Source organism: Embleya sp. NPDC050493, assembly GCF_044458105.1.
In the GTDB taxonomy this organism is placed as follows: domain Bacteria; phylum Actinomycetota; class Actinomycetes; order Streptomycetales; family Streptomycetaceae; genus Embleya.
Map to the genome: position 1 here is coordinate 618,202 of NZ_JBITHP010000003.1, position 57,671 is coordinate 675,872.

General features: G+C 72.5%; 48 protein-coding genes (2 of these 48 only partly in view). 27 read left to right on the top strand and 21 right to left on the bottom strand.

The window, feature by feature from the left end:
- Positions 1–485: the 3' portion of a C4-dicarboxylate transporter DctA gene (gene dctA / locus ACIBM5_RS09415; RefSeq protein WP_396006224.1), read on the top strand. 1,015 nt of this gene lie to the left of the window's left edge; 485 of the gene's 1,500 nt are visible here — the last part of the coding sequence; the start codon falls outside the window, past its left edge; it ends in the stop codon at positions 483–485.
- A 158-nt stretch (positions 486–643) separates the two neighbouring features.
- Here the strand turns inward: dctA and ACIBM5_RS09420 are convergent, their stop codons facing one another.
- Positions 644–2,035: a tannase/feruloyl esterase family alpha/beta hydrolase gene (locus tag ACIBM5_RS09420; RefSeq protein WP_396006226.1), complete on the bottom strand. Its 1,392-nt coding sequence runs from the start codon at positions 2,033–2,035 to the stop codon at positions 644–646.
- Positions 2,036–2,333: 298 nt separating this feature from the next.
- Between ACIBM5_RS09420 and ACIBM5_RS09425 the strand changes: the two genes are divergently transcribed.
- Both ACIBM5_RS09425 and ACIBM5_RS09430 read left to right on the top strand, forming a co-directional pair.
- On the top strand, positions 2,334–3,596 hold the full coding sequence (locus tag ACIBM5_RS09425; RefSeq protein WP_396006227.1) for a sensor histidine kinase: 1,263 nt from the start codon (positions 2,334–2,336) through the stop codon (positions 3,594–3,596).
- Positions 3,593–4,312 carry a response regulator gene (locus ACIBM5_RS09430; protein ID WP_396006228.1) on the top strand — a complete coding sequence of 240 codons (720 nt, stop codon included), beginning with the start codon at positions 3,593–3,595 and terminating at the stop codon, positions 4,310–4,312. Before ACIBM5_RS09425 ends, ACIBM5_RS09430 begins: the two co-directional genes overlap by 4 nt.
- A gap of 70 nt (positions 4,313–4,382) precedes the next feature.
- Here ACIBM5_RS09430 and ACIBM5_RS09435 read toward each other — a convergent pair whose 3' ends face one another.
- The 8 genes from ACIBM5_RS09435 to ACIBM5_RS09470 form a co-directional block, all read right to left on the bottom strand.
- Complete coding sequence (locus ACIBM5_RS09435) at positions 4,383–5,162, bottom strand: FkbM family methyltransferase (protein ID WP_396006229.1); 780 nt, start codon at positions 5,160–5,162, stop codon at positions 4,383–4,385.
- Positions 5,159–5,368, bottom strand: a complete 210-nt coding sequence (locus ACIBM5_RS09440) for a Trm112 family protein (protein WP_396006383.1) — start codon at positions 5,366–5,368, stop codon at positions 5,159–5,161. Before ACIBM5_RS09440 ends, ACIBM5_RS09435 begins: the two co-directional genes overlap by 4 nt.
- A gap of 1,010 nt (positions 5,369–6,378) precedes the next feature.
- Entirely contained in the window at positions 6,379–7,098 is a 720-nt protein-coding gene (locus ACIBM5_RS09445) for a class I SAM-dependent methyltransferase (RefSeq protein ID WP_396006230.1), read from the bottom strand.
- Positions 7,095–8,477: a condensation protein gene (locus ACIBM5_RS09450; protein ID WP_396006231.1), complete on the bottom strand. Its 1,383-nt coding sequence runs from the start codon at positions 8,475–8,477 to the stop codon at positions 7,095–7,097. Before ACIBM5_RS09450 ends, ACIBM5_RS09445 begins: the two co-directional genes overlap by 4 nt.
- Positions 8,474–13,021: an alpha-(1->3)-arabinofuranosyltransferase family protein gene (locus tag ACIBM5_RS09455; RefSeq protein ID WP_396006232.1), complete on the bottom strand. Its 4,548-nt coding sequence runs from the start codon at positions 13,019–13,021 to the stop codon at positions 8,474–8,476. Before ACIBM5_RS09455 ends, ACIBM5_RS09450 begins: the two co-directional genes overlap by 4 nt.
- Positions 13,022–13,109: 88 nt before the next feature.
- Positions 13,110–13,835: a class I SAM-dependent methyltransferase gene (locus ACIBM5_RS09460; protein ID WP_396006233.1), complete on the bottom strand. Its 726-nt coding sequence runs from the start codon at positions 13,833–13,835 to the stop codon at positions 13,110–13,112.
- 4 nt (positions 13,836–13,839) lie between these two features.
- Positions 13,840–15,003, bottom strand: a complete 1,164-nt coding sequence (locus ACIBM5_RS09465) for a glycosyltransferase family 4 protein (RefSeq protein ID WP_396006234.1) — start codon at positions 15,001–15,003, stop codon at positions 13,840–13,842.
- Between the two features lie 154 nt (positions 15,004–15,157).
- Entirely contained in the window at positions 15,158–16,246 is a 1,089-nt protein-coding gene (locus ACIBM5_RS09470) for a DUF3068 domain-containing protein (protein WP_396006235.1), read from the bottom strand.
- Positions 16,247–16,577: 331 nt separating this feature from the next.
- Between ACIBM5_RS09470 and ACIBM5_RS09475 the strand changes: the two genes are divergently transcribed.
- The gene (locus ACIBM5_RS09475) at positions 16,578–16,742 is read left to right on the top strand and encodes a hypothetical protein (RefSeq protein ID WP_391583917.1); all 165 of its coding nucleotides are present in this window, start codon (positions 16,578–16,580) and stop codon (positions 16,740–16,742) included.
- Positions 16,743–16,831: 89 nt separating this feature from the next.
- Positions 16,832–18,046 carry a helix-turn-helix domain-containing protein gene (locus ACIBM5_RS09480; protein ID WP_396006236.1) on the top strand — a complete coding sequence of 405 codons (1,215 nt, stop codon included), beginning with the start codon at positions 16,832–16,834 and terminating at the stop codon, positions 18,044–18,046.
- Positions 18,047–18,097: 51 nt separating this feature from the next.
- Here the strand turns inward: ACIBM5_RS09480 and ACIBM5_RS09485 are convergent, their stop codons facing one another.
- On the bottom strand, positions 18,098–18,388 hold the full coding sequence (locus tag ACIBM5_RS09485; protein ID WP_396006237.1) for a hypothetical protein: 291 nt from the start codon (positions 18,386–18,388) through the stop codon (positions 18,098–18,100).
- A gap of 267 nt (positions 18,389–18,655) precedes the next feature.
- Here ACIBM5_RS09485 and ACIBM5_RS09490 point away from each other — a divergent pair, with 267 nt between their 5' ends.
- From ACIBM5_RS09490 to ACIBM5_RS09520, 7 genes are all read left to right on the top strand, one after another.
- Positions 18,656–18,868, top strand: a complete 213-nt coding sequence (locus ACIBM5_RS09490; protein WP_396006238.1) for a DUF5999 family protein — start codon at positions 18,656–18,658, stop codon at positions 18,866–18,868.
- Between the two features lie 153 nt (positions 18,869–19,021).
- Positions 19,022–20,134 carry a type III polyketide synthase gene (locus tag ACIBM5_RS09495; protein WP_396006239.1) on the top strand — a complete coding sequence of 371 codons (1,113 nt, stop codon included), beginning with the start codon at positions 19,022–19,024 and terminating at the stop codon, positions 20,132–20,134.
- Positions 20,119–20,676, top strand: coding sequence for a cupin domain-containing protein (locus tag ACIBM5_RS09500; protein ID WP_396006240.1), 558 nt, complete (start codon positions 20,119–20,121; stop codon positions 20,674–20,676). The genes ACIBM5_RS09495 and ACIBM5_RS09500 overlap by 16 nt, the downstream gene beginning before the upstream one ends.
- Positions 20,673–22,532: an acetyl-CoA carboxylase, carboxyltransferase subunit beta gene (accD, locus tag ACIBM5_RS09505; RefSeq protein WP_396006241.1), complete on the top strand. Its 1,860-nt coding sequence runs from the start codon at positions 20,673–20,675 to the stop codon at positions 22,530–22,532. Before ACIBM5_RS09500 ends, accD begins: the two co-directional genes overlap by 4 nt.
- Positions 22,529–23,107 (top strand): acetyl-CoA carboxylase biotin carboxyl carrier protein, encoded by a 579-nt coding sequence (accB, locus tag ACIBM5_RS09510; protein ID WP_396006242.1) that lies wholly within the window; start codon positions 22,529–22,531, stop codon positions 23,105–23,107. The genes accD and accB overlap by 4 nt, the downstream gene beginning before the upstream one ends.
- 6 nt (positions 23,108–23,113) lie before the next feature.
- Positions 23,114–24,460 carry an acetyl/propionyl/methylcrotonyl-CoA carboxylase subunit alpha gene (locus ACIBM5_RS09515; protein ID WP_396006243.1) on the top strand — a complete coding sequence of 449 codons (1,347 nt, stop codon included), beginning with the start codon at positions 23,114–23,116 and terminating at the stop codon, positions 24,458–24,460.
- A gap of 203 nt (positions 24,461–24,663) precedes the next feature.
- Positions 24,664–25,320 carry an NAD(P)H-dependent oxidoreductase gene (locus ACIBM5_RS09520; protein ID WP_396006244.1) on the top strand — a complete coding sequence of 219 codons (657 nt, stop codon included), beginning with the start codon at positions 24,664–24,666 and terminating at the stop codon, positions 25,318–25,320.
- Between the two features lie 88 nt (positions 25,321–25,408).
- On the opposite strand, the gene ACIBM5_RS09525 is transcribed toward ACIBM5_RS09520, so the two are convergent.
- The 3 genes from ACIBM5_RS09525 to ACIBM5_RS09535 form a co-directional block, all read right to left on the bottom strand.
- Positions 25,409–25,627, bottom strand: a complete 219-nt coding sequence (locus ACIBM5_RS09525) for a hypothetical protein (RefSeq protein WP_396006245.1) — start codon at positions 25,625–25,627, stop codon at positions 25,409–25,411.
- A gap of 89 nt (positions 25,628–25,716) precedes the next feature.
- Positions 25,717–27,801: a GAF domain-containing sensor histidine kinase gene (locus tag ACIBM5_RS09530; RefSeq protein WP_396006246.1), complete on the bottom strand. Its 2,085-nt coding sequence runs from the start codon at positions 27,799–27,801 to the stop codon at positions 25,717–25,719.
- A gap of 243 nt (positions 27,802–28,044) precedes the next feature.
- Entirely contained in the window at positions 28,045–28,713 is a 669-nt protein-coding gene (locus tag ACIBM5_RS09535; RefSeq protein WP_396006248.1) for a response regulator, read from the bottom strand.
- 279 nt (positions 28,714–28,992) lie between these two features.
- Here ACIBM5_RS09535 and ACIBM5_RS09540 point away from each other — a divergent pair, with 279 nt between their 5' ends.
- From ACIBM5_RS09540 to ACIBM5_RS09560, 5 genes are all read left to right on the top strand, one after another.
- Complete coding sequence (locus ACIBM5_RS09540) at positions 28,993–29,790, top strand: TIGR03084 family metal-binding protein (protein WP_396006249.1); 798 nt, start codon at positions 28,993–28,995, stop codon at positions 29,788–29,790.
- A 267-nt stretch (positions 29,791–30,057) separates the two neighbouring features.
- The gene (locus ACIBM5_RS09545; RefSeq protein ID WP_396006250.1) at positions 30,058–30,897 is read left to right on the top strand and encodes an SDR family oxidoreductase; all 840 of its coding nucleotides are present in this window, start codon (positions 30,058–30,060) and stop codon (positions 30,895–30,897) included.
- Positions 30,898–30,916: 19 nt separating this feature from the next.
- Positions 30,917–32,335, top strand: coding sequence for an NAD(P)/FAD-dependent oxidoreductase (locus ACIBM5_RS09550; protein WP_396006251.1), 1,419 nt, complete (start codon positions 30,917–30,919; stop codon positions 32,333–32,335).
- Positions 32,332–33,822, top strand: a complete 1,491-nt coding sequence (locus tag ACIBM5_RS09555; RefSeq protein ID WP_396006252.1) for a cytochrome ubiquinol oxidase subunit I — start codon at positions 32,332–32,334, stop codon at positions 33,820–33,822. The genes ACIBM5_RS09550 and ACIBM5_RS09555 overlap by 4 nt, the downstream gene beginning before the upstream one ends.
- The gene (locus tag ACIBM5_RS09560) at positions 33,819–34,838 is read left to right on the top strand and encodes a cytochrome d ubiquinol oxidase subunit II (RefSeq protein WP_396006253.1); all 1,020 of its coding nucleotides are present in this window, start codon (positions 33,819–33,821) and stop codon (positions 34,836–34,838) included. The genes ACIBM5_RS09555 and ACIBM5_RS09560 overlap by 4 nt, the downstream gene beginning before the upstream one ends.
- A 114-nt stretch (positions 34,839–34,952) precedes the next feature.
- On the opposite strand, the gene ACIBM5_RS09565 is transcribed toward ACIBM5_RS09560, so the two are convergent.
- Entirely contained in the window at positions 34,953–36,773 is a 1,821-nt protein-coding gene (locus ACIBM5_RS09565) for a glycoside hydrolase family 15 protein (RefSeq protein ID WP_396006254.1), read from the bottom strand.
- A gap of 314 nt (positions 36,774–37,087) precedes the next feature.
- Here ACIBM5_RS09565 and ACIBM5_RS09570 point away from each other — a divergent pair, with 314 nt between their 5' ends.
- Positions 37,088–38,458 (top strand): chloride channel protein, encoded by a 1,371-nt coding sequence (locus ACIBM5_RS09570; protein ID WP_396006255.1) that lies wholly within the window; start codon positions 37,088–37,090, stop codon positions 38,456–38,458.
- A gap of 148 nt (positions 38,459–38,606) precedes the next feature.
- Here ACIBM5_RS09570 and ACIBM5_RS09575 read toward each other — a convergent pair whose 3' ends face one another.
- Positions 38,607–39,878: a citrate synthase gene (locus tag ACIBM5_RS09575; RefSeq protein ID WP_396006256.1), complete on the bottom strand. Its 1,272-nt coding sequence runs from the start codon at positions 39,876–39,878 to the stop codon at positions 38,607–38,609.
- 172 nt (positions 39,879–40,050) lie between these two features.
- Between ACIBM5_RS09575 and ACIBM5_RS09580 the strand changes: the two genes are divergently transcribed.
- Together ACIBM5_RS09580 and ACIBM5_RS09585 are read left to right on the top strand one after the other, a co-directional pair.
- Positions 40,051–41,229 carry a citrate/2-methylcitrate synthase gene (locus tag ACIBM5_RS09580; RefSeq protein ID WP_396006257.1) on the top strand — a complete coding sequence of 393 codons (1,179 nt, stop codon included), beginning with the start codon at positions 40,051–40,053 and terminating at the stop codon, positions 41,227–41,229.
- A 312-nt stretch (positions 41,230–41,541) separates the two neighbouring features.
- Positions 41,542–43,284: a chitinase gene (locus ACIBM5_RS09585; protein WP_396006259.1), complete on the top strand. Its 1,743-nt coding sequence runs from the start codon at positions 41,542–41,544 to the stop codon at positions 43,282–43,284.
- Between the two features lie 91 nt (positions 43,285–43,375).
- Here ACIBM5_RS09585 and ACIBM5_RS09590 read toward each other — a convergent pair whose 3' ends face one another.
- On the bottom strand, positions 43,376–43,978 hold the full coding sequence (locus ACIBM5_RS09590) for a HutD family protein (protein ID WP_396006260.1): 603 nt from the start codon (positions 43,976–43,978) through the stop codon (positions 43,376–43,378).
- Positions 43,979–44,213: 235 nt separating this feature from the next.
- Complete coding sequence (locus tag ACIBM5_RS09595; RefSeq protein WP_391583893.1) at positions 44,214–44,546, bottom strand: cupin domain-containing protein; 333 nt, start codon at positions 44,544–44,546, stop codon at positions 44,214–44,216.
- A gap of 138 nt (positions 44,547–44,684) precedes the next feature.
- Between ACIBM5_RS09595 and ACIBM5_RS09600 the strand changes: the two genes are divergently transcribed.
- The 4 genes from ACIBM5_RS09600 (at position 44,685) to ACIBM5_RS09615 (ending at position 47,514) form a co-directional block, all read left to right on the top strand.
- The gene (locus tag ACIBM5_RS09600) at positions 44,685–45,143 is read left to right on the top strand and encodes an AAA family ATPase (protein WP_396006261.1); all 459 of its coding nucleotides are present in this window, start codon (positions 44,685–44,687) and stop codon (positions 45,141–45,143) included.
- A gap of 7 nt (positions 45,144–45,150) precedes the next feature.
- A complete protein-coding gene (locus ACIBM5_RS09605) occupies positions 45,151–45,906 on the top strand; it encodes a tRNA(His) guanylyltransferase Thg1 family protein (protein ID WP_396006262.1) in 756 nt (251 codons plus the stop codon).
- A 554-nt stretch (positions 45,907–46,460) separates the two neighbouring features.
- Positions 46,461–46,808, top strand: a complete 348-nt coding sequence (locus ACIBM5_RS09610) for an SPW repeat protein (protein ID WP_391583888.1) — start codon at positions 46,461–46,463, stop codon at positions 46,806–46,808.
- Positions 46,809–47,040: 232 nt separating this feature from the next.
- Positions 47,041–47,514, top strand: coding sequence for a hypothetical protein (locus ACIBM5_RS09615; protein WP_396006263.1), 474 nt, complete (start codon positions 47,041–47,043; stop codon positions 47,512–47,514).
- Between the two features lie 73 nt (positions 47,515–47,587).
- Here ACIBM5_RS09615 and ACIBM5_RS09620 read toward each other — a convergent pair whose 3' ends face one another.
- Entirely contained in the window at positions 47,588–48,529 is a 942-nt protein-coding gene (locus tag ACIBM5_RS09620; protein ID WP_396006264.1) for a D-2-hydroxyacid dehydrogenase family protein, read from the bottom strand.
- A gap of 56 nt (positions 48,530–48,585) precedes the next feature.
- Positions 48,586–49,434, bottom strand: coding sequence for an SAM-dependent methyltransferase (locus ACIBM5_RS09625; RefSeq protein ID WP_396006265.1), 849 nt, complete (start codon positions 49,432–49,434; stop codon positions 48,586–48,588).
- 417 nt (positions 49,435–49,851) lie between these two features.
- On the opposite strand from ACIBM5_RS09625, the gene ACIBM5_RS09630 reads away from it, so the two are divergent.
- Entirely contained in the window at positions 49,852–52,014 is a 2,163-nt protein-coding gene (locus tag ACIBM5_RS09630) for a hydantoinase/oxoprolinase family protein (protein WP_391583884.1), read from the top strand.
- 2 nt (positions 52,015–52,016) lie between these two features.
- Positions 52,017–53,891: a hydantoinase B/oxoprolinase family protein gene (locus ACIBM5_RS09635; protein WP_396006266.1), complete on the top strand. Its 1,875-nt coding sequence runs from the start codon at positions 52,017–52,019 to the stop codon at positions 53,889–53,891.
- Positions 53,892–54,088: 197 nt separating this feature from the next.
- Here ACIBM5_RS09635 and codA read toward each other — a convergent pair whose 3' ends face one another.
- Both codA and ACIBM5_RS09645 read right to left on the bottom strand, forming a co-directional pair.
- Positions 54,089–55,420 carry a cytosine deaminase gene (gene codA / locus ACIBM5_RS09640; protein WP_396006267.1) on the bottom strand — a complete coding sequence of 444 codons (1,332 nt, stop codon included), beginning with the start codon at positions 55,418–55,420 and terminating at the stop codon, positions 54,089–54,091.
- Between the two features lie 65 nt (positions 55,421–55,485).
- Positions 55,486–56,898: a purine-cytosine permease family protein gene (locus tag ACIBM5_RS09645; RefSeq protein WP_396006268.1), complete on the bottom strand. Its 1,413-nt coding sequence runs from the start codon at positions 56,896–56,898 to the stop codon at positions 55,486–55,488.
- A 196-nt stretch (positions 56,899–57,094) separates the two neighbouring features.
- On the opposite strand from ACIBM5_RS09645, the gene ACIBM5_RS09650 reads away from it, so the two are divergent.
- A protein-coding gene (locus tag ACIBM5_RS09650; protein WP_396006269.1) for a PucR family transcriptional regulator ligand-binding domain-containing protein crosses the window boundary here: on the top strand, positions 57,095–57,671 show its beginning. The gene runs 1,118 nt beyond the window's last position; the window shows 577 of its 1,695 coding nt (coding positions 1–577); the start codon lies at positions 57,095–57,097; the stop codon falls past the right edge of the window.

A 57,671-nucleotide genomic window follows, 5' to 3' on the forward strand; every position in this document is an offset into this window, starting at 1 on the left:
TGACGCTGGCCGCGCTGTACGTCGCACAGGCCACCGACACACCGCTGTCCATGGGACAACAGCTGAGCCTGGTCGCCGTGCTGTTGCTGACCTCCAAGGGCGCGGCGGGGGTGACCGGGTCGGGGTTCATCGTGCTGGCCGCGACGTTGTCCACGGTCGGGCACGTTCCGGTGGCCGGAATCATGCTGGTGTTCGGCATCGACAAGTTCATGAGCGAGTGCCGCGCGCTGACCAACGTGTGTGGGAACAGCGTGGCGAGTCTGGTGGTGGCCTCCTGGGAGGGCGTGCTGGACCGGGACCGGGCCCGCAAGGTGCTGGCGGGTGAACCCGTCCCGGCACCCGACGACGACGTCGACACGATCACCCCACCCCGACCCGCACCCGCACCCGCACCCGCACCCGTACCCGCCTCCGGCGTCGAGGGGGTCGACCCGGCCGCCGGGGTGGCGGTCACCAAGGACTCGCCGGTGGCGACGCCGCACTGAGCGCGCCCTGCACGTCGGGCACGGCCGGCCCCGGCGCTGCCGGGGCCGGCCGCCCCACCCCGGCGCGTCAGGGCCCCGATTCCGCTCCGCTCGGCCCGCTACCCCCGCATCGCCGCCCCCGCGACCCGGCCGCACCCCGCGCGAGCCGACGAGCACCCCTACAGTCCGCAGCCGTTGACCCGGTCCGCCCCCTCCGCAGCCGCCGGGACGGTGTGGCTCGCGGGCGGCGGCGTGCCGCGCGTGGTCCAGGCGGTCAGGGCGTCGAAGGCCGAGGCGAAGCACGGCGACATCGCCTGGGCCACCTTCGGCAGCGCCGGGTACAGGCCGTCGGCATGCATTCCGCCGGTGACCCGGTAGTAGCGGTGCAGACCGCCGCGCCCGGTCTCGTCGACCATTCTCGCGTACACGTCACCGCTCCTCGTGATCGGCAACAACGCGTCGAGCGTGCCCTGGAGGCTGATCAGCGGACGCTTGATCCGCCCGGTCAGGGACAGCCGTTCCACCACCCTGTGCACGGCGGCCGGACGGTCGGCGTACACGTAGTCGGTGTCGCAACCCTGGATGGTGTTCGGCGGGCAGAACGGCGTGCCGCCCTCCTTGGGGCCGTCGTACCCGGGGTCGATCTCCTCGCGCACGATGCGTTGGAGCGAGTCCCACAACTTCCGGTAGTGGAACTCCCACGTCGGTTCGGAGCCCGCCGGGTAGCCGGCCGCGTACATCTCCTCCCGTGCGCCCGGCACGTTGTCGCGATACCTCGGGTAGGCGCGCAACGCCGCCGGCGCGGTGTCCAGGATGTTGGGTGCGGCGGGCGTGAGCAGCACACCGTGCAACTCGACGCCGCCGGTGAACAGGCCCGGATTGTGCTCGAGTTGCCACCGCACCAGGTAGCCGCCGGCGGAGGCGCCCGCCATGTAGGTCTTCGCCGGCCGCCGACCGTAGTGCCGCGCGGCGACCTGCTTGGCGGCCACGGTCAACTGGGCCACCCGCTCGTGCCATTCCGCGATGGCGTCGCCGGGACGCCGGCCGTCCTCGAAGATCCGCTCGCCGGTGTTGCCCTTGTCGGTGGCCGCGTAGGCGAAGCCCCGCGCGAGCACGTGGTCGGAGATCAGCCGGTCGTTGGCGTACTGCTCGCGCACGCCGGGTGGGCCGGCGACGACCAGGCCGCCGTTCCACTTCTCCGGCAGTCGGATCACGAACTGGGCGTCGTGATGCCACCCATGATTGGTATTGGTCTTCGAGGTGTCCGGGAAGTAGCCGTCGAGCTGGACGCCCTCGACGCCGGACGGATTGGTCGTGCCGGGCGCCTCCAGGCCGGCCCAGTCGTTCGGGTCGGTGTGCCCGGACGCCTCGGTGCCGGCCGTGGTCAGATCGGCCAGGCAGGCGCCGATCACGTACTCCGCGCCGGGCACACGCACGCTGCACGACGATCCGGCGACCGCATCGGACGGGGGTACGGCGCTCGCCGCCGTCGAGCCCAGCGTCGCGGTCAGCAGCCATGCCGCGGCGACGGCGAATGGGCGGGTGGTCTTCGGCAAGATCTTGCCCTTCATGGGGTGATCGGAACGAACGGAGCGCATCCGCATGGACAGGTAAGCGGGGTGAAGCCGGTGCGATCGGAATGCTCGGGACCGCGCCGATCCGAGGTTAGGAAGGGCCGGACGGTGGCCCACAGATGCCGAGTGGCCAGTCCGCGCCCGACCGGCTCCATCCGCGGCCGCGATCGGGCCGGCCGAACGGCACATGACCTTCGGCCAAGGACGGGCACGACCTGCGTCGCGCCGGTCGTGCGTGCGGTCTCCGCCGGTATCGTTCGGCGCACCGCACTCGGGATCGAACAGAGGTGCCAGGATGGCCGCGTCGTCACCGCCGACCCCGATCACGGGGGTGTCCCGGCCCATGCCCTGGGTGCCGCCCACCGTCTACGCCGTCGTGCTGCTCGGCGGACTCTACGGCGGGGTGATCGCGCCCGGTCCGGTCCGGGCGCTGCGCCTGGCCGGGTTCGCCGGCTGCCTGTTGCTCCTGATTGCGCTGGATCGCCGGGAGGTGCGCCGGCACCCGGTCCGCACGCCGCCGCGGCAGGCGGTGCCGCTCCTGATCGGCCGGCTCGCACTGTTCGCGGCGGCGGCCGGACTGGACCGCTCCGGCGTCTCCCGGGCGCTGTTCGTGCTGGTTCCGCTCACCGCGTTCGTCGCCTTCGGGCGGCGGGCCGGTGTGCTGCTGAGCGCGGTGTGTGTGGGAGTGATCCTGCTCGGCAACGTGTTGTGGGTGCCCGGGTGGTACCTGCGTACCGACATCGTCACCGACCTGCTGATGTCCGGCCTGGGCCTGGCGCTCGCGGTCGTGATGGCCTCGATCGCGGTGGGCGAACAGGCGAGCCGGGTGCGGCTCGCCGACACGCTGAGCGAACTGCGGGACTCACACGAGCGGTTGGCCGAGTACGCGACCCGGGTCGAGCAGCTCTCCGTCGCCCGGGAACGCAACCGACTGGCCCGCGAGTTCCACGACGGGCTGGGCCATCACCTGACCGCGATCGCCATCCAGTTGGAGAAGGCCGCGGTGTTCCGGGACCGGGATGCGCCGGTCGCCGAACGGGCGATCGCCGACGCGCGTTGGTCCGCGGACCGGGCACTCGACGAAGTTCGGGCCTCCGTACGGGCGTTGCGCGACGAGGATGAGGCGTTCTCGCTGTCCACGGCGCTTGCGGAGCTGGTCCGGCACGTCGACGGCGGCCCCGCCCGGGTGACCCTGGACGTGAGCGGCGAGGAGCGCGGATTCCACCTCGAATCGCTCACCGCGCTGTATCGGGCCGCGCAGGAGGGCCTGACCAACGCGCACCGGCACGCCGACGCCCGACACGTCGCGGTGTCGGCACGGTACGGCGAACGCGAGGCACGGCTGGTGATCGCCGACGACGGGCGCGGCTTCGCACCGGGCGCGGACCTCGGCGATCGCCCGCCCGGCACCGGTGACGGCTTCGGCCTGCGGGCGATGCGCGAACGGGTCGACCTGCTCGGTGGCCGGGTCGAGGTGGACGCGGCACCGGGACGCGGCACCGTGGTCACGGTCACGGTGCCGCGTGTTCCGGTCGCCGTCGGGGCGGCGAGCCGATGAGTGGGCACGAGGAGGACCCGGTACGGGTGTTGGTGGTCGACGATCAGGAACTGGTCCGCGAGGGCATCGCCTCGCTGCTCGGCGTGCAACCGGGCATCACCGTGATCGGCGCGGTCTCGGACGGCCGCCAGGCGGTGGCCGCGGCCATGGCCGAACAGCCCGACGTGATCCTGATGGACGTGCGGATGCCGGTGCTGGACGGGGTCACCGCGGTCGCGCGGCTGAGCGAGCGCGCACCGCTGTGCCGGGTGATCATGTTGACCACGTTCGACGACGACGAGTACGTGGCGGACGCGCTGCGCGCGGGCGCGGTCGGCTACCTGCTCAAGAACCTGCCCTCGGCGCAACTGGCCGCCGCGGTACGGCTGGCCCGGGCCGGCGTCGCCCAGATCGATGCGTCGATCACCCGACGCCTGGCCGCCGGCATGACCCGCCCGGAACCGCCGGCGGCGCGGCCCGGGCAGCCGGCGCCGGCGCGTGATCCGGGGCCGGGACCGGGTCCGGGCCTCCCCGGACCCGGCCCCGGCGTGCTCACCGAGCGGGAGACCGAGGTCCTCCGGCTGATCGCCACCGGGTCGACCAACCGCGAGATCGCCTCCCGGCTGTTTCTCAGCGAGGGCACGGTCAAGAACCACATCTCCCGAATACTGTCCCGCCTGGGTCTACGCGACCGCACCCACGCGGCGATCTACGCGCACGACCACGGCCTGTTGTGAATGCGACCGGTCCAGGAGCACCGACACGGCGCCCGTGCGCGCGGGCCACCCGGTGCGCACGCCGCGATGGTCAGCCGCCCGCCCCCGGACCCGGCTGCCGCGCCCCCGGCAGGAACAGCACCGAGTTGACGTAGCGCCGGCTGAACGGTGCCAACGTGCGGCGCAGCAGGCCGCGTTCGGCCACGTGCGACGTGCGCGCCTGATGGCCGGCCAGATCGAAGTCGGCCAGGGGCAGCCAGTGCCGACCGGGCAACACCCAGCCTTGGTAGTCCAGTCGGTGCAGGAAGTCGAGCACCGGCGTGGGCGACTGGATGCGCGCCTCCAACTCGATGAACAGCGCCGGGTGATCCCGATTCAGGATGTCCCGGGCACCGTGCAGCACGGCCGATTCGCTGCCGTCCACGTCGATCTTGACGAACCTGACGTCGGTCAGGCCGAGATCGTCCAGGCGCACGCAGGGTACGTCCAGCGCCCGATCGTGGATCCGCCTGCGTACGAGCGAGGACACGCCGCGATCACCGCGGTCGCCCGGTGGCAACCACAGCGCGACGGTGCCGGTGGCGCGGTCGCCTGCCGCGGCGCCCACCACGCGCACGTTGGCCGGCGTGCCGGTGTCGAGCAACGCGGCCAGATGCGGTACCGGTTCCACCGTCACCACCGACTCCGCGCGCCCGGCCAGTCGCCGGGACCACGGGCCGTACCAGCCGCCCACGTCGACGGCGGTGCCGCCGCGCGGGACGAAGTCGGCGATCCGCCGCAACTCCGGTTCGAAGCGCGGGTACAGCACGTCGACGGCGGCGATGACCAGTCGCGGGGACACCCGGGGCGCGAGCCGGGCGGCGAGCGTCATGGGGCGATCCGTCGGGTGAGCCGGGCGTGTTCGTCGTCCGAGACCCGGACGCCGGAAGAGGGGAGGAGTTGGGGGATTCCGTCGACGATCGGGTAGCGGCGGTGCAGTCTCGGGTTGTACAAGGCGTCCTCCGAAAGAAGCAGGGTGAGTGGTCCCTTGTCCAGTGGGCAGGCCAGGATCCGGAGGAGCGGATCGTCGGGTTGCATGGGCGACTCCTCTGGCGAGGCGGTGACTTCCGGTGTGCGGTGCGCGTCTTCCTCGGGGTCGATGTCCTCCGCGGGGCCGGTGTCCCGGTCGTGCCGGGGCAGGAGCAGCAGGACGGTCACGGCGAGCAGGCCACCGAGCAGGCGCAGGGCCGGTCGGACCCGGTCGTCCGGCAGCGCCTCGCCGAAGGCGAAGCTGCCCGGCCCGGCGATGAGCAGGGCGGAGACCGTGGTGCACACCGGCACGAGCAGCGACGCCCGGCAGCGTTGCAGCGCGGTCTGGGACAACACCAGGCCGGCCGCGCCGATGCCGACGAGCAGGTACGGGTAGGGGGAGCGGAGCAGGTCGAGGGCCGTGGCGCCGATGCCGTGCCGGCCGAGCCGGCCGGAGATGCCCTTGATCGCCAGCGAACTCACCCCGTACAGCAGGCCCATCGCGACGCCGTAGGCCACGCCGGTGGCGGGTGGGCCGCCGGGGGTGCGAGCGCGCCGGTCCGCGGCGCGGTACAGCCACAGGCCGGCCGCGAGAGCCGGCAGGCAGACCGCCAGGAACCGGCCGAGGGGGGCATGTTCGCCGACCGGATCGGCATCTCGCAACGAGGCGACGATCATCGCCAGTGCGGCGAGCACGGCCAGTACGCCCGCGCGTTCCCGGCCGCCGGGACGCTCGCCCAGCACCGCCGAGGACAGCAGGAGCAGCAGGACCAGGCCCGCGACGAACAGGCCCTGCGCCGCGGCGATGGGCAGCGTGCGGTAGACGGCGAGCTGGGCGAGGAAGCCGGCGGCCAGCGCCAGCGAGCCGGCCGACCACAGCGGGCTGCCCAGGAGCAGGCGCAGCAGTCGGAGCGGTCGGCCGACCGACAGCGCCGGCAGATCGCCCAACGCCCGCTTCTGCAGCACGAATCCGGTGCTGTAGAGCACGTTGGCCACCAGCGCCGCGGCCACTCCCCACCACATGGTCAGCACCCCGCCGGGCGCCGCAACGGGGTGAGCGCTGTGGGTCCGGACACGGCCTAGACCCGCCGGGCGTGCACGAGCAGGATCGAGGCGAACGAGGGGGTCAGGCACGCCGCCCGGTCCAGTGGCCTGAGCACCCGTGGCACGCCGTGGAACGGCGCACCGGCCGTGCGGACCACCTCGAAGCCCGACGCGGTGAGGAAGTCGCGCAGCGCGCGAGCGGTGTACAGCCGCAGGTGGCCGACCACCTGCGAGCCGGGTCGGCCGTGGATGCCGCGCAGGCTGACCTCGGAGAAGACCGGTTGCACGCCCGCGAGCAGCAACGCGCGGTTGTACCAGGCGGCCAGGTTCGGCGTGGAGAGCATCAGGTGGCCGCGCGGCTTGAGCACCCGGCGCAGTTCGTCCAGTGCGGCATCGGGATTCACGAGGTGTTCGAGCACCTCGCCGAACAGCACCGCGTCCACGCTCGCGTCGGCCAACGGCAGCCCTTCATCGGTCAGTTCGCCGCGGACCAGGTGCTTCATGCGAGTGCTCGCCCGGCGCAACGCCTCCTGCGACCAGTCGATGCCGATCAGGGTGTGGCCGGCCGGCATCGGGCCCGCGATCGAGGCCGCCGAGCCGTCGCCGCAGCCGACGTCGACCACCAGGGCCGGGTCGGGGCCGAGGGCGCGGGCCAGCATCGCGGCCTGGCGTCGGCTGCGCTCGGAGCCGGAGGCGACCGGTACCGCCGGGTCCTCGTAGAACTCGCGCAGCCGGGCCGAGCGGGTGGCGGTCATCGTGAACCACCTTCGTGGGGGACCGGGGCGGCGACCGGGGCGGCGGCGAGGGCGGCGGCCGAGACGATGTCGAGGTATTCCGCGAAGAAGCCGTACAGCCGCTGTCCGGCCGCGTCGTCGAGCAGTGCGCGGGACCAGCGCAGTCCCACGTACAGGCGGCCCGCGATGCCGGTCGTGGTGATCGTCAGGCCCCGGGGCATGCGGGTGGGCGCGGTGAACCAGACCGCCTCCGCCCGGCCCGCGTCGCCGAAGTCCAGCGGATAGGGGATCCGTCCGAGATTGCTGAGCAGTGTCGTCGAGGTCCAGGGTGCGAGTGCGCGACCGAGGCCGCGGGTGATCGCGGCCCGCAGCTCGACCGGGAGGACCGGGGCGGCGAGCAGGGCCACGCCGCGACCGAGTGCGGGACCCGGCGTGGCCCTGAGCCGCCTGGTCCGGCAGGCCGTGCGGCGAAGCAGTCCGACGATCGCCTCCGGGCTGGGTTCGGGCGCGTACTCGCCCACGCCGAACGCGACTTCGACCAGTCGGGTGCCGTTGCCGATGGGCATGTCGACGCCTCGGGGGCGGTCGTCGACCGGCATGGTGATCCGGATCGGCCGGGCCGGTGCGCCGTGCAGCCGGTTCCACCGGGCGATGGTCAGGCATGTGGCCACGAGGAGACGGTCGTTGACGGTGTGGTCGGCGTCGGGCGGGCGTGGGTGGACCGGGAGTTCGCCCAGGACGACGCCGTTGCCCCGGCGTTGGTGTGCGAGCGGCGCGGGGGCCGGCGCGACCCGGGTGGAGCGGGCCGGCGGCGGGCCGGGATCCAGCGGCGGCCCCGAGCCGGCGGCGCCGGGCGGGGCGGCCCGGACCGGGGCGGGTTCGGCGCCGGTTCCGCTGTACACCTCGGCGGCGGTGGCCAGGACGCGCAGGAAGGCGGGTCCGTCGAGGGCGGTGTGGTGGATCGTGCACAGCAGTACGCACCCGCCGGAGGTCGCGGACGCGCGGACCACGTCCAGCCGGACCGGCGGGGACAGGGACAGCGGCGGGGCCTCGTCCAGGGCCCTGGCCCGGGCCAGGGCCAACGCGTCCGGCCCGGCCGGCGGGAAGCGGACCGGTTCGACGTCGGGGGCGGCGGTGAGTTCCCATTCGTAGCGCCGCCGGTACCACCGACCGGGGGCCTCGCGGACCAGGATGCGCCCGTGTCGGCGCAGCGCGGTGCCGAACGCGGTGCGCAGTCGGGCCGGATCCGGCTGTCCGGGCAGCCGGATCTCCATGTGCACCCCGATCGGTTCGCCGGGCCGCTGACCCTGCCGGGACATCTCGTCGACGAGCGGGAACGGGATCCGGGCGAGGGCCGGCTCCGCCGGGAGTCCGGGCCGCGCCGGGCGGGCTGCGGTCATGGTCGGTCGGCCTCCTTGCCGCCGGACGGCGGCGTAGGCAACGGCGCGGTGTCGGCTTCCCGATCCGGGTGGGCCGGCGGGGGCGGGGCGTGGTCGTCCCGGGCTGGGCGGCCCGGTGGCGGCGCGGTGTGGGCGTCCCGCCGCGGGTGGCTCGGCAGGGGTGCCGTGTGGTCGTCCCGCCCCGGGTGGGCGTGCCCCGGCGTCGGTGCTTCGCCGGCCGGGGTTCGGTCGGGCGGCGCCGGTTCGGCCGTCGATACGGGCCCGGCCGCGGACGTCTTCGCCTCGCTCGGCCTCGGTGGTCCCGTGGGCGTAGGTTGTCCGTCCGGTGTCTTCGGGGACGTGGGCCGTGCCCGGCGTGGTGAACGGCCGTGCCGGGGACCGGATGCGCCGGCGGGCAGCCCGCCCGGGTCGGGGCCGCCCGCGGTCACCAGCGCCGCGCACAGCGCGATCAGCGCGAGCAGTTGGGCGGCGGGTCCGAACGCGCCCGCGCCGTCGACCACCGGCTCGTCCGCGCCGACCGCCGCCGCGATCCCGGCGCCGGCCATCGCCACGAGTGCGATCGGGGCGAGCAGCCGGTGACGCAGGTGGGCGGCCACCGCGAGCGCGGGCACCAGCAGCGCCACCGGGCCCGCCACCACGGCGATCACGACGGTGAGCGCGAGCACGCCCAGGATGCGGCCGGGCGGCGGCGGGTCGGCCGGCGCCTCGTCGAGCCCGGCCGGCTCCGATCGCCGGCGTCGCACGAAGGCGAGTGCGATCAGGGCGGCCAGGGCGACCGCGCCGCCGATCAGTCCGGCCCGGTGGATGCCGCCCGGTTCGTAGTCGAGTTCGACGGTGCCGGCCGCGCCGGCGGGCACCAACCAGCCCTGCTGCCAACCGTCGATGCGCACCGGACGCAGTTCCCTGCCGTGCAGCGTGGCCTTCCAACCGGAGTTGTGGTTCTCGTACATCTGGAGATAGGTGGCCTCGCCCGCACCCATCCGCACCGAGCGGTGGTCGCCGCTCCAGTCGGCGGCGGTGGCCGAGCGGGCGGACTGCCGGGCTGTGGCCGGGAGCCGACCTCGGGTCGCGGTGACGTCGGTGATCTCCAGCGGCCCCTGGTTGCCGGCCTCGACCGTGTGCGGTCCCGGAGCCAGCGGCAGGGAGCCGCCGGATGCCTCCGCTGCGCACAACCTCACCGCGACGGGCCGGCGTTCGAGCAGGTCGCGCACCGACCCGGCGGCGCCGGTGGCGTGCAGCACGCCGTCCACCGCCAGCGGGGGCCCCTGCCCGCACGGCAGCGTGAAGCCGAGCGTCGGGTCCGGCGGGCGGGTGCGCAGACCGGCCAGTGCCGGGATGTGGATCTCGCTGAGTCCGACCGGCAGTTGCAGCCGCTTGCCGGCGAGCGGGTTGTGCACGGTCAGCGGTGCGGTCCGGGTGATCGTGACGGTGATGCGGTCGGTGTCGATCGGGTCGAATCGGGCCAGTCCGTTCTCGTCCACGGTGGTGGTCACCGAGCCGTCGGGAGAGCTGATCCGCACCTCCTCCGGTCGGCTGGACAGCCCGCTGGCCGGGCCGAAGACGAGCTGATCGATGATCGTGCGGTCCGGCCAGCTCAGGTGGACCACGGGCCGGTCCCCGGCGATCCATGCGGTGGTCAGGTCGCCGTCCACGAGGTTGCGCGGACTGAGCGAACGGCCGGTGTGCCCGGTCGAGTCGGCGGTGGCGGTGATCCGCTTGGCCTGCTCGGGCGCGGCGCTCAGCACCAGCCGGTCCAGTTCCGGGCCCGGCGTCGCCACGGCGCGGATGTCGAAGGCGAAGTCGCCGGCCTGCGGGGTGCTGAACCGGCGGTGCAGCCCGTCCTCGGCCGCCACCGGGGAGAGCCCGCCGGGGTCGGTGTCGCGGTGCAGCGAGTAGACCGAGGTCTCGGCGCTGCTCCGGTCCGCGTCGGTGGGCAGACGCAGCAGCCGGGAGACCTGTACGCCGGGGATGGCCACCTCGGCGAAGCCCGCGCCGGACAGCCCGGATCGCGCGATCCGCGCGTCCAGAATGGTGACCTCGAGCCACGTGGCCGTCCCCGGGGGCGCCTGCACCGATTGGGCGGTGCCGTCGGGCCGCAGCGTGCTGTCCCTGGCGCCGCGATCGGTCTCGATCCGCACCCGGGTCGGCGCGGCACGCATGCCGTCGCCGGCCAGTGGAGTCAGCGACAGCGACGCGGGGATGTCGGTCGGCGCGGTGAAGGCGACCTTCAGCCACTGGCCGTTCGGCTCGCCGGGACTGCCCTCGGCCCACGCGGTCGCCGGATCGCCGTCGAAGGCGTTCACCGGGTCGAACTGCGGCAGGTGGAAGAGCCAGTTGCCGCTGCTGGACGCGCTCACCGACGCCGCGCCGCGCAACTCGGCGGTGCTCTGGTGGTCGGCTCCGTGGACGGGCAGGATCTGCTTCGGCTTCGTGCCCGCGTTCTGCGTGCTGTCGGAGGGGTTTCGCTCCTTCGCGGTGTACGGGTAGGACGTGTTGGCGTTGATCAGCCCGAAACGGGTGTCCGCGCGGCGCAGTCCGTCCGCGACGAGCCGGATGCCGGGCCGGTCGATGCCCGGGTGGGCGTCGCCGGTGAGCACCGTGGGTCGATCGCGCAGGGTGGGGTCGGCGGACAGTTGCAGCAGTGCCTCCGGGCCGCCGCTGAGCACCGCGGTGTCGGCCACCGCGCGGCTGCCGACCCGGCCGGGCCGCGGGGTGTCCGCGGCCGGCTCGTAGATCTCGACGGCCTGCCGGCGGCTGAACAGGCCCTGTACCTGGACGGGGGTGTCCTCGGGGATCCGGCCGCCGGTGATCAACGGACCGAATCCGGTGACCCGGTGGTAGCCGGAGGTCTCCAGGGTGCGGGTGACGGTGGCCGGCGGGACGTAGCCGATCTGGTCCGGATCCAGGTCGTTGCGCACCACCACCGTGTACAGCCCGGCGCGGGAGAGGAAGTCCCGCAAGCCGGGCACCGTGCCGCCGGTGAGCAGCGCCTGCTCCACCGCGTCGGTCGCCCGCCGCACCCCGGGCGTGCCGAACGGGACGAAGTCCCGCTGCGCCCACGGCGAATCGGCCAGTGGGTCGAGTGGTTCGTCGATCGGGGAGCCCCACGTGTACAGCCCGTGGGCGGTCGCGGGCACCACCAGGGCCCGGCTGTCCGGGGAGTGCTTCTCCAGCCAGTCGGCGGTCTGTCGCCAGTGGTCGGGCAGCCTGGTGAAGGCGCCCGGTTGCAGCACCGTGCCGTTGAGGTACGGCCAGGCCAGGCCGGGCAGGATCAGCAGCGCGGCGATCGCGGGCGTGAACCGGCGGGTCGGCCGGGGCAGGACGGGGTTCCGCTCGCCCACCGTGCCCACCAGGTGGGTCAGGCCGAGCACCAGGGCCAGCGCCAGGCCCGGCTCGAACTTGTAGATGTTGCGGAACGGACGCAGCCACCCGTCGAGCCAGTCCCGGGCGGTGCCGTGGAACGGGGCGCCGAACGAACCGCCGTAGCCGGCCAGGGCGATCAGCGCCACGATCAGCACGGTCAGGGTCAGCCAGCGGCGCTCGGGCAGGTCCCGGCGGGCCAGGCCGGCCAGGCCGAGCGCGGCGGCGAAGGCCGATCCGAGGATGGTCACCACGGCGGTCGCCACGGTCCACCCGGCGGGCAGCCACGGCTCGCCGAAGTGGAGATAGGCGACCCAGTCGCCCGCACCGCGCAGCAGTTCGGTCGCGGACATCGTGCCGGTGGTGGTCTCGGCCTGCTCGATGTAGGGCAGGAAGTTCTCGCCGTAGATGCCGAGCAGCAGCAGCGGGACCACCCACCACGCGGTGGCGAGCAGCAGACCGGGGACCCACCAGCCGATCAGCGCCCACTTGCGCGGCCCGGCCGGGCGGGTGAGCAGGTACAGCCCGACCGGCAGCAGCGCGGCCAGGGTCGAGGCGGCGTTGACGCCGCCCATGAACGGGATGAGCAGCGCCGAACGCGCGGCCGCCGTCCGCGGGTTCAATCGCGGCGAGGTCAGCGGCAGAAGTACCCACGGCAACAGCGCACCGGGCAGCACCGCGGCCGAGGTGGACCCGATCACGATGGTGAAGGTCGGCCACAGCGCGTAGGCCACCGCACCGAGCAGCCGACTGCGCGCGGTGCCCACGCGCAACCGCTCGGCCAGCCGCAACGCGCCCCAGAAGGCGGTGCTGACGATCAGCGAGAGCCACAGGCGTTCGGCGAGCCAGATCGGCAGGTGGATCAGATCGGCCAGCGCGTAGTAGGGCAGGATCGGGAAGGCGTAACCCACGTACTGGTCGGCGAGGCCGCCGAAGCCGCCCCGGTCGTGCCACAGACTGCCCAGGTCGCCGATGAATTTCCACGGGTCGGTGACCACGCCGAGCTTGGTCTCGAACGTCATCCGGCCCGGTGCCTTGGCCAGGAACGCGACGAAGACGACCGCCCAGAACGCCGGCAGCCAGATCCGCCGGCGCGGTCGGTCGGCCGGTGGTTCGGCCGGCGGCGCCTCGGCGGGCGGCCGACCGGGTCGGGCCGGAGGGAGGGACAGGGTCGTATCGGTCACGAGTGCCTCCTGCGGAGCGCGCGCGATGCCCGGGCGCCGGGATGCCGGCGGGCGGGACCGACGGGTGCGTCGGGCGATGGCGCCGCCGTCACGGGCACCGCCGAAGAATGAGGAGCAGATTCCAGGTGAGGACCTCACGCAGGCCGGGAACGCGGGTGACCGCCCCGGGCAGCACGGGCCAGTAGCGGGAGCGGGCCGAGACCACCACCACGTCCGGGCGGGCCCGGACGTGCCGCAGCGTGGGCCCGATGTGCACGGCGAACAGGTTCTCGCCCAGGGTGTGCTTGGCGGCACGGCCGGTGCGCCGGGTGTACCGGGCCCGGGCGCGCTCGGCGCCCAGGTAGTGCCAGGGCGCCCACTCGTGCCCGCCCCACGGGGAGTACCAGTTGGTGAAGGCGACGTAGATCAACCCGCCAGGGCGGGTGACCCGGACCAGTTCGCTCAGGAAGGTCTGCGGATCCGCGACGTGCTCCAGCACATTGGACGAGAAGCACACGTCGGCCACGCCGTCGGCCAGCGGCAGCAGGTAGCCGTCGGCCAGTACCGCGCCCCGGGGCGGCGTGCCGCGCGGCGCCAGTTCCCGCGGATTCGGTTCGAAGAGGTATCCGTGGGCTCCGCGCCGGCGGAACTCCCGGGTGAAGTGCCCGTTGCCGCCGCCCACGTCCACCACCACCCGGCCGCGTACCCGGACATGCCGCTCGACCTGGTCGGCGGCGTCGCGAGCGAGCAGCCCGTAGCACCGGTCCGGGTCGTGCCGCTCCTGCCGGAAGGCCCGAAGGAGCGCGATCGACCGGCGCAGCGACGGGTCCTTCACGCGATCACCACGCGGTGTCGCCGCCGGCGCCCGGAGCGGACGCGGCCTCGGCGGCCACGGCCCGGAACCGGCGCACCGTGGCGGTCCAGCGAAACCGGCCGGCCCGCAGCCCGGCGGCGGCGCTCATCGCCGCGCATCGCCCGGGACTGAGCGCCAGGGTGCACCACGCGGCGGCGAACGAACTCTCGCCCCGGGCCAGGACCCCGGTGACGCCGTCGTCGATCGAGTCGCGCAGACCGGGGATGTCGAACCCGATCGCCGGGGTGTGCCGGGCCGCGGCCTCGGTCACCACCAGCCCCCAGCCCTCGACCACCGAGGGATGCAGCAACAGCCAGGCAGAGCACAACAATCGGTGCTTCTCGGCCTCGGAGACCCGGCCGGTGAACAGCACGCCGGGCCCGGCGAGGGCGCGCAGCCGGTCGCCCTCGGGGCCGTCGCCGACGATGACCAGTCGACCACCGGTCACCGGCCGGACCCGCTCCCACAGGCGCAGCAGCAGGTCGATGCGTTTGTACTCGACCAGCCGGCCCACCGCCACGAACAGCGGCTCCGGCGACTTGGCGACCCGCGGCCCGGGTTCCTCGACGCCGTTGTGCACCACGCGGATCCGGTCGGGCGGGACCCCGATCGCGCGCAGTGCGGCGGCGGTCGAGCCGGACACCGCGACGATCAGGTTGCCTCGATGCGCGCCGGCCAGCCCCCAGCGCTCCAGCCGCCGGCCCAGCCGCGCGGCCGGCCCCGGAAACCGCATTCCCCACAGGTCGGTATGGACATGGTTGACCAGGCACAGGGTGGGGCCGCGGTGCCACAGCGGGCTCAGGTAGGGCACGCCGTTGCAGACCTCGACGAGCAGGTCGCAGCCGCCGACGCGGCGATCGAGGGCACGGTGGGCGCGCAGGTAGTGGTCGGTGTCGCCGCCGACCGAGACCACGCGGTAGTCGCGGTCGGCGGCGGGCCCACCGCACAGCAGGGTCACCTGGTGGCCGTGGGCGGTGAGTCCGTCGGCCAGTCGGTCGACCAGCAGTTCGGAGCCGCCCGCGGCCGGGTTGGCCAGGTCGCGACGGGCCAGGAAGACGATCCGGCGAGGCTGGGGGGACCGGTCGGGCGGCGGTTCGGATGGTGTCGAGCGGGGCGTCGGACGCAGCGCGGGAGGCACGTGCCGGGGCATGAGAGCTCCAACTCGTATCGGGCCTGGATCGAACGCGGGTCGAGTGCATGGGAAGTGCGGGATGTGCGGGGTGAGTTCGTAGTTTTCGCCACCCCCGTGTGCCGCGGCTACTCACGCAGGTGACAACTTTGCCGCCGCGATCACCGACGAACCTTCAGTTCGATGCCGGCCGCCCGGAGTCGCCCCGCCCGGCAGCCCTTTGGCGCAGCCGCGGCAACCGACGGGTGCGCACCCGCGCGCCCCGATCGGCGGCCGCGTCGGCGACCGGTTCGGCGACCGGTTCGACTTCGGGGGAGCCGCGCCGTGGTCCGCGGACCACCAACAGCACTCCGAGCGCGGTGAGTACGGCCCCCGCGCTGCCCGCGGCGATCGGCGCGGTCTCGCCGACCAACACCAGCTTGGCGCCGTCCCGCCGCGCCGCATCGACCTGGCGGCGCCGGGTTTCGGGCGTGAAGCGGATCTCGGAACTGTCCAGCAGTACCACCGAAGCCGAACTCGCGCCGGGTGCCCGCAGGGTCTTGCGCGGGGCGATGCGGGCATCGACGACCCGGCCCGTACGCGGGTCGACGACCAGATCGACACCGGCATTGGCGTACCACTCCTCGGCGAGCACCTGCGGTTGCGCGACGCCGACCAGGGCGCCCGGCACCTGTCGGCCGCCGATCCGGGTGTCCGCCACGGTGCCGGTGAAGCGATAGCCGCGGTGTCCGCGCACCTTCACCGTGCCGCGGTAGTCCAGCGGGATCGCCGCCCCCAATGTCTCGTCCCACCAGCGGTATCGCCGCTTCTCCAGATCGAACGGGAACTTCAGGAACGCCTCGCCCCGGAACGCCGGCGTCTCTCCGCAGCAGTGCACCGGAGCATTGGTACGCCGGTCGGTCACCCAGCGGGCCACCGTCCACTGGTAGGACCGACGCGGGTCGTGCTCGGCCAGGGTGGCCGGGGTGTCGATCGTCGTCGACACGTCCCACACCGCCCGGCCGCTGCGCTCGGCCTCCGCGACATTGCCCACCACCCGGCGGGTCACGGTGAGCGTCTCGCCGTGCACCGGCCGCAGCGCGGTGGTGTCGAAATAGCTCCCGGTACCGGCGAACACCACGGTGTCGTCGATGTCGAGAGGGGTGCGCTCGGCCTGCGGCTCGACGTACCAGGCCAGCATCGCGGCCAGCACGAGCAGGAAGACTCCGGCTCCGAGCACGGCCAGGGACGGAATCGGGGAACGGGAGGAAAAGGTGCGGCGCATCCGGCACTCCTGACGGCAAAGGCCCAGGGCCTGTCTTCGATCCCACGCCGAGCACCGCGACGCCCGGCACCGCACCTCGCCACCCCGGTGAACCGCCCGAATGGAACCACTGTGCGAGCGCTTCCCCGGCGCGCCGATGCACGGCACCGGACGCCGCGGAGCCAGACGCGAGATCGAAGACAGGCCCGAGCGGACGTGCACGTCTGTCTCAGGCCGGGAACCGTAGGCGCACCCTTGACGGAGTGTCAATACGGCTCGCACACTGTGTTCACCACGGAGCCGGTGCATGGGATTGGGCGGGGTGCCCTCCGATCGAGAGGCTCGTCGAAGCATGCACAGACTGCTCGCCGCCGCGCTGACCGTGATCCTCGCCGCCGCCCTCGCCGTCGGTGCCGCGTTCGGCATCGTCGCCGCGTTGCACAAGACCCCCGAGCAACCCAACGTCCCGCTCGTGTCGTTTCGCACCGATCCCACCGCGCCGAACCCACAGCCCTGATGCCGACCCCGCATGCCGGGAAACGGGTCCGACCACGCGTCCACGCCCCGGGCACGGGCGCGGGCCACCCGCCGCGAGGGAGAGGCGACATGACGGTGCGCACCGCATGGCGGGACGTACCCCGGCCGCAACTGCGCCGGTTCGCCGATCTGGCCCTGGCCGAGATCCCCGACCTGGCGCAGGGCATCCTGCGCGACATCCGGGTCGAGTACCCCACACTCCCGCTGATCCCGGACGAGTCCGGCGAACCGATGGCCCTGGTCGCCATCCGACGCGCGCTGGCCGACTTCGTCTCACACCTGCTCGACACCGACGACCGGCAGCACGAACGTCTGGAACTGTTCGAGATGTTCGGCCGCGCCGAGGTGCTCCAGGGGCGCAGCCTGGACTCGTTGCAGGCGGTCTACCGGCTCGGCGTGCGCCTCGCGTGGCGGCGGCTGGCCGAGATCGGCCAACAGGTGGAGATCCCGCCGCCCGCCATGTACGAACTCGCCGAGGCGGGCTTCGAATACCTCGACGGCCTGGTCGCCCAGTCCGTGCACGGTTACGCCGAGGCCGCGGCCCGCCAGGTGGGCGAACGCCTGTGGGCGCAGAAGCGGTTGATCAAGCTGATGCTCACCGAGTACGGCACCGAACCGGCGGGCGCGCTCGCCGAACACGCCGCCCGGATCGGCTGGCCACTGCCCGAACAGGTCGCCGTGGGCGTGCTGTTGCGACCCGCGCCGGACGCGGTCGCGCCGGCGGTGGGCCGGGACGTGCTCCTGGACATGGAGTGCGAACGACCCCGGATGATCCTGCCCGACCCGGACGCGGCCGGGCGTTCCGACCTGCTGCGCCGGGCGATGGCGGGTTGGTCGGGCGCGATCGGGCCGGCCGTGCCTCTGGCCGACGCGGCCAAGTCGCTGCACTGGGCCTGCACCGCACTGCGCCTGATGGAGCGCGGGCAACTGCCCGACGGGCGGGTGATCCGCTGCACCGAACACACCGAGGCGCTGGTGTTGTTGCCGCCGGAGGAGCTGATCGAGGACCTCGCCCGCCGCTGCCTGGCGCCGCTGGACAACTGCGCGCCCGCACACTCGCGTCGGCTGGCCGAAACCCTGCTCGCCTGGTTGGAGACGCGCGGCGGTGCACCGGAGATCGCGGCGCTGCTGGGCGTGCACGCGCAGACCGTGCGCTATCGGCTGCGCCGGATCCGGGAGTTGCTGGGCGACGAGATGGACGAACCGGATCGCCGCTTCGAGTTGGAACTGGTGCTTCGGGCCCGGCGGTTGCGCGAGGACAAGGCGGCGGGGCGGCGGGACTGAGGACGTGGCCGGCCGGGACCGCGGACGTGCCCCACCCCGGACCGGGACACCCTACGGGTGCGCCGATTCGGTCGGTGTCGTCGGCGGCGTCGCGGGCGATGTCGGTGGCGTCCACGGCGTCGGCTGCCGGGTCGGTGACCACTCCCAGCCCTCCGACGGGGGCCGCTCCGGAGTGGACGGCCGCGCGAACGGCCCCATGTGTCGGTTCATCAGGACCAGCATGACCACGACGAAGACCATGGTGATCACGGTCAGTGCCAGACCGATGGGGTTGCGGACGTTGAATACGTAGGGGCTCGGCCCCCACCTGTCCCGCTTGAGGATCGGTTCGTCGTCGTTCACGCCCGGCAGCATATTCCGCACATGTGAGCGAGTGTCCGCGTGGCCGGCCGGGCCGCGCGCGAACGGGATGCCCGACCCGCCCACCTCGACCCCCCACCTCGACCCGCGCCCACCGACCCGGGACATCGGCCGTCGATTCGGGGCCGTGGCCTCATCCGCCCGGGACCGCGGGAGGCGCACGGTTGGCGTGTGACCGAACAACCGACCCACCCCGTGGCGGCTCAACGATCCGCCGCCACCCACGGCACTCCCGGAAGGACCAGGACCATGTGCCGGCACTCTCCCCCCTGTCCCGCCGCATCGGCCTCCGACCACCTCGCGGCACACGTCGTACAGAGCCATCCCGAGCAGGGCTGGAGCCTGCTGTGCAACGGCGTGGTGATCTTCGAGGACACCGGCGCGCTGCTGCCCGACGGTGCGATCGAGGCCCCACACCGGGTGGGCCCGCCCCGGTCGATCCCGGTGCAGGCGGCCCGGTAGCCGAGCGCACCGCACCGATGCCGGTGCCGCGCCCGGCGACGTCCACCCCGCGGTGGCGGCCGGGCGCGGCACCGAAACCACCGAAACCACCGAAGACCGCGGAGAACCGCGTCCGGTTCTCCGCGATTTCGCACCAGGCAAGGAAGACCACTCGTGAGTATTCTGTGCCGGCCCGCCGTGGCCGTCCCCGAGAACGTCATCACCATGGACGAGTCGTTGGAGATCGCCCGCCGACTGCACGCGGACAACCCCCGACTGCCGCTCGCGCTGCGCCTGATCGAGAACACCGGCGTACGCAAGCGACATCTCGTCCAGCCGATCGAGCGCACCCTGCGCCATCCCGGCTTCGAGGCCCGCAACCTCCTCTACCACGAGCAGGCCAGGCTGCGGGTGCCCCCGGTGATCCGCCGGGCACTGGCCAACGCGGAACTGGACGTACGCGACGTGGACCTGCTGATCTACGTCTCGTGTACCGGATTCGGCATGCCGTCGATGACCGCTTGGCTGATCAACGAACTGGGCATGCGCTCCGACACCCGCCAGCTGCCGATCGCCCAGCTCGGCTGTGCGGCCGGCGGCGCCGCGATCAACCGGGCGCACGACTTCTGTACCGCCCATCCCGGCCTCAACGCGCTGATCGTCGCCTGCGAGTTCTGCTCGCTGTGCTACCAGCCCGCCGACGCCGACATCGGCTCGCTGCTCTGCGACGGCCTGTTCGGCGACGCGGTCGCGGCGGCCGTGGTGCGCGGCGCGGGCGGCACCGGCGTCCGGCTCGAACGCAACGCCTCCCACCTGATCCCGCACACCCAGGACTGGATCCGCTACGCGGTCAAGGACACCGGCTTCCACTTCCGGCTGGACAAGCGGGTGCCCGCCACGATGGAGCCACTGGCACCGGTCATCGAGGAACTGGCCGCCCGGCACGCCTGGGACGCCTCGGACCTGGACTTCTACATCGTGCATGCCGGCGGTCCGCGGATCCTGGACGACCTGAGCACGTTCCTCCGCGTCGCCCCCGACGCGTTCCGGCACAGCCGGGCCACCCTCACCGAGTACGGCAACATCGCGAGCGCGGTGGTACTCGACGCCCTGGACCGATTGTTCGCGGCGGGCGGACCGGCCGCCGGCGGACGCGGCATCGTGGCCGGCTTCGGCCCCGGGATCACCGCCGAGATGGCGGTCGGCACCTGGGTCGAATCCGGACCACCGGGCGGCCTCGATCGCCGGTCCACGGACGAGGAGGTGCCGTCATGGTCGACGGCCTGATCATCCCGCCCGGAACGGGCCGGCGGCTGGTGACCGCCGCACACGAGGTCACCTACAAGGTCACCGGCGCGCACGCCCGGCACACCTCGACCTTCGAGGTGGTGGTGCCGCCCGGCTTCGACGTCGGCGCGCACGTGCACGGGCACGGCGAGGAGTTCTTCTACGTACTCGACGGCGAACTCGACGTGCTCGCCTTCGAGCCCCGCCGGCGCACCGCCGACGACTGGCGAACCTGGCGCTCGGAGACCGGCCGGGGACCGGTCCGGGCCGGCGCCGGGAGCTGCATGTTCGTACCGCCCGGATGCCCGCACGCATTCGGCAACCCGACCACGCGACCGGCCCGGATGCTCTTCCAGTCCACACCCGCGCCCGACCACGAACGCTACTTCGAGGAGCTGCTCACCATCTTCGAGAACGGCGAGCGGGTCGACGCGGAGCGGGTGGCCCGACTGCGCCGGGACTACGACATCCACCAGATCACCCCGCTGCGGCACGCCGCCCCGAGCACCGCGCCGCGCGACGAACAGGGGAGAACGCGATGACCACCGCTTCCGGGCCGGCCGCCGACCGGGTGCCGCCGGACTGGCTGATCTGCCCGAGCTGCCGCGCCCTGGTGTACCGCAAACGTTTCGAGCGTGCCGATCGGGTGTGCCCCCGCTGCGGCGCACACACCCCGTTGGACGCGGCCCGGCGGCTGGACGCGCTGCTCGACCCGGGCAGCGCCCGGCCGCTCACCCCGACCCCGACCGTGCAGGACCCGCTGCGCTTCGAGGACCTCCGGCCGTACCCGGACCGGTTGGCCGCCGCCCGTGCGGCCACCGGGCACGACGACGCGGTCCGGGTGGCGCTCGGCACGCTGGCCGGGCATCCGGTGGTGCTGGCCGTGATGGACTTCGCCTTCATGGGCGGCAGCCTGGGGGTGGCCGCCGGGGAGGCGATCGGCACGGCCGCCGACGCCGCGCTGGCCCGGCGGGTGCCGCTGATCGTGGTCACCTCCTCCGGCGGCGCCCGGATGCAGGAGGGCGCGCTGGCCCTGATGCAGATGGCCAAGACCTCGGCGGCGATGGCCGAACTGGACGAGGCGGGACTGCTCACCGTCACCGTCGTCGCCGACCCCACCTATGGCGGCGTGGCCGCCTCGTTCGCCACGCTGGCCGACGTGGTGGTGTGCGAACCGGGCGCGCGGATGGGCTTCGCCGGACCACGCGTGATCGAGCAGACCATCGGGGAGCGGCTGCCGGAGGGGTTCCAGCGGGCGGAGTTCCTGCTTCGGCACGGCCTGGTGGACGCCGTGCGCCCGCGCGGCGAGCTGCGCCGCACGCTCGCGGTGCTCCTGGCCGCGGCGCGCGGGGCCGTCGGGCCGGATCGGGCGGAGGGGAGTGGGCGGCCTGTCCGCGCTGCCGTGCGGTCCGATCGGGCTTCGGCGGCGCCGCCGGCCCGGCCGGATCGGGGGGCGGCGAGCGCGCCGACCCGGGCCTCGGTGTCGGGCGCCGGCGGGCCGGTCGCGGTCCCCGAATCGGGCGCGCCGGCCGTTCGGCCCGCGCACGAGGTGGTCGCCGCCGCGCGGGACCTGGGCCGGCCGACCACGCGGGACCATCTCGCCTACTGGATGGACGCGTTCGTCGAGCTGCGCGGCGACCGGGCGGGCGGCGACTGCCCGGCGATCGTGGGCGGTCTGGGCCTGGTCGAAGGCCGCGCGCTGCTCGTGCTCGGCCACCAGAAGGGCCACACCACCGCCGACCTGGTCCGGGCCAACTTCGCGATGGCCTCACCGGCCGGCTACCGCAAGGTGGTCCGGCTCGCCCGGCTGGCCGAGAAGATCGGTGTGCCGCTGGTGACCCTGATCGACACCCCGGGCGCGCACCCGGGAATCGAGGCCGAACAGCAGGGCCAGGCCGGGGCGATCGCGGAATGCCTGCGCGTGCTCGCCGGACTGCGGGTGCCCGTGGTGGCCGTGGTCACCGGCGAGGGCGGCAGCGGCGGCGCCCTCGCGCTGGGCGTCGCCGACCGGGTGCTGATCAGCGCGAACGCGCTGTACTCGGTGATCAGCCCGGAGGGCTGCGCGGCGATCCTGTGGAAGACCCGCGAGCAGAGCCCGGCAGCGGCCCGGGCGCTCGGTCTGGACGCCGGTTCACTGCTCGAACTCGGCGTGGTGGACCGGGTGATCGCCGAACCCGAGGGCGGTGCCCAGGCCGATCCGGCCGCCGCGAGCCTGGCCCTGCGGGACGCGGTCCTGGAGACGGTCGCCGAGCTTGCGACGGTCGAACCGGCCGAGCGCGTGGTGCTGCGGCGACGACGCTTTCGCGCCTTCGGACTCCCCGCGGCGCCGGCCGCGGAGGTCGACGGGCTCGACCGCGACCGGGCGGACGCGCACGACTACGAGGAGGAATCGGCATGAGCGGCATCGACGACCGAGGCCGGGCGGCCACCCTGGCCGTCCTGTGCACCACGTTGGGCCAGGTGCTGAGCGAGGCCCCGCGACCGCCCACGCAGATCGTGCTGCGATCCGGAGGGGAGAGCATCGAGGTCGCCTGGTCGCCCACCCCGGGGCAGCCGCCGATCCCGGCCGCCACCCCGCCCGGGCCCGAGGCCGGGCCCGAGGCCGGGCCCGCACCCTCCCCGCCGCCGGCCGCCGCACCCGCGGGCCACCTGGTCCGCGCGCCGCTGGTCGGCACCCTCTACCGCGCGCCGGAACCGGGAGCGGCACCGTTCGTCGAGGTCGGCGACACGGTCCGGGCCGGCCAACAGGTGGCCATCATCGAGGCGATGAAGCTGATGAACCCGATCGAGGCGGACCGCGACGGTCGGGTGGCGGCGGTGCTGGTCGACAACGGCCAGGGCGTCGAGTACGACCAACCGCTGCTCGAACTCGACCCCGATCCCACCACCGATCCCGACGCCGGATCCGCTGCCGATCCGGCCGCCGGCCCCGGCCGCCCCGGCTCCGGCCCCCACTCCGATTCGGCGAGGTGAGCTGCCGTGTTCGACACCGTACTGATCGCCAACCGGGGCGAGATCGCGCTCCGCGTGGTGCGCACCTGCCGGGACATGGGCATCGCCACCGTCGTCGTGCACTCCGGCGCGGATCGCGACTCGGCCGCCGTACGGGCCGCCGACCGGCACGTCAACATCGGCCCCGCGGACCCCCATCGCAGCTACCTCTACCCGCCGGCGGTGATCGAGGCGGCCCGCAACACCGGTGCGCAGGCGATCCATCCCGGCTACGGCTTCCTCTCCGAGGACCCGGACTTCGCCACGATCTGCGCCGAGAACGGGATCGTCTTCGTCGGTCCGGCGCCCGAGGTGATGGCCCGGCTCGGGGACAAGTCGACGGCCCGGCGGCTCATGGCGGACGCCGGGCTGCCGGTGCTGCCCGGATCGCCGGACCCGGTCGAGACCGCCGACGAGGCCGCCGAGGTGGCCCGACGGATCGGCTTCCCGCTGATCGTCAAGGCGGTCGCGGGCGGCGGCGGGCGAGGGATGGCGGTGGTGCCGGACGCCGGCGCACTGCTGCCCGCCTTCCGGGCGACGCGCGCCACGGCCCAGGCGGCTTTCGGCGACAACCGGGTCTACCTGGAGCGCTACCTGGCCGGTGCGCGTCACATCGAGATCCAGATCCTGGCCGACGGGCACGGCAACGTGGTCCACCTCGGCGAGCGGGACTGCTCGGTGCAGCGCCGACACCAAAAGCTGGTCGAGGAGTCCCCGGCACCGTGCCTGCCCGCCGGCCAGGCCGATCGACTGGCCGCACACGCGGTCGCCGGGGCCCGGGCGGTGGGCTATCGGGGCGCGGGCACCTTCGAGTTCCTGGTCCGTGGCGAGGAGGCGGCGTTCATCGAGGTCAACTCGCGGATCCAGGTCGAGCACCCGGTGACCGAGACGGTGACCGGGATCGACATCGTCCGCGAACAGCTGCTCATCGCCGCCGGCCGACCGCTGGGCCTCGACCAGGAGCGGGTGCGGCCCCGAGGGGCCTCGGTGGAGGTCCGGATCAACGCCGAGGACCCGGCCCGCGACTTCGCGCCCTGTCCCGGCACGCTCACCGCCTTCGACGCGCCGGCCGGCCCGTTCGTCCGCGTGGACACGCACGCGTTCCCGGGATCCCAGGCCCGCCCGGAGTACGACTCGCTGCTGGCCAAGATCGTCACGTGGGGACCGGATCGCGACCAGGCACTGGCCCGGATGCGCCGCGCGCTGGGTGAACTGCGGGTCGAGGGCCCGGGCATACACACCACCGCGCCGCTGCTCGCCGAGATCCTGGACGACCCGGACTTCCGCGCGGGGCGACACGACACGACGCTGCTGGACCGCCGCACCGGCACCTGACGCACCGACCGCGGGCGTATCGGCGCCCGCGTACCGACGCCTGAGGCTCCGGCGCCCGACGTACCGGCGCCCGATGCCCCGGTTCCCGGCGTATCGGCCCCTGACGTATCGGCCGGTGCCATACCCGCTCCCGACGCGCCGGCTTCCGACGTTTCGGCCACCGACACCGGCTTCCGACGTATCGCTTCGACGAAAGGCCACTCATGTCCGCGCCCGGGACCGCTCCCGCGTCCGCTCCCGTCTTTGCCTCCCCGGCCCGCGTGTTGGCGATCTCCGGTTCGCTGCGCGCCCGGTCCGACAACACCCGGCTGCTGGCCGCGCTGCCTGCGCTCGCGCCGCCCGGCATGTGCTTCGACGTCTATCCGACGCTGGGCGAACTACCGCTGTACAACCAGGACTTGGACGTGCATCCGGAGCTTCCGGCGGTGCGCCGGTGGCGTACCGCGATCCGTCGGGCGGACGGGTTGGTGATCGCCACCCCGGAGTACAACCACTCGATCCCCGGCGTGCTCAAGAACGCCGTCGACTGGGCCTCGCGCCCACGAGGGGACGCGTCGTTGTCCGGGAAGGGCATCGCGGTGATGGTGGTCACGGCCAGTCGGCTGCACGGGTTTCGCGGGTTGACCGACACCGTGCGGATCCTGGCCGGTCTGGGCAACCTGGTCGTGCCGCACCCGGAGGTGGTGGTGGGCGGCGCCCCCGACGCGCTGACCGGCGGACCGGACGGATCGGTACGGCCTGCGGACCCCCGGGTCGCGGCGCTGATCCGAGCCCAGTTGCAGGCCCTCTCCGACGTCATCCACACCGGCGCGGCCGGCGCCGCCCTGGCCGCACCGACCCGTCACCGCCACACCGGGTGAGCCCGCCCGCCGCGCGCGCCCGCCGTGCACACGGCGCCGCCCCCACCGTCGAGGACGGTGGGGGCGGCGGTAGGAGGAATGTGCCGAGTCAGCCGGACGGCGGATGATGCGTGTCCGGTTCGGCGGGTCGGCCCGGTGCGTCGGCCCGATGCGGCGGATGGCCGCCGTCCGGATTCGTCGGTTCCGACGAATCCGCGGGCTCCGCGGCCACGCACGCGTGGTTCGGTGGGTGGCAGCCGAAGTGCTTGTCGGGCTGATCCGATCCGGGCGGTGGTTCGCCGCCGTTCGGCAGTGGGGTCGTCGACATGATCGATCTCCGTGCTCTGTGAGGGACGAGGTGATCGGGTCGATCACCTCTCCTCCACCTTCGCGCGGTCTCGGTTCGCCCGCATGTGGTCACGGTCCCGGGCCGGTCCCGGGTTGGTCCCGGGTGTCGGTCCCGGGTCGTGGAATGACCGCGCGCACCACCGTGCCGTGCTCGTCGCCGCCCGCGGTGAAACTGCCGCCGAGTTCCTCGGCGCGTTCGGCCATCGAGGCCAGGCCGACGCCCTCGGTCGCCGCGCCGCGCTCGCGGTCCACGCTCCCGATGCCGTCGTCGACCACCTCCAGGACGACGCGGGTGTCGGTGACCCGGACGTCGAGCGTGGCGTTGCGGGCCCGGGCGTGCCGGACGACGTTGGTCAGCGCCTCGCCGCAGATCCGGTAGACCGCGACCTCCACGGCGGCGGGCAGCGGCGGGGGCGGATCGGGGTCGAAGGCGACCCGGATGTGCGGGTCCGTGCCGTTGCCGCCGTCCAGCCGCGTGGCACATTCGCGCAGTGCGCCGGCCAGGCCGAGACGGGCGAGTGCGGCGGGGGCGAGGCCGTCGGTGATCCGGCGCAACTCGGTGATCGCCTCGCCGATGCTGCGCGACGCGATGGCCAGCGTGCCCTCGGCCGGAGTGCCCGGCGGTACGCAGGCCCGCGCGGTGTCGACCTGAAGCCGGGTGCCGGACAATGCGGGGCCCAGGCCGTCGTGCAGGTCGTGGCGCAGCCGGCGGCGGGCCTCCTCGCGGGCGAGCACGATGTGTTCGCGGGTCTCCTGGAGTTCCTCGTACAGGCGCAGCGACGCGATGGCGGGCGACGCCTGGTCGGCGAGGAAGCGCAGTACTTCCAGGTCCTGGCGATCCAGGGTGTCCTGTCCGGGTCGGGGCGGTGCGGAGAGCCGGCCGATCACGGCACCCTCGTAGGTGAGCGGGAAGTCGACGCGGTCGGCGTCGGCGCTGCCGATCCGGGCGAGTTCGCGTTCACCGTGTCGGGTGGCGACCACGACGCCTGCGCCGGGCAGACCGAGGGTGTGTACGACGGTTCGGCAGAGCAGGGTCGGCGCCGCGCCGGGTGCCGGTGCCCGGCTCAACTGCTCGGAGAGGTCGCGGACCACCTGGTAGGGCCTGGCCCGTTCGCCGTAGTAGAAGCGGTCCACGACGCGCATCGCCCAGCCGATGGTCGGGCGCAACAGGGCGCCGATCACCAGCGCGCCGGCCGCCATCACCAGTGCGCCGGCGGTATGCGCGCCGGGCAGTGTGCCGGAGAGCGCGACGGCGATCCCGAAGTAGCCGCCCATCAGCACCGCGGCCAGCGAGAAGGCGGCCAGCACCTTGCGCGTGGACCGGTCGAGGTGCCACTGCCGGTCCCGGGCGAAGGCGTACGCGAAGCACAGCTGCCAGACCAGCACGCCCGCGTAGAGAAGGAAGTCATAGAGCAGATCCGAGAGTTCGAGGTGGTAGCCGAGGAAGCTCACGGCCAGCCACAACAGGTAGGGCAACAGCGGTACGAGTCGTACCGGGTGCGGTCCGGGCGAGCGCACCCAGCACACGGTCATCACCACGAGGCTGGTGAGGATGACCAGTGGTGGAATCAGGTCCATCCACGGGGTCAGCCGCTCGTCCAGCCACCGCTGCGCGTCGGCCCAGGCGCCGTGGTGCAGGAAGCTGGGCAGTCCGTACCAGTCCGACCCGGCGTGGTCGGTGTACGCGTGCAGAGCGCTCCACACGGCGACCAGCACGGCGTAGATCCGGACGGATCGGGCTCTGGGCAGGGTTCCGTTCGGGAGCCACAGCGGCAGCGCGTACATCCCGAACAGGAACACCCAGTCGGTGACCAGCCACAGGGTGATCGCCACGGCGGACCAACCGGGTCCGGCGTCGGCGAACACGGCGCCGAACAGGACCGCGCTGCCCAGGGGATAGGACAGGCCGGTCCACAGCAGCAACCAGCCCAGGCCTGGCGCGGATCGACGCGAGAGCACGAACAGCCCGGAGAGCGCGAAGACGACGCCCTGGAGGGTGGCCACGCCGATCAGGGCGGGGCGCGGGGACATCCTGGGGTCGTCGAGGTGGGTGAGCAGCAGGACCAGCGTGACGAGGCCGCCGGCCAGGGAGGCGCCGCATACCGCGTAGGCCCGGTCGAGACCGGAGCGTTGCTCTCGGTTGCCGATGGGCATCTGGCGCCTCCTCACGAGACGTCGGCGAACGACGGCGCGGACGAGTGGAGCCGGGTGGGACCGGACGACGCCGGGTGGTTCCGGTGTACGGGGCCCGGCGGGGTTCGGACGTCCCAGGATGGCCGTCGCGAGGTCCCGTGCGCACGAGGCACCGGTCCCATCGAGGTCCCGATTCGGGCCCGGCCGGTGTCCCGGGGCGGCCCGCGACCGGGTGCGCGGATGCGGTGCCGCGCGGGTGCCGGATCAGTCGGCGCCCAGGCCGAAGTCGCGGGCGTGCGCCACCGCCTCCGCGCGGGTGCCGACGTGCAGCTTCTCGAAGATGTGCGTGATGTGGTTGCGCACGGTCTTCTCGGCGAGGAACAGCCTGCGGGCGATGTTGCGGTTGTCCAGGCCGCGGGCGAGCAGATCGAGCACCTCGCATTCGCGCTCGGTCAGCTCGGGGAACACCCGCTCGGCGGTGCGCGGGGCACCACTCGCCAACAGTGCGGTCAGCCGGGGTACGGTCTGCGCCCCGAAGACCGCGCCGCCGGCCGCGACCGTGCGCACCGCGTGCAACACCTCGTCCCGACCCGCTCCCTTGACCAGGTAGCCGCCCGCGCCGGCACGCATCGCGGCGAGCAGGCTGCCGTCGTCGTCGGACATGGTCAACACCAGGACCGGGACGGTGGGAGTGTCGGCGGCGATCCGCCGGGTGGCCTCGATGCCGGAGCCGTCCGGTAGGGACAGGTCCATCACCACCAGGTCGGGACGGTGCTCGGCGACCGTCTCGGGCACCGCGGCGGCCGTCTCCACCTCCGCGACCACCACGACGTCGTGGGCACTCTCCAGCGCCGCCCGCAACCCTGCCCGAAACAACGGATGGTCGTCGACGATCACGACCCGAACCACCTCGGAACCACTCTCCCCAACCACGCGGTACATACTACGCGTGTGCGCGCACTCACTGTGTGCACATGGCCGAGTCGCACCCCCCTCCACGCACGCCTCCGCCTCGAAGCCCCCGCGGCCCCACCCTCACGCCCCCGCCCACACCGCTCCGGGGGACTCCTGTTGCGTTCCCTGAAGCGCGGTGGGGCTTGTCTGCGGGCAGGGGCGATGAAACGCTGCCGGGATCCCGTGGCCACGGGGCGGGACGGTCGGGCTCGCGTGTGTGTCGCGTGAGCGTCGGTCGGTGAGGGGAGGACGGGGACGATGGTGGATCTCGCGGCCGTTCTGGACGACCTCGGAGCGGAAAGTGCCGCACTGGACCGACTCGTCGGCGGGTTGGCGCCGCACGCGTGGGCCATGCCGACGCCCGCGCCGGGGTGGACCCTCGCCCACCAGATCGCGCACCTGGCGTGGACCGACGATCAGGTCCGGCTCGCGGCGAGCGATCCGGCCGGCTTCGCCGTCGCCGTCGCGGAGGCCGCGGCCGACCCCGACGGCTTCGTGGACCGAGCGGCCGAGCGCGGCGCGGCGGAGCCGCCGGATCGCATCCTGGCCGGCTGGCGCGCCGGTCGCGACGCCGTGGCCAAGGTGCTGGCGGCGATACCGGCGGGCGGGCGGTTGCCCTGGTACGGACCGCCGATGAGCGCCGCGTCGATGGCCGGCGCCCGAATCATGGAGACGTGGGCGCACGGACAGGACGTCGCCGACACCCTCGGCGTACGGCTCCCGCCCACCGCCCGGCTGCGCCACGTGGCCCGGATCGGCGTCCGGGCCCGGGACTACGCCTATTTCGTGCACGGTCTGCGCCCGCCCGAGCGGGAGTTCCGGGTCGAACTGAGCGGCGGGCCCGAGGTCGGCGGTGCCTGGACGTACGGCCCCGAGGACGCGGTCGAGCGGGTGACCGGCCCCTTGCTCGACTTCTGCCTCCTGGTCACCCGACGCCGGCACGCCGACGACCTCGCCGTCCGGGCCGAGGGCGACGAGGCGGTGCGCTGGCTGGAAATCGCCCAGTGCTACGCCGGCCCACCCGGACCGGGCCGCACCCCCGGCGGGTTCGCCTGATCCCAGAGGCGGCGACACGCGACCGCCCGGACGCACCAGTTCGGCCGGGCGCTCGACGGGTCACCGTCCCGGGCCGCCCGCACGGGCGCCGGCGACCACGCCCGGTTCGGACCCGGGCGGTGCGTCGAACGAGCCCGGGCCTGCGCCATCCGAGGGGCGCGGCTGTTCCGATCGAGTGGGCGGGGCGCGTCGATCGGCGACGTACGGCCTGCCGCCGGAGAGGGTGATGCTTCGGCGTCGCGGTGCGGGCGATGATGGGAGAACACGATGACCACAGGTGTGGACGGGCCCGGCCGACCGGTGTTGCCACCCATCCTCAGGGGACAGAAAGCGCTGGTGACGGGGGCGAATTCCGGTATCGGCAAGGCGACCGCGATCGCACTCGGACAGGCGGGCGCCGACGTCGTCGTGAACTACGTCTCCGGCCGAGAGACCGCCGACGAGGTGGTCCGGGAGATCGAGTCCTTCGGCGTACGGGCGTACCCGCACGAGGCGGACGTCTCGCAGGAGGACCAGGTCGTCGCGATGGTCGCGCGCATGGTCGAGGAGTTCGGCACGATCGACATCATGGTGGCCAACGCCGGGCTCCAACGAGACGCCGCCCTCACCGAGATGTCGCTCGCCCAGTGGCAGAAGGTCCTGGACGTGAACCTCACGGGTCAGTTCCTGTGCGCCCGGGAGGCGGCCAAGGAGTTCAAGCGCCGCGGCGTGGTCCCGGAGGTCTCCCGCTCGGCGGGAAAGATCGTCTGCATGAGCTCGGTCCACCAGATCATCCCGTGGGCGGGCCATGTGAACTACGCCGCGTCCAAGGGCGGCGTCCTGATGCTGATGCAGACCCTCGCGCAGGAACTCGCCCCGGACCGCATCCGGGTCAACGCGGTCGCCCCGGGCGCCATCCGTACCCCGATCAACCGCGACGCGTGGGCCACTCCCGAGGCGGAGGCCGATCTCCTCGGGCTGATTCCCTACCGCCGGGTCGGCGATCCGGTGGACATCGCCGACGCGGTCACCGTCCTGGTCTCCGACCTGATGGACTACGTCGTCGGCACCACGATCTATGTCGACGGTGGCATGACGCTCTTCCCCGGCTTCGCCACCGGGGGGTGAGGGCGTCGTGGAGGACCACGTGACCCCTCGGCGGGTGGTGATCCTCGGCGGCGGCTTCGCCGGGCTGTTCGCCGTACGGGCCCTGCGCAGCGCCCCGGTCGCGGTGACCCTGGTCGACCGCTGTGCGCACCACCTCTTCCAGCCCCTGCTGTACCAGTGTGCTTCCGGCATCCTGTCCGAGGGGCAGATCGCGCAGCCGCTGCGTGCCGTCCTGCGCCGGCACGACCGGGTGCGGTGCCTGGAAGCGACGGCGACCGACGTGGACGTCGCCCGACGGGTCGTGCACGCCGAGCGGCCGGACGGCCGGGTGCTCGCCCTCCCCTACGACGACTTGATCGTGGGGATCGGCGTGCGCCAGTCCTACTTCGGGCACGACGAGTTCGCGGCCCACGCCCCCGGCATGAAGACGCTGGAAGACGCGTTGAAGGTGCGAAGCAAGCTCTACCGCGCGTTCGAGACGGCGGAGGCGAGCGAGGACGAGCGCGAGCGCGCGCACTGGCTCACCTTCGCCCTGGTGGGGGCCGGCCCCACCGGGGTCGAACTGGCGGGCCAGATTCGGGAGATCGCCGGCCACACGCTCAATCGGGAGTTCTCCGGCATCGACCCGAGTCGGGCGCGGGTGCTGCTCTTCGACGCGTCGGACGCGGTGCTCGCCCCCTTCGGCCCGGTCCTGTCCCGGCGGGCCGCCCGCACCCTGGACGATCTCGGCGTGGAGGTGCACCTGGGCACGATCGTCACCCACGTCGACGACCGGGGCCTGACCGTACGCCGTAAGGACGGCGGCACCGAGCGGGTGGAGGCTCGCACGGTGTTGTGGGCTGCCGGGGTCGAGGCACCGCCGCTGGCGACGGTCCTGGCCCGGGCCACCGGGGCGGAACAGGACCGGGCGGGACGCATCCGAGTCGAGCCCGACCTCACGATCGCGGGCCATCCGGAGATCCGGGTGGTCGGCGACTTGATGAGCCTGGACAAGCTGCCCGGTCTGGCCGAGGTCGCGATGCAGAGCGGAGCCTACGCCGGCCGCCGGATCCGGTACGCCGTCGAGGGCAGGACCGGCAAGACGCGTCCGTTCCGATACGTGGATCTCGGCAGCGCCGCGTACATCTCCCGTGGCAAAGCGGTCGTCAAGATGGGCCGGTTCCACGCATCCGGGCTGATCGGCTGGCTGATCTGGCTGTTCATCCACATCGTCTTCCTCACCGGCTTCCGCAGCCGGATCGGGGCACTGCTCAGTTGGGCGGTGGTCTTCGCCACCGGATCCCGCCGCGAACGCGCGTTCCTTTCATCCGACCCGCAGCCCGACCCCCAGCCCGACCCGCAGCCCGACCCGGAACCGGCTGCGCAGCCCGATGCGCGGCACGGTCCGCCTTCCGGTCCGCCTTCCGGTCCGCCGAGTGACCCCGAGATCACCCGGCACGAGCCATCGAGGCCCGCATGAACCCCGCCTCACCGATTCTGGCCGCGGCGCCGGAACAGCTGCTTCCCGCACGGGAGTTGATGGCCTTTACGCTGGCCTCCCACATCATTCTGGTGCCGTTGGGCGTGGCACTGCCGTTGATCACGCTGGTGATGCACCACCGGGCCCTGCGCGGGAACGATCCGGTGGCAATGCTGCTGGCCAGGCGCTGGTCCGCCGTCATGGCCGTCCAGTTCGCGGTCGGCATCGTCACCGGCACGGTCCTGTCGTTCGAGTTCGGACTGTTGTGGCCGGGCATGATGGGCCGGTGGGGCGACGTCTTCGGTATCGGATTCGGCGTGGAGGCCTGGGCGTTCTTCCTCGAGGCGATCCTGATCGCGATCTACCTGTACGGCTGGCGCCGGCTGAAGCCGTGGACGCATTTCTGGCTCGGCGTCCCGCTGCCGTTCGCGGCGCTGCTCGGCGCGTTCGGAATCATCGCCGCCAACGCCTGGATGAACACCCCTGCGGGTTTCACCCTCGACTCGACCGGCAAGCCGACCGACGTCGATGTGCGATCGACGATCTTCACGCCGATGTTCGGACCCCAGTACTGGCATTTCGTGGTCGCGATGTTCCTGACCGCCGGCTACGTCGTGGCCGGCGTCTACGCGGTGGGTTGGCTGCGCGGTCGCCGCGACCGCTACCACCTCCTCGGGTTCCGGGTGCCGTTCACGATCGCCGCCGTCCTCACCCCCGTGCAGTTCGTGCTCGGCGACTCCATCGCTCGGTCGGTCTTCCACAAGCAGCCGGTCAAGTTCGCCGCCACGGAACTCGTCTGGGACACCGACACGCACGTACCCGAGTACATGTTCGGCCGGCTGCAATCGGACGGAAGCGTCAAGGGGGGCCTCAAAATCCCTCAACTCGACTCCATCCTGGCCGGCTTCAGCCCCGACACCGAAGTGGCCGGGCTGACCGCCGTGCCCTCCGCCGACCGCCCCACGCCGACTCAGGCGACGATCGCGCACTGGGCCTTCGACATCATGGTCACCATCGGCAGCCTGCTGATCCTGTTGGCGCTGTGGTACGGCTGGTGCCGGCTGCGCCGCCGTGACCTGCCGCGGTCACGGTGGTTCTTCCGATGCGCCGCCCTCGCGGGTGCGGCCAGTGTGCTGGCCGTGGAGTGCGGCTGGATCACCACCGAGGTGGGTCGACAGCCCTGGATCGTCTATCGGAACATGCGGGTCTCCGAAGCGGTGACCCCGACCCGGGCCGCCGCGCTGTGGACCGTGCTCGGCGTCATCGTGGTGGTCTACGTTCTCGTTTTCGGCGCGTTCCTCGGCGTGCTGCTCAAGATGCGCAGCCGTTGGCGGCTCGCCGACTCGGGCGCCGCCCGCGCGCTCGCCGACGGACCGGAGAGCGACACCCCGTACGGTCCACGCGGCGAACTCGTCGGCGCCGGCCCGAAGTCCCCGGCACCGCCCGCCGAACCGGGCAGCGGACCGGGGCCCGGGAGCGTGCCGTGACCGCCGACCTCGTCGCCTGGATCCTGCTGTCGGTCATCGCCGCGTATGCCTGCGGCGGCGGCGTCGACTACGGCGCCGGGTTCTGGGACCTGCTGGCCGGCGGTGCGGAGCGCGGGAAGGCTCCGCGGCGGCTGATCGACCACGCGATGGCACCGGTGTGGGAGGTCAACAACGTCTGGCTGATCTTCGTCCTGGTCCTCATGTGGACGGGCTTCCCGGTGTTCTTCCAGACGGTGTTCACCGCGCTGTGGTTGCCGCTGGCGCTGGCCGTCGTCGGCATGGTCCTGCGCGGCGCCGGGTTCGCGCTGCGCAAGCCCACCCGGCGACTGGCCGAACGCCGGATCTACGGTGCCGTGTTCGCCGTTTCCTCGTTGCTCACCCCGTTCTTCCTGGGCGCCGCCGCAGGCGGCGTGGCCTCCGGCCGGGTCGAGCCGGGCACCACCGCCTCGGCCGACGCCTGGGCCAATACCACCTCGATCCTCGCCGGCCTGCTCGCCGTCGCGGCCACCGCGTTCCTCGGCGCGGTGTTCCTCACCTCGGACGCACGCCGCTTCGACGCCCCCGACCTGATCGGCTACTTCCGGGTGCGTGCCTGGATCGGCATCGGCGCGCTCGCGGTCGTGGGCGCGCTCGGCCTGGCCGTGACCGACGAGCACGCGTCGTACGTCCATCACGGACTCACCCACGGGATCGGGCTCCTGCTGGTGGTCGTCGCAGCGGTTGCCGTGGCCGCCACGGCCTGGCTCGTCTCCGGCCGCAATGCCGGATGGGCGCGATACACCTCGGTGGCCTCGGTGGCCTCGATGGTCGCCGCCTGGGGGTTCGCCCAGCGCCCCTATCTGGTGCCCACCTCCCTGACCGTGCGGCAGGCGGCGGGAGCGAGCGCGTCACTGCGGTGGATGCTCTTCGTGGCGCTCATCGCCATCGTGCTGATCGGCCCGGCGCTGGTCGTGCTGTATCGCCTCGACACCCACGGCGTGCTGGAACCGCTGACCGACGAGGACGTCGGGGAGTGACACCGCCGGCTCCGTCCCACCGGGCCGCTCGATTCGGGCGATCGTCCGGGTGGTTCGCCGACCCGCAGGGCGTGCGGTCGACGGTCGGGCCCGCTCGGTGCGCCCGTGGACCGTTCAGGCGCGCCGTTGGTCGAGGGCCTGGTCCAGGGTGCAGGCGGCCGTGATGAGTGAGAGGTGGGTGAACGCCTGTGGGAAGTTGCCCAGTTGCTCGCCGGTGGGGCCCACCTCCTCGGCGAAGAGGCCGACGTGGTTGGCGTAGGTGAGCATCTTCTGGAAGGTGTACCGGGCGGGGCGCAGGCGTTCGGCCCGGGCGAGGGCGTCCACGTAGAGGAAGGTGCAGAGACTGAACGTGCCCTCGGAGCCGCGCAGGCCGTCGGGGGAGGCGGCCGGGTCGTATCGGTAGACCAGGCTGTCGGAGACCAGCGTGCGATCCATGGCGTCCAGGGTGGACAACCAGGACGGGTCCCTGGGGGCGATGAAGCCGACCCGGGGCATCAGCAGCAGTGACGCGTCCAGGACGGCGTCCCCGCCGTAGTGCTGGACGTAGGCCTGAGCGGACTCGTCCCAGCCGTGTTCCATGATCTGTTCCATCACGGTGTCGCGGGCCTCGGTCCAGCGCACGGTGTCGGCGGGTCGGCCGAAATCCCTTGCCATCCGCAGGCCGCGGTCGAAGGCCGCCCAGCACATGACCCGGCTGTAGGTGAAGTCCTTGCGTCCGCCACGCGTTTCCCAGATGCCCTCGTCGGGCCGGTCCCAGGAGTCGGCCAGCCAATCCAGCGTGCGGGCCATGATCTTCCAGCCTCGGTAGCCGGCCTGTGTGGCGATCTCGCGCCCCTCCGACAGGGCGTAGAGGGCCTCGCCGTAGATGTCCAACTGCAACTGGTCGGCGGCCGCGTTGCCGAGCCGCACCGGTGCGGAACCCCGGTAGCCCTCGAAGTGGTCGAGGTTTTCTTCCGTCGTCAGCGGTTCACCGTCGACCCGGTACATGATGTGGAGCGGCTCGCCCTCCTGCCCGGCCGAGGCACGGAGCCGGTCGCCGAGCCAGTGCGTGAAGTCGGTCGCCTCCTCGACGAAGCCGAGGTCGAGCAGGGCCCGGACGGAGAGCGACCCGTCGCGCACCCAGGTGTAGCGGTAGTCCCAGTTGCGCTCGCCGCCCACCTGCTCGGGCAGGCCCATCGTGGCCGCGGCCACCGGCGCGCCGGTGGGGGCGTAGGTGAGCAGCTTGAGGGTGATGGCGGAGCGGTTGACCATGTCGGGCCAGCGGCCGCGGTAGTTGGAGCCGTGCACCCATTGTTGCCAGAAGTCGGCGGCGTGCCACAGCTGGTCGGTGCCCGTGGCGACGGTGAACGGCGGTGGGGCCTCGCCGTCGCCGGTGCAGACGGTGAAGACCGCGCCCGCCTCCTGGCCGACGCTCAGGGTGACCGAACCCCGCATGTCGTCGCCGTCCCGCTCCAGCGGAAAACTGCTCTGCAGGTACGCGGTGACGCCCGGGGCGCGGAACACGCCACCGTCGGCTCCCGGATCGAGCCGGTGGGCGGCCCGGCCGTAGTCGAAGCGTGGTCGGCATTCCAGGTCGAACCGCACGGTGCCGCGCACCGTGCGCACGGCGCGCAGCAGGGTGTGCCGGTCGCTGGGTATTCGGCTGGTGTTCGGCGGCATCCAGTCGATCACCTCGCCGACACCGTCCGGGGACATGAACCTGGTCACCAGGAGTGCGGTGTCGGGATAGTACAGCTGCTTGCAGGTGGCTTCCGTGACGTCCGGGGCCACTCGGAAGAAGCCGCCCCGATCGTGGTCGAGCAACGCCGCGAAAATGCTGGGGGAGTCGAACCTGGGCGCGGCGAACCAGTCGACGACGCCCTGTGAGGAAACCAGTGCCGCGGTCTGGAGATCGCCGATCAGGCCGTGTTCCGCGATGGGAGGGTAGCGGTCCATGAGAGTCCAATCTCAGCCGAATCCCTACCCGATCCACTATCCGGCAGGCGCCGGCTTCGTGCCCTTCGGGGCCGCGCGCCCGGTGCGTTCTCGCGGCCACGAACCCCGATTGCCGAACGGCACGGCCGTGGCGTCGGCCCGGGGCGGGGCCTCGGCCGGTCGCGGTGCGATTGGGCCGGGGGCATGACGGTGCTGGACGTACCGGAGTGCCGCGGGCCGGGTACGCGGAGCCGGCTGCTCCGCGTGGTATCACCGGACAAAGGCTTGTGAGCCGACGCCTTCGTGCGGGTTCCGATGCTGAGGAGACGATGAGAGTGTCGGCCACGCCCGCCGGAGTGCCCGAAACCGCGCCACTCGACCCCTTCGCGCCCGTCCGTGCCCGCGGATACGTGGGGCTTCTGGTGCTGACGGCGGTCCTGGGAGTGCCGATCTCGGCGGCGGCGTTCGGATTCCTCGCCCTCGTCTCCCGGCTGGAGTCGCTGACCTATACCGACCTGCCCGAGGCCGTGGGCTTCGACGGCACGCCCTCGTGGTGGCCGGTGCCGCTGCTCGCCGTCGCGGGTCTGCTGGTCGGCCTGATCATTCGCCGGTTACCGGGGGAAGGCGGGCACAGGCCGGCCGAGGGCGTTTCCTCGGCGGGCGCGCCGTCCGCGGTGGAACTGCCCGGTATCGTGCTCGCGGCGCTGGCCTCCCTCGGGATCGGCGTAGTCCTGGGACCCGAGGCGCCGCTCATCACCCTCGGCGCCGGCCTCGCCGTGCTCGGCGCACGGCTGGTGAAGCCGGACATCGAGCCGAAGGCGAGCGCCATCGTGGGCGCTGCCGGGAGTTTCGCCGCGGTCAGCGCGCTGCTGGGATCCCCGTTGCTGGGCGCGTTCCTGCTGATGGAGGCTTCGGGACTCGCCGGGCCGATGCTCGGGATGGTGCTGGTGCCGGGCCTGCTGGCCGCGGGTATCGGTTCGCTCGTCTTCATCGGTCTGGGCTCGTGGACCGGCCTGGGCACGTACTCCCTGGCCCTCGACGACGTGCCGCATGCCGACGTGCCGGATGTCGCGTCGTTCGGCTGGGCTCTCGTCATCGGGCTCGCGGCGGCCTTCCTCGGCACCGGCATCCGTCGGGGCGCCCTCTACGCACAGGCGCGCGTCGAGCAGTGGCGGGTGCCGGCCACAGTGATGATGGGCGCGATCGTCGGAGTGGCCGCGTTCCTGTACGCCGAAGGATCGGGATACGAGGCATCGGGGGTGCTGTATTCGGGACAGCACGGGCTGAACCCACTGCTCGCCGGCAGCGCCGGATACTCGGTGGGCGCGCTCGTGCTGCTCATCGTGTGCAAATCGGTGGCGTACTGCGCGTCACTGAGCAGCTTCCGCGGCGGCCTCGTGTTCCCCTCGATGTTCGTCGGCGCGGTGGGCGGGATCGCCCTGTCCCATCTCCCCGGGCTGGACCTGACGTCCGGATTCGCGATGGGTATCGGCGCCATGTGCGTGGCGATGCTGAAACTCCCGTTGACCTCGGTGCTGCTGGCCACCCTGCTGCTGGGGTCGCAGGGGCTTACCGTGATGCCGCTCGTGATCCTCGCGGTGGTGGTCTCGTACGTCGTCTCGCTGAGACTCACCCCGGTGCCCACCGCCCCGGCCGCCGCCCCGCCCCCGCCCCCGGCCCCGGCCGTCGGCGCGGACACGGCCTGAGCCGTTGCCCCCTCCGGTGTGCGGGAGTGGGGGTCGTCGGTGCCGAGCGCGCCTTTCGGTGGGCCTGCGCACGTGGTGGTCCGAGGGGCACTGACGCCGCCGGCCGCGATCCGAACGGAGAATCGTCCGCGCGCTCGGACGGCGGCGCTCAGTCCCGACGTGCCTTCGGGTTCCCGGCGTCGCCGGTGGTGGCAGGACGCGGGCCGGTGTAGACGCCGACGGCGCGGTAGCGCAGGCCGGGTTGCCGGTATTCCTCCAGGGCGTGGGCGAGCCAGCCGATCGAGCGGGCCATCGCGAAGATCGCCTCGCCGGCGTCCGGTCGCATGTCCATCGCGTGCGTCAGGGCCGCGAGCGCCAGGTCGACGTTGGCGAACATGTTCTCGCGGGCCGCGGTTTCCCGGGTCAGGGCGTCCACGGCCCGGACCACCCGGGCGACCCGGTGGTCGTCCCGGGCCTGCTCGCGCAGCAGGTCGAGCACCAGGTCGGCGCGCGGATCGCGGTCCACGTAGAGCACGTGGCCCAGGCCGGGCAGGTGTTCGCCGGCGCGGAGGCGGTCGGCGACCGCGATCGTGGGGCTGCCTGCGGGGTCGAGCGCGTCGCGCAGGAAGCGGTGGGTCAGGCCGATCGCGGCGCCGTGGTGGCGGCCGTCGACCACACCCAGGCCGGCGGACACCACGGCGTACACGTCCGCCCGCGCGCTCGCCGCCACCCGCGCGGCCAGCGTCGACACCGCCAGGTCGTGGTCGGCCATCAGCACCAGCGCGGCGTTCAACAGGCGCACGTGTTTCGGTGTGGCCGGCCGGGCGGTGAGTTTCGGCCACAGCCGCTCGGCCAGGGTGCGGCCGGTCGGCGGCTGCGCGCCCGCACACGGCGGCAGGGTGTCGGCGATCACCGCGAGCAGGGTCTCGCCGCCGCGGACGACCGCCGGTTCGGACAGGTCGTAGCGCAGCGGATCGGTCGTGCCGGTCGCGGCCACGATCATCCGGATGCGGTCGATCAGCCGGGCGGTGTCCGGCAGGAGTGCGACCGTGCGACGGACCGTCTCGGCCCGTTCGGCGGAGACCTCGAACGAGGGCACGTCGGCGAGTTCGGCCCGCCACAGCCAGTGCGCCACCGACTCGAGGCGGTGTTCGGCGAGTTCGTGCACGTCTCGACCGCGGTAGTACAGGTGGTCGTCGGCCAACAGGGTCAGGTGGGTGTGGATGCGCTCGATCGAGCCGTTGGGGTCGCGCCGCCCGCCGGTGCGCTCGGCCAGCGCCTCCACCTCGGCGGTGGCGAACCGGCTGCCGCGTTGCCGGGACTCGTCGCGCACGCTGGTCAACAATCCGCGGCTGACGTAGGCGTAGATCGTCTCGGGCTTGACCCCCAACCGCTGCGCGGCCTGGGCGGTGGTCAGGTAGTCGGCGGGGTAATCCCGCAAGTCGGCGGGGTAATCCCGCTCACTTCCCCCGCCCGGAACCCTGCGCCGACCAGCCATTTCGTCCGCACCTCCGCCTCACATTGACATAATCAACATTGACGATACTTGATGACGTGATCGACATTCTTGGTGGGCGGGCCGGTGCGGCTCCGCCGAGGATGGGAGGCATGTCATGGCGGTCGCCGGTGACGAGCGGATCGACGTACCCAGGGGCCTGAAGGGGGTGGTGGTCACCACCACCGAGCTGGGCGACGTGCGAGGCAACGAGGGCTTCTACCACTACCGGCAGTACTCGGCGATCGAACTGGCCGGCACCCGCACCTTCGAGGACGTGTGGTTCCTGTTCGTACACGGCCGGTTGCCCGCGGCCGAGGAACGGGCGCCGTTCGCGGCGGAGATCGCCCGCCTGCGGGTGTTGCCCGAGGAACTGCGGCCGGTGTTGCGGTCGATCGCCATGGCCGGCGAGCGGTTCGACCCGCTCGCCGGACTGCGTACCGCGCTGTCGCTGATCGGCGCCGCGCGCAACCTGCCACCACTGTGGGAGTGCGATCCGCGGCGGCGGGCGGCGGACGCGTTGCTGGTCGGCGCGGCGACCCCGACCATCCTGGCGGCGCTGTACCGCATCCGCGCGGGCGCCGAGCCGCTGGAGCCGCGGGCCGACCTGTCCACGGCGGCCAACTGGCTCCACCTGGTGACCGGAACGGAACCCGAGCCCGCGCAGGTGGCCGCGATCGAGCGCTACCTGATCGCGACCATCGACCACGGCTTCAACGCCTCCACGTTCACCGCGCGGGTGATCGCCTCCTCGGGGGCGGATCTGGTCTCCGCGGTGGCCGGCGCGATCGGCGCGTTCTCCGGCCCGTTGCACGGCGGTGCGCCGGATCGAGCCCTGGAGGCGCTGGACGAGATCGGCTCGCCGGAGCGGATCGACGCGTGGGTGCGGGCCAGGATCGCGGCGGGGGAGCGGATCATGGGCTTCGGTCACGCGGTCTACCGCACCGAGGATCCGCGCGCGGTGATGCTGGCCGAGATCGCCGCCGAACTCGCCGAACACGCCGACGCGCGGGGCGTGGAACTGGTGGAGTTCGCCACCGCGGTACACCGTCGGGTGACCGGGATCCTGGCCGAACTCAAGCCGGGCCGCGAGTTGCACGTCAACGTGGAGTTCTACGCGGGCGTGGTGATGCAGTTGTGCGGCATCCCGCGGAGCATGTTCACCCCGACGTTCACCGCGAGCCGGGTGATCGGGTGGTGCGCGAACATCCTGGAGCAGGCCGAGGACACCAAGATCATCCGTCCGATCGCCCGTTACACCGGCCCGCAACCACCGCGGCCCGTGCCGAGCGCCTGAACCCGCCGCCGCCCGGGGATCGAGGCGCGATCGCGGCGGGGGCGAGGCCGGGGAGCGAGGCCGGGGGCGAGGGCGTGCGGAGGCAATTGGTCCAGACCTATTGACAGTTCGCGGGCACCGGCGGTCAACTCGTCTGACACACAGGCACCCCCGGCACCCTCGGGTGCGCCCGGACGGCCTGCGCACGCCCTGCGCCGAGGCAGCCTGACGTCCCATCAGGCAGTGCGGTGCCGACCCGGGTCCACCCTCCCTTCCACGCACGCCCACGCCCGCAGGCAATCGCCCGGGCCGGTACGGGAGGAACACCCCACGATGGCACCGATACGTCCCCCAGGCGGCCGCGCGGACCAGGCCGCCGCACGCCGCAGGCGCACCCCGCGCCGCCTCGTCACCACCCTGCTCACCGCATGCGCGATGGCCTCGGCCGGCCTGCTCGCGCTCGCCTCTCCCGCACCCGCCGCCGCCGAACTCGTGGTGAACGGCGGCTTCGAGTCCGGCCTGTCCGGTTGGACCTGCTCCGCCGGCTCCGGCAGCCCGGCAAGCACGCCGGTGCACACCGGCACCGGCGCCCTCAAGGCCACCCCGGCGGGCGGCGACAACGCCCGCTGCAGCCAGACCGTGGCGGTGCAACCGAACTCCGACTACACCGAATCCGCCTGGGTCCAGGGCTCGTACATCTACCTCGGTGCGAGCGGCACCGGCACCACGGACGTCTCCACCTGGACCTCCTCGGCCACCACGTGGCAAAAGCTCACCACCACGTTCCGCACCGGCCCGAACACCACCAGCGTCACGCTCCACCTCAACGGCTGGTACGGACAACCCGCCTACCTCGCGGACGACGTCTCGCTCGTCGGCCCCGGCGGCAACACCACGATCCCGGCCGTACCCACCGGCCTGGCCGCGGCCGGCAGCACCGCGCGCAGCGTCTCGCTGACCTGGTCCGCAGTGCCCGGCGCGACCGCGTACGACGTCTTCCGCGCCGACACCAAGGTGGCCACCGTCACCGGCCCCGCCGCCGAGATACCGGGCCTGACCCCCGAGACGACCTACACCTTCTCCGTCGCCGCGACCAACAGCGCCGGAACGTCCGCGCGTTCGGCGTCGGTCACGGTCACCACCGGTCCGGACGGGCCCACCGGCCAGGACCCGACCGGCCTGCCCAAGCGGGTGATGACCGGCTACTGGCACAACTTCGTCAACGGCTCCGCGAACCTGCGCCTGCGCGACGTGCCCGCGTCCTACAACCTGGTCGCGGTGGCCTTCGCCGAGGCCGACCGCACCCGCTGGGGCGCGGTCACCTTCGGTGTCGACCCGGGCCTGTCCACCGCGCTCGGCGGCTACACCAACGCCGACCTCAAGGCCGACGTGGCCACCATGCACGCCCGCGGACAGAAGGTGATCCTGTCGGTCGGCGGCGAACTCGGCGCGGTCTGGGTCGGCGACAGCGCGTCGGCGGCCACCTTCGCGAGCACCACCACCGCGCTGCTGCGCGAATACGGCTTCGACGGCGTCGACATCGACCTGGAGAACGGGGTCAGCCCCACGTACATGGCCACCGCCCTGCGCGCCATCCGGGCGCAGATCGGCACGAGCCTGATCATCACGATGGCCCCGCAGACCCTGGACATGCAGTCCAACCAGGCCGCGTACTTCCAACTCGCCCTGGGCATCAAGGACATCCTGACCATCGTGCACATGCAGTACTACAACTCCGGAACCATGTTCGGCTGCGACCAGAAGCTCTACGCCCAGGGCGGCGTCGACTTCCTGACCGCCCAGGCGTGCATCCAACTTCAGGGCGGGCTGCGCCCCGACCAGGTCGCGCTCGGCGTACCGGCCACCGGGCGCGCGGCCGGCAGCGGCTACGTCTCGCCCGGTGTGGTGAACAACGCCCTGGACTGCCTGGCCGCGGGCACCAATTGCGGGAGCTTCCGACCCGCCACCACCTGGCCCGGCATCCGCGGGGCGATGACGTGGTCGGTCAACTGGGACGCGACCGCCGGCTACGCCCTGGCCAACACGATCGCGGCGCATCTGCGCACGATGCCCTGAACCCTCCGCACGTCAGCGCTACCCGATCGGTGACACCGCGTCGGCAGCACGGCGTCGGTGCCACCGGGCAAGCGCTACGGCACAGCCACCCCTACAGCGGACGAAGGTCCGCCCACAGTGCGACCGCACCGCTTGCGAGCGGCGCCGCCGGCCCGGCGGCGCCGCTCGTCCACCAGGCCCCCTGCCCCGCCCGCAGCGCCGACCCGGACCCGTCGCCGGCCGGCGCGGACAGGACGTACACCACGCCGGCGTGACCGGCGGCCGGGAGCACCGGTGCATCGGTACGGCGCACCCGGGCGGCCCATCGCCCGCGCCGGGTCATGATGTTGAGCACGCGGGTGTCGCCGCCGAGCAGCGTGGCCCGCAGTCCCGTGTCACCGGAGAAGGCGAACGGCTCGCCGGGTCGGTCCAGACGGTGGTCGAGCCCGTCGTCGCCGACCAGGTGTACGCCGTCGCCCGCCAACAGGGTGATCGTGCGGTCGACGCCGGGGAAGGCGGAGAACGGCCCGTCGGCGGCGATCGTCGCGATGCTCGCGCGCCAGTCGAAGTCGGCCTCCGCCGAGTCCGTCGGCGACTGCGACCCGATCTCGCGGGTGTCGCCGCCGCCGTTGCGCCACGGGCCGACCGGTAGCGTCTCGACGTCGAACAGGTTCATCACGTGCTTGCCTACTTCGGATCGGGGCTGCTCTGGCACCGCCATGATGCCGGCGGGCCGGCCCGGGTCGTGCCACGCGAGCCGCGGGCGGCCACCGGCACGGTCGACCTTGCTCGCACCCGGTCACGGCCATGGAACACAATGGACGAGGGCACGGCGATCGACGCCGAGGAGCGGGCGACGCAGCGCTCCGGCCCCGCACATATGAATCCCGTCCGACCCGGGCAGCACGCTCTCCCGCCCGGGCCGGACGCCGCTCCGCGACCGGCGCCGGTCAGTCGCGCTTGGCCACGGTGAGCAACACCGCCGAATCCTCCAGCGCCTCCACGCTGTGCCGTGTCTTGGGGACCACCAGGAAGTCGCCGGACCGCCCCTCCCACGACGTCTCGCCGCTGACCAGCACGACCCGCCCGCGCAGCACCAGCAGCGTGGCCTCGCCGGGATTCTCGTGTTCGGCCAGCACGGTGCCGGCGGTCAGCACGATCAGGGTCTGCCGCAACACGTGCTCGTGGCCGCCGTACACGGTGTGGGCGCTGCGCCCCGTCGACGAGGCGGCGGCGAGCTTGAGCAGTTCGCGGACCTGGGCATCCAAGGAGAGCTTTTCCATGCTCACAGTGTGCACACGCCCACTCACCAAACCCCCGAACGACCCAACCCGATCGTCCCTCCGGGCCCTAGGCTGCGCCTCACCCGATCGATTCCCGCGAGCGAAGGGGAGAGCGGGAGCGCAGGAGACGGAGCGAACATGCGGGTGGCGATTTTGATGGGCCTCCAGGCGTCGGGCAAGTCGACCTTCCACCGGACAGTCCTGGCCGCGACGCACGTTCACGTGAGCAAGGACGACTTCCCCCGGGCGCGGAACCGACAGCGTCGGCAGCAGCGGCTGATCGAGGAGGCCTTGGCGGCCGGTCGCGACGTCGCCGTCGACAACACCAATCCCGCGCCGGAGGATCGCCGGCCGATCATCGAACTCGCCCGGGTGTGGGGTGCGGACGTGGTCGGTTACTGGTTTCCGCCGGATCCGGTCGGGTCCCTGGCGCGCAATGCCGAGCGGGTGGGGAAAACCCGGGTGCCCGAGATAGGGGTTCGTGCCACGCTGAGGCGGCTGCGGGCGCCGGGGGCGGACGAGGGGTTCGACGCCCTGTACGTCGTGCGGTTCGACGGCGCGGGCGGCTTCGTGGTCGAGGCGGCGAGCGAGGGGTGACGGGGCTATGGATGCCGATCGGTTCGAGGCGATGCAACGGTCGCGGGAGTGGTTTCACTCGTTGGTGCTGCTGCCCGGCGCGTGGACGGTGATCCGGGTGGACGGTCGGTCGTTCTCACGTTTCACCGAGGAGCACTTCGAGAAGCCCTTCGACGAGCGGTTCGGCGCACTCATGGCCGAGACCGCACAGGCGCTGTTCACCGAACTGGACGCCCGCTACGCCTACACCGAGAGTGACGAGATATCGATCCTGCTCGACCCGTCGTTCGAGATGTTCGGCCGGGAGGTGGAGAAGCTGGTCTCGGTGACCGCCGGGATCGCCTCCGCGACGTTCACCCATCACGCGGGGATACCGGCCCACTTCGACAGCCGGATCTGGATGGGGACGGGCGTCGGGGACGTGGTCGACTACTTCTCCTGGCGGCAGGTCGATGCCGCGCGGTGCGCGCTCAACGGCTGGTGCTACTGGACGCTGCGCAAGGAGGGGAGGTCCGCCCGGGCCGCCACGCAGATGTTGGCGCGGAGCTCGAAGGCGGACAAGAACGAGCTGCTCTTCGCGCACGGCGTGAACTTCGACGAACTGCCCGCGTGGCAGCGGCGCGGGGTCGGCGTGTGGTGGGAGCGCTTCGAGCGGACCGGCTACGACCCGGTTCGTGAGGTCGAGGTCTCGGCCGTGCGGCGGCGGGTGCGGGTGGAGCGGGAGCTGCCGATGAAGGACGAGTATCGCGCGCTGATCGCCGCGCTCGCGGATCCCACGCCCTGAGCGTCGCACCCCACCCGCGCGGGCTACACCGGTTCGGGTGGCCGGCGTCGGCCTCCGGGTGGGTGCCGGCGCGGCCTCGGGGGAGCGCCGGCGCGGTCGGGGGCGGGTGTGCCGGGCGTGGGGCGGCTCGGTGCCGCGTGCGTCAGAGTTCGGTGCGGACGTGCTCGGCGAAGGCGGCGATCGCCTCTTCTCGTCGAAGTACTTCGCGGGCTCCTTCAGCCAGTGCATGAACCGAAGCCGCGCCGGGTTGGCGAGCGCCTTGTGAATGGCCGGCGGGTCCACGGGGGCCCTTCCGGGTGCGGTTGCATCCAGTTTTCTCGATATGTAGCGGCCGTATCAATCCGCAGCTCACGGTGAGCGCACGGTGGGGAAAATATGCGGTAAATATTCGAGTTCGGGGGGATTGGTCCGGAGTGCGTCGGCTATCAACCAGGGGACCGTGATTCCTCGGAAAGAGGGTGGTGGACGTGTCCTCGCCGACATCGTCACCGATTGAACAGCATCCGGACATAGTCACACTTCGAGCTCACTCCGAACGGGCCACGACCGGCCCGGTGGCACAGGGGGCGGAAGCCCTGGGCATGCTGTGCGGCGTCTACCTGGCGGCCTCCCCATGGATCGTGGGGTTCAACGGCTTCACGACTCTGGCGACGGCCAACCTGATCACCGGCGTGGCGCTCGCGTTCCTGATGGGCGGCTTCGGCTCCGCCTACGAACGCACGCATGCGATGAGCTGGGCCGCGTTCTGCATCGGAGCCTGGACGATCGTGGCCCCCTGGGCCGTGACCGGAGCTGTCGACACCACCCGCACCATCACGAGCAACGTGATCGTCGGCGGCGTGGCGTGCCTGATGGCTCTCATGCTCGCGTTGCGAGGCGTCGTCGGGCTGCGCCGGTTGTAGCGCGGCCGGTCGCGGCGAGACGCATCGATGCTCCACACCGGCGAGCCGAAGAGGTGCACCAATCGGTGAAGAGGTCAGAAATCCGTATCGATTAATCCGAATCTGAGTGATCCGAACCCAGGACCGGGCCGCCGGTCGGTCCCGCCGGCGAACGGTTCGCCTCGGCGGATACCGCCCGGCGCACCCCGCCTCACGGGTCCCGCCCCGCGCTCCCGGGTGGGAGGTGGATGTGGTGGACGGACCTTCGCTTTCGGGCCGGGAACGTCGGACTCTCGCGCGGCTGGAGAAGTCGCTGCTCCAGGACGAGCAGTTCGTCGCGCTGCTGCGCGTGTTCGAGGACCCGATTCCCGAGTCGGCTCCGCGCCGTCGCCGGATGCGAGCGCACGTACACGTGCGGGCACCCGATGGAATGGCGATATCGAAATGGACCGCCCTGATGTCGTGCGGCGCCGCGATGGGCCTGCTGGTCGCCGCGGTCCTGACCGGCTCCGCGGCGGTCGAGCTGGCGGCGATCTGCGCGACCGTGGCCACGCTGGCCGTGGTGGGCGTGTTCGGATACCTGCGGTGGCTGCGCCCGGACGCCTCCGGCGCGGCGCATGTGCCGCACCGGACTCATCCCACGCAGGTACACGGCCGCACCCGCACGGCCGACGACCGAGGCGCCGACCCGGACGACCCGGGACCGGATCCGGGCCGGACCAGGTGATCGTGATCCACGAAAGGTGCTCGGCGCCGGCGGTCCGGGGCCGGGCCGCCGAACCCGAGCGACCGGCTACCGGCTAGGCGAGCACGCGGATCGGTCGGCCCGCGCGGAAGGCGGCGATGTCCTCGACCGCGTCGCGGTAGAAGGTCTCGTACAACTCGCGCGTCACGTAGCCGATGTGCGGAGTGAGGACCACGTTGTCCAGGCCGCGCAACGGGTGGTCGGCGGGCAGTGGCTCGATGTCGTAGACGTCCAGCGCCGCCGCGGCGATCGACCTCGCGCGCAGCGCACCCAGCAGTGCGGTCTCGTCCACGATCGGGCCGCGCGAGGTGTTCACCAGGATCGCGGTCGGCTTCATCAGCGCCAGCTCGGCCGGGCCGACCAGGCCCCGGGTGCGGGCGCTGAGCACGGTGTGCACGGAGAGCACGTCGGCGCGCGCGAACAGCTCCTCCCGGGCCACTGCGGTGACGCCGTGTTCGGCGGCCCGTTCGGCGGTGAGGTTCTTGCTCCAGGCCACACACTCCATGCCGAACGCCTGCCCGATCCGGGCCACCTCGGTGCCGAGTCGGCCCAGGCCCAGCAGGCCCAGCACCTTGCCACGCAATCCGACGCCGAGCCCGACCTGCCAGCCGCCGGTGCGCATCGAGTGCACCTCGGCCGGGAGGTTCCGCGCGGCGGCCAGGATAAGCGTCCAGGTCAGCTCGGCGGTCGGGTACGCGACGTAACCCGTCCCGCACACCACGATGCCCAGCTCGCGCGCGGCGGCGACGTCGATGGCCGCGTTCACCGGTCCGGTGGTGACCAGGAGCCGCAGGTCGGCCAACCCGGCCAGCACTTCGGCCGGAAACCGGGTGCGCTCGCGCATCGCGACGATCGCCTCGAAGCCCGCCAGCGCGTCGACCACCTCGGCGGCGTCCGCGAACGGTTCGGTGAACACCTGCACGTCGGCGCCCAGCGAATCCCAGTCGGCCAGCCCCCGGGCCACGTCCTGGTAGTCGTCGAGGATGGCGATCTTCATGGTGCTCCCGAGGGGTCCGGACAGGGTCGGCCGCGGCGACGGCCGGGAGGTCGAGGCTATCGGGGCAACCGGCCGATGCCGCCGACCGACAGGTGGCCCTCGGGGGTGAGCGGTTCGGTGACCGGCTCGTCCGGACGCCACAGCGGCAGCAGGACCACGCCCGGTTCGACCAGTTCCAGGCCGTCGAAGTAGCCCTCGATCTCCTCCAGGGCACGGAAGCGACCGCTGCCCAGCCGGCTCAGGAAGATCTTCTCCAGCGCCCGCCCCTCCGGCGTGGAGTCGCAGAAGTGGGTGATGAAGATGTAGCTGCCCGGCGGCAGCGCGTCACGGTAGGCGCGCACCACGCCGGCCGGGTCCTCGTGGTCGGCGAGGTGGTGCAGGACGCCCACCAGGAGCAGGCCGACGGGCCGCGTCAGGTCCACCAGTTCGCGCAGTTCCGGCCGGGCGAGCACGTCCGCCGGGTCGCGCAGATCGGCGGTGACCACCCGGGTGCGGTGGTTCTCGGCGAGCAGCGCACGACCGTGGGCGAGCACGATCGGGTCGTTGTCCACGTACACGACCGCGGCGTTCGGGTTCACCTGCTGGGCGACCTCGTGCGTGTTCTGCACCGTCGGCAGTCCCGATCCCAGGTCGACGAACTGGTCGATGCCCGCGGCCGCCATGTACCGCACGCCGCGGGCCAGGATGTGCCGGTTGGCCCAGGCGCCCTCGTTGGTCAGATCCTTGAGGGCCTCGTCGGCTATCGCCCGGTCCACCGCGAAGTTGTTCTTGCCGCCCAGGATCGCGTCGTAGACCCGGGCGACGCTAGGCACCGTGACGTCGATGCCGGTCGGCGCCCAATCCTCGGGCGACTCGCCCGCCGGCGGCGTGGAAAAGATCCACTCGTCCTGCTCACGCTCGACCACGGCTGCTCCCCGTCGGTGTGTCGTGGAGTCACCCTCTGCGACATCCGTCTGCGCCGACCCTATCCGAGCCTCGCCAAGTTTCCGGGAACTTCCCCTTCTTTTCGGTGAGTTCGGGGTCCGTTCGGGGCGGGTGAAAGGGAGTATTCGGGGGATTGGTCCAGACCTTGCCCGAGAATTGGTCCAGACCTCAGGGCGGCAGTCGCCCACGGGAGGCATCGCTCCCGCCCGCCGGGATCACCGCGTCCGCTCGCGGGAGTCACCACCCCTGCTCACGGGAATCACCAACTGTTGCCGAGTCCCTTGGCAGAAGTTGCCGATTCCGTGACGGGGCGCGGCGAAGTTGAATCGCTGACAGCAGCCGGGCGACCCGCCCTCCGCGAATGCGATTTCCCTGCCCCCTCCGATTGGAGCGCGCTGATGACGCCTGCCGCAACGGCGGGACCCCGCCGACGGATCCGGATCGGTATCGACACCGGCGGAACCTTCACCGACGTGGTCGCCCTGGACGAGGAGTCCGGCGAGCTCGTCACCACCAAGACGCCGTCCACGCCCGCCGACCCGGCCGACGGCTTCATGAACGGCATCGACAAGGTGCTGGGCCTGCTCGGCTGCACCGGAGCCGACGTCACCGCCGTCGCGCACGGCACCACGGTGGCCACCAACCAGCTTCTGGAAGACAAGATCGACCGCCTCGGGTTCATCACCACCGAGGGCTACGAGTACATCCTGGAGATCGCCCGCCAGGCGGTCCCGGACGGCTACGGCAACTCCTACTTCTGGGTCAAGCCCGACCGGATCGTACCCGTGGACCTGGTGCACACCGTCGGCGGCCGGTTCGACTACAAGGGCAACGAGGTCCGCCCGTTCGACGAGGAGGGCGCCCGTACCGCCGCCCGCCGGCTGCGCGAGCAGGGCATCGCGACCATCGGTGTGTGCCTGCTGCACTCCTACGCCAACCCCGCGCACGAGCTGCGGATGCGCGAGATCCTGCGCGAGGAGCACCCCGACGCGGTGGTCTCGATCAGCTCCGAGGTGCTGCGCGAATACCGCGAGTACGAGCGCTCGATGACCACGCTCGTGGACGCCGCGGTCAAGCCGCGGGTGGCCCGCTACGTCAGCGGCATCCGCCGGCGCCTGGACGAGTTCACCACCGCGGCCGGCGGCACCGACGCCGCACGCCGCGTGCCGTTCGCGATCATGAAGTCCAACGGCGGCGTGCTCTCCGCCGAGGAGGTCGTGCACCAGCCGATCACCACGGTCCTGTCCGGCCCGGCCGCCGGCGCCCTCGGCGCCGCGCTGATCGCCGAGAAGGCCGGCTTCGACAAGGTCCTGACCTGCGACGGCGGTGGCACCTCGACCGACGTGTCGGTGGTCCTGGGCGGCGAGCCGACGCTGACCACCGAGGGCTCGATCGGCCGCTACCCCTCCAAGATCCCGATGATCGACGTGGTCACGGTCGGCGCCGGCGGCGGCTCGATCGCCTGGATCTCGCCCGAGGGCACGCTCAAGGTCGGCCCCCGCTCGGCCGGCGCCGACCCCGGCCCGCTGTGCTACGGCAAGGGCGGCACCGAGCCGACCATCACCGACGCACACGTCCTGCTCGGCCGGATCCCCCCGCACCTGCTCGGCGGCGAGATCCCGCTCGACGTGGACGCCGCCCGCGAGGGCCTGACCAAGTTCGCCGCCGAACTGGGCATCGGCGTGGAGCAGTGCGCCACCGGCATCCTGGAGATCTCCGCCTGGAACCAGGCCAACGCACTGCGACAGATCACCGTCAAGCGCGGCCTGGACGTGCGCGACTTCACCATGGCCACCTTCGGCGGCTCCGGGTCCCTGCTGCTGTGCCGGCTCATCGACATCCTCGGCCTCGCCGGCGTCATCGTGCCGCGCGACCCCGGCAACGTCTCGGCGTTCGGCCTGCTCACCGTGGACGTGCGCTGCGACTACGTGCAGACCGCCGTCGGAGGCCACCCGGATCTCGACCACCCCAAGGTGGCGGGCATCTACGCCGAACTGGCGGCCAAGGCGGGCGAGGCCCTGGACAAGGAGGGCTTCGCGGCCGAGGACCACCGCTACGTGCGCACCGCCGACCTGCGCTACTTCGGCCAGGCGTTCGAGGTGCGCGTGCCGGTGCCGGACGGCCCGTTCGACGCCGCGCTCGCCGACACCGTCGCCGAGGGCTTCCACGCCGCGCACGAGCAGCTGTACGGCTACAACTTCCGCGGCGACGCGAGCCAGCCCGTGGAGTGGGTGAACCTGCGCGTCACCGGCGTCGGCCCGATCCGCCGCCCGGAACTGCGCGAACTGCCCGGGCGCGACGGCGGCGTCGAGCGGGCCCGGACCGGCACCCGTCCGGTGTGCTTCGTCGACCGCGACGGCTACCTGGACACCGCCGTGTACGCCCGCGCCGAACTGGCCCCCGGGGACCTGGTCAGCGGCCCGGCCATCATCGAGGAGTTCGGCTCCACCATCCCGATCCACCCGGGCTTCGACGCCCGCGTGGACGCCTACGGCAACGTCGTCGTCACCCGTGACACCGCCGCCGGCAGCACCGCTGACACCGCCTCGAAGGGAGCCTGAGCATGAGCGCCACCGCCACCACCCCGCAGGATGCGCTGCACGGTGTGGACCCCGTGCTCCTGGAGATCGTCGAGGGCACCCTCGCCTCGGTCGAGATGGAGGTCGAGACCGCGATCGGCCGCACCTCGCGCTCGCCGATGATCCGCGACGCGCACGACTTCCGGGCCGGCATCCACGACCGCAAGTTGCGCAAGCTGACCGGCCGTTCGTACTCGGCGCTGGTCCACCCCGTGGCCCGGGACTTCCCGCTGGAGACGATGCGTCCGGGGGATGTGTTCTTCCACAACGACGTCTACGAGTCCGAGGGCGGCATCGGCCACCTGCCCGACCTGTGCGTCACCGTGCCCGTCTTCGCCGACGGACAGGTGGTCGCCTTCGTCCAGGCCTTCGGCCACCACGACGACATCGGCGGTTGTTGCCCCGGGTCGATGCCCTCGGGCGCGACCAGCGTGTACGAAGAGGGCCTGATGGTCCCGCCGATCAAGCTGTGGGACCAGGGTGTGCCCAACCAGGCCGCGCTGCGCATCATGACCCGCAACTCGCGGATGCCCGACTCGCTCGCCGCCGACCTGGACGCCGAGTGCTCGGCGTGTCTGATGGGCTCGCGCCGCCTGGGCGAACTCTTCGAGCGCTACGGCCGGGAGACCGTCGAGGCGTGCTTCGACGCGATCCTGGACAAGACCACCGAGACCTACCGACGCGAGATCCTGTCCAAGATCCCGGACGGCGAGTACGTGTGGGAGGACTACGCCGAACACGACGGCGTGGACGAGCCGATGCTGCACACGCAGCGGATCACCCTGACCAAGACGCCCGAGAAGATCGTCATCGACTTCACCGGCACGTCCAGGCAGGCCAAGGGCCCGATCAACCACTGCGGTGACTACGCGGACGGCAACTTCCTCAAGAAGTGGCTCGCGCCGATCCTGCGCAACCTCGCGGACACCCCCGAGCGGATGGCCGAACTCGACGTCAACGAGGGCGTGGTGCCGCTGATCGAGATGAAGTTCCCGGAGAAGGGCACGCTGCTCACGCCGATCTTCCCGGCCCCGACCAACGCCCGTACCTTCGTCATCCTGCGCCTGCTCGGCGTGCTGGCCGGCGTGCTGGCCAAGGCCGTCGACGGCAAGATGCCGGCCGACCAGGAGACGATCCGCTACACCGGCGTGTACGGGCACGATGCGGACGGTCGCTCGTACCTGATGCGCGAGGTGCTCGGCGGCGGTTCCGGCGGGCGCTACTACGCGGACGGCGAGGACACCATCCACGTGGTGCCCGACTCGCGCAACCTGCCCACCGAATTCACCGAATCCCGCTTCCCGTTCCTGGTCGAACGGCTCGGGCTGGCCACCGACTCCGGCGGCCCCGGTCAGTTCCGCGGCGGTCTGGGCTACGAGAAGCACATCCGGATGTTGCTCGACGCGTCCTTCATGTCCATCGCCGACCGCTCGATCCTGTCCTGCTGGGGCGTCAAGGGCGGCAAGGCCGGACGCTCCTTCCAGGTGGTGATCGACCCGGGCGGCCCCAACGAACGCGAGATGGACGGCCTGGTCGACGACGAACCGGTCAAGGCCGGCGAGGTGATCCGGATCCGCACCACCGGCGGTGGTGGCTGGGGCGACCCGCTGGACCGGAAGACCGAATCGGTGCTGCGCGACGTGCGGTGGGGCAAGGTCTCGCGCGCCGCCGCAGCCGACGACTACGGCGTCGTGCTCACCGGCGAAGGCGACGACCTGGCCGTGGACGAGGCGGCAACCACCGCGCTGCGCGCCTCGGTTCGCGCGGCCCGGCCCGAGGTCGAGCCGTTCTTCGACCGCGGTCCCGGCTATGCGCTGCTGTCCGGCGGCGATGCCTACCCGGCGGTGGACCTGCTGTAGCGACACGCCACGGCGCGGGTTGCCGCGAGGGGCCGAGACCATGCCTCGTGCGCCCGTCGACCCTGGATGACCGGAGCCCGGGCCCGACCGTTTCGACGGTCGGGCCCGGGCTCCGTGGCCCTCGGGCCGGCTCGGCGAGACCTCGATCGCCGACGAAACGGCCGCGCCCCCCGATCCCCGGGGCGCGGCCGTACCGGTCAGCGTCGGACGAAGTCGACGTCCTCGGGCGCGCGGCCCGGCCAGGTCAGCCGGGTGGGTGTCGCGGGGGTTTCGGCGACCACGCGGCCGCGGGAGATCACCCGGGTCGGGCGGACCTGGCGGCGCAGCACGTCGAAGGGCGAATCGGCGGGCAGGAGCAGGAAGTCGGCCGGACGCCCGACGGCCAGGCCGTACCGCTCGCCCAGGTCGAGCACCCGTGCCGCCCGTTCGGTGACCATCGCGAACACCTCGTCCATCTCGTCCTGTCCGGACAACTGCGCGGCCAGGATGCCGGCGTGCGCGACCTGGATCGGGTTCGCCGTCCCGAGCGGGAACCACGGGTCCATCACGTCGTCGTGGCCGAACGCCACATTGACCCCGGCCGCGAGCATCTCCTTGACCTGGGTGAGGCCGCGTCGTTTGGGATAGTCGTCGAAGCGGCCCTGGAGAGTCAGGTTCACCATCGGGTTGCAGACCAGGTGGATGCCCGAACGGGCGACGATCCGGCGGAGTTTGCGACTGTAGGCGCCGTTGTACGAGCCCATCGCCGTGGTGTGACTGGCCGTCACGCGCCGGCCCAGCCCGGTGCGGTGCGCGAGGGTGGCGACCACCTCGACGAAGCGGGACTGCTCGTCGTCGATCTCGTCGCAGTGCACGTCCACCAACAGGCCGTGCCGCTCGGCCAGTTCGAAGACGATCTGCAACGAGCGCACGCCGTCCTCGCGGGTGTCCTCGAAGTGCGGGATCGCCCCGAGCACATCGGCGCCCGCGTCGACGGCGCGGGCCATCAGCCGCTCGCCGTCGGGGAAGGAGACGATGCCCTCCTGTGGGAAGGCCACCACCTGGAGGTCGAGCACGTCGCGCACCCGCTCGCGCAGTTCGACCAGGGCGTGCAGCGCGGTCAGTTCGGGGTCGGTCACGTCGCAGTGGCTGCGCACGTGCAGCACGCCGTTCGCGACCTGCCAGCGCAACACCTCCTCGGCGCGCGCCAGTACGTCCTCCCGGGTCAGCACGGCCTTGCGCTCGGACCACCGTTCGATGCCCTCCCACAGCGTGCCCGAGACGTTCCAGCGCGGCTGTCCGGCGGTCAGCGCGGTGTCGAGGTGGATGTGCGGCTCGACGTACGGCGGGGTGACCAGGGCCCCGGCGGCGTCGAGGACGGGGCCGGACGGGGGAGTGCTGCCGGCGGGGGTGATGCTCGTGATGACGCCGGCCTCGATCGCGATGTCCACGCGCTCCGGGCGGCCCGGAAGCCGGCAGTCGGTCACGGTGCGGCTGTTGCCCTGCATGTCGGATCGCTCCAGGGGGTCGCGATGGATTCGTTCGTTCACTGCACGCCTTCGTTCACTGCACGCGGTCGTTCACCGCACACCTGCGGCCCCCGCACACCTGCGGCTCACCGCACGGCTCGTTCGCGGCGGCCGAGCACCAGGTACAGGCCGCCCGCCACCAGCGAGCCGGCCAGCCAGGACAGGTCCACATTGCCGATCGCCTCGGCTCCCGGGCCGCGCAGCGCCTGCGGCACGCCGTACTCGAAGCACCAGGTCGCGACCATGCCGCACACCAGTGCGACGATCGCCGACCAGCGCACGTCCGCGAGCAGACCACGACGCGGCGCGGCGTACAGCGCGGGCACGTCGATTCGCTGCCGGGCGAAGACGTAGAAGTGCACCAGCATCACCGCCGCCCACGGCGCGACCCACGTGACCATGCCCGCGAGCCACGTGTCCAGGGTGTGCGCCAGGCTCGCCCGGAACACCAGGAACAGTGTGAAGACGGTGGCGAACGCGCCCACCAGGCAGGACAACACGCGCCGGGAGACCTTGATGTCCAGGGTCTGGGCACACAACGAACAGCTGTACAGGTTCAGGATGTTGGTCGCGATCGGGCCGTGCAGGACCAGGAGCAGCACCGGGATCGCCAGACCGCCGAACGAGTCGACGATCAGCCGGCCGGGGTCGGCCTTGGCGTTGACCGTGGCCAGCGAGGCGCCGAGCACGCCGAGCCAGACCACCGGGAGGAACTGGCCCAGCACGCTGGCCGCGTACAGCCTGCGCCGGGAGGTGGTGCGGGGGACGAAGCGGGAGTAGTCCGAGGCGTAGGCGAACCAGGTGATGCCCCAGCCGACGCCGATCGCGGTCATCACCGTGCTCATCGCCGACCACCGGTCGCCGCCGCTCAACGTGCTCGTGTGACCCCAGTCGATGTCCAGCCGGGTCCAGGCCACCACGGTCATCGCGGCCAGCACCACCAGGGTCGCGGGCACCGTCCAGCGCTCGAAGCCGGCGATCGCGCCGAAGCCGGACGCGGCGATCGCGATCTGTGCGGCCATCACGACCAGGACGACCACGACCTTGGTGCCGTTGCTGCCGACGTAGCCGACGCTGTCCAGCAGGGCCATCACCAGGTCGAGCACGATCCAGGTGTTGATCGCACACCACCCGGCGGAGATGACGCCCTGGACGGCGGCGGGCAGGTACGCGCCGCGCCGGCCGAAGGCGGCCCGGGCCAGCACCATCTGGGTCACCCCGGTGCGCTGGCCCATCAGCACGAACAGGCCGAAGACGCCCATGCCCACGAGATTGCCCACGACCAGCACCAGCACGGTGTCCAGCAGGCCGAGGCCGAGCACGATGCCCAGGGCACCCAGCACCCAGTTGATCGGCGCGATGTTGGCGCCCGCCCAGATCCAGAACTGGTGTGCGGGGGTCGAGTCACGGGCCTCGTCGGGCACCGGTTCCAGGGACTGACTGTGGTCGACGGGATGGGTCGGGCCGGTCGGTTGCGGGGGCTGTTCGAGGATTGCCACGGAGACCTCCGGTGGGGCGGAGCGGAGCACGGCGATGGGGTGGTGGGGCGAGTACCGCGATGTGGGTGCGGTGCGGATGTGCCGGCGATGTGGTGAGTGGTGATGTGGGGTGATCACCGAAGGTTCCTCGGGCCGCGGGGCCGTGACAACGGACACGGTGACCGGGATACTGGCGCATCTTCCGGACGGAGTGTCCATGCCGCTGTCCCTGCGAGCGGTCCTCGCACACCCCCTGCTGCGTGCCGCCGATCCCTTCGTACCGGATCGGCGCGCCGATCTGGAGCGCCCGGTGCGCTGGGTGCACTCCAGCGAGATCTACGAGATCGCGCCGTTGCTGCGCGGTGACGAACTGCTGCTCACCACCGGTCTGGGCCTGGCCGGGCGGGATGCGGGGGAGCGGCGGCGCTATGTCGCCGACCTCGCGGCGGCGGGGGTCGCCGGGGTGGCGTTCGAGGTGGGTCGCACGTTCCGCGAGGTGCCGGCCGACGTGGTGCGCGCGGCGGCCGAGGCGCGGCTGCCGCTGGTCGTGCTGCGTGGGGTGGTTCCGTTCGTGGCGATCGCCGAGGCGGTGAACGCGGCCATCCTCGACTCGGCGGTGACGCGGCTGCGGCACATCAACGAGATCGTCCGGGTCCTGTCCGGAGTGCTCGCCCGCGGCGCGGGCGTGGACGAGCTGACCCGCACCCTGTCCCGGCTCACCGACCGACCGGTGGTCCTGGCCGGCATCGACGGCACGATCACGTCCTGGGCGGGCACCGATGCCCCGACCGAGG

Excerpts from the sequence above, each read along its gene's own strand:
- ACIBM5_RS09420 (WP_396006226.1), bottom strand. The coding sequence starts at position 2,035 with ATGAAGGGCAAGATCTTGCCGAAGACCACCCGCCCATTCGCCGTCGCC.
- ACIBM5_RS09425 (WP_396006227.1), top strand. The coding sequence starts at position 2,334 with ATGGCCGCGTCGTCACCGCCGACCCCGATCACGGGGGTGTCCCGGCCC.
- ACIBM5_RS09430 (WP_396006228.1), top strand. The coding sequence starts at position 3,593 with ATGAGTGGGCACGAGGAGGACCCGGTACGGGTGTTGGTGGTCGACGAT.
- ACIBM5_RS09435 (WP_396006229.1), bottom strand. The coding sequence starts at position 5,162 with ATGACGCTCGCCGCCCGGCTCGCGCCCCGGGTGTCCCCGCGACTGGTC.
- ACIBM5_RS09440 (WP_396006383.1), bottom strand. The coding sequence starts at position 5,368 with ATGCAACCCGACGATCCGCTCCTCCGGATCCTGGCCTGCCCACTGGAC.
- ACIBM5_RS09445 (WP_396006230.1), bottom strand. The coding sequence starts at position 7,098 with ATGACCGCCACCCGCTCGGCCCGGCTGCGCGAGTTCTACGAGGACCCG.
- ACIBM5_RS09450 (WP_396006231.1), bottom strand. The coding sequence starts at position 8,477 with ATGACCGCAGCCCGCCCGGCGCGGCCCGGACTCCCGGCGGAGCCGGCC.
- ACIBM5_RS09465 (WP_396006234.1), bottom strand. The coding sequence starts at position 15,003 with ATGCCCCGGCACGTGCCTCCCGCGCTGCGTCCGACGCCCCGCTCGACA.
- ACIBM5_RS09470 (WP_396006235.1), bottom strand. The coding sequence starts at position 16,246 with ATGCGCCGCACCTTTTCCTCCCGTTCCCCGATTCCGTCCCTGGCCGTG.
- ACIBM5_RS09475 (WP_391583917.1), top strand. The coding sequence starts at position 16,578 with ATGCACAGACTGCTCGCCGCCGCGCTGACCGTGATCCTCGCCGCCGCC.
- ACIBM5_RS09480 (WP_396006236.1), top strand. The coding sequence starts at position 16,832 with ATGACGGTGCGCACCGCATGGCGGGACGTACCCCGGCCGCAACTGCGC.
- ACIBM5_RS09490 (WP_396006238.1), top strand. The coding sequence starts at position 18,656 with ATGTGCCGGCACTCTCCCCCCTGTCCCGCCGCATCGGCCTCCGACCAC.
- ACIBM5_RS09500 (WP_396006240.1), top strand. The coding sequence starts at position 20,119 with ATGGTCGACGGCCTGATCATCCCGCCCGGAACGGGCCGGCGGCTGGTG.
- accD (WP_396006241.1), top strand. The coding sequence starts at position 20,673 with ATGACCACCGCTTCCGGGCCGGCCGCCGACCGGGTGCCGCCGGACTGG.
- accB (WP_396006242.1), top strand. The coding sequence starts at position 22,529 with ATGAGCGGCATCGACGACCGAGGCCGGGCGGCCACCCTGGCCGTCCTG.
- ACIBM5_RS09520 (WP_396006244.1), top strand. The coding sequence starts at position 24,664 with ATGTCCGCGCCCGGGACCGCTCCCGCGTCCGCTCCCGTCTTTGCCTCC.
- ACIBM5_RS09525 (WP_396006245.1), bottom strand. The coding sequence starts at position 25,627 with ATGTCGACGACCCCACTGCCGAACGGCGGCGAACCACCGCCCGGATCG.
- ACIBM5_RS09530 (WP_396006246.1), bottom strand. The coding sequence starts at position 27,801 with ATGCCCATCGGCAACCGAGAGCAACGCTCCGGTCTCGACCGGGCCTAC.
- ACIBM5_RS09540 (WP_396006249.1), top strand. The coding sequence starts at position 28,993 with ATGGTGGATCTCGCGGCCGTTCTGGACGACCTCGGAGCGGAAAGTGCC.
- ACIBM5_RS09545 (WP_396006250.1), top strand. The coding sequence starts at position 30,058 with ATGACCACAGGTGTGGACGGGCCCGGCCGACCGGTGTTGCCACCCATC.
- ACIBM5_RS09555 (WP_396006252.1), top strand. The coding sequence starts at position 32,332 with ATGAACCCCGCCTCACCGATTCTGGCCGCGGCGCCGGAACAGCTGCTT.
- ACIBM5_RS09565 (WP_396006254.1), bottom strand. The coding sequence starts at position 36,773 with ATGGACCGCTACCCTCCCATCGCGGAACACGGCCTGATCGGCGATCTC.
- ACIBM5_RS09580 (WP_396006257.1), top strand. The coding sequence starts at position 40,051 with ATGGCGGTCGCCGGTGACGAGCGGATCGACGTACCCAGGGGCCTGAAG.
- ACIBM5_RS09585 (WP_396006259.1), top strand. The coding sequence starts at position 41,542 with ATGGCACCGATACGTCCCCCAGGCGGCCGCGCGGACCAGGCCGCCGCA.
- ACIBM5_RS09595 (WP_391583893.1), bottom strand. The coding sequence starts at position 44,546 with ATGGAAAAGCTCTCCTTGGATGCCCAGGTCCGCGAACTGCTCAAGCTC.
- ACIBM5_RS09600 (WP_396006261.1), top strand. The coding sequence starts at position 44,685 with ATGCGGGTGGCGATTTTGATGGGCCTCCAGGCGTCGGGCAAGTCGACC.
- ACIBM5_RS09605 (WP_396006262.1), top strand. The coding sequence starts at position 45,151 with ATGGATGCCGATCGGTTCGAGGCGATGCAACGGTCGCGGGAGTGGTTT.
- ACIBM5_RS09620 (WP_396006264.1), bottom strand. The coding sequence starts at position 48,529 with ATGAAGATCGCCATCCTCGACGACTACCAGGACGTGGCCCGGGGGCTG.
- ACIBM5_RS09630 (WP_391583884.1), top strand. The coding sequence starts at position 49,852 with ATGACGCCTGCCGCAACGGCGGGACCCCGCCGACGGATCCGGATCGGT.
- ACIBM5_RS09635 (WP_396006266.1), top strand. The coding sequence starts at position 52,017 with ATGAGCGCCACCGCCACCACCCCGCAGGATGCGCTGCACGGTGTGGAC.